This is a genomic window from Verrucomicrobiaceae bacterium (assembly GCA_016713035.1).
In the GTDB taxonomy this organism is placed as follows: domain Bacteria; phylum Verrucomicrobiota; class Verrucomicrobiia; order Verrucomicrobiales; family Verrucomicrobiaceae; genus Prosthecobacter.
In genome coordinates this window covers 288,358-346,028 of record JADJPW010000002.1, presented here as the reverse complement: position 1 = coordinate 346,028, position 57,671 = coordinate 288,358, and the positions used below count along the sequence as shown (strand labels likewise).

Below are 57,671 nucleotides of genomic sequence, written 5' to 3'. Positions count from 1 at the left end.
TCCAGAGCTTGGGATCGCCGTCCCAGCCGGTGAGGTCTTTGCCGTTGAAGAGTGGTTTGAAGTCTTCATCTGCTGAAAAGGCGGCGGCGATGGTGAAGAGGAGGGCGAGGATGAGCTGGCGCATGGTGGGAATGGGCAAGAGAGAGCTGGCGTGGTCAAGCGGTCAAGATGGGGCGATCTTGACCCTCCGGCTGGCTTGACCTATGGAGCGGGCTTTCACTCACTTACCTCCATGCGCATCCTTTCCGGCCTCCAGCCCAGCGGCAGACTCCACATCGGCAATTACTTCGGCATGATGCAGGCCGCCTTGCAGCTCCAGAATGAGGGCGAGGCGTATTACTTCATCGCAGATTATCACTCGCTGACATCCATCCATGATGGGCGGCTGCTGCGCTCGCATGTGCGGGATCTGGCGATCGACTTTCTGGCCTGTGGGCTCGATCCGCAGCGCTGTGTGTTTTTCCGCCAAAGTGATGTGCCGGAGCACTGCGAGCTGTCGTGGATCCTGAGCACGGTGACGCCGATGGGGCTGCTGGAGCGCTGCCATTCCTACAAGGACAAGGTGGCCAATGGGATCAGTCCCTCGCACGGGCTGTTTGCATATCCGGTGCTGATGGCGGCGGATATTTTGATCTATGATAGTGATGTGGTGCCGGTGGGCCGGGATCAGAAGCAGCATGTGGAAGTGACACGCGACATCGCGATCAAGATGAATGAGAAATTCGGCTCAGGGCTCTTCAAACTGCCGAATCCGCGTATCCGGGAGGACACAGCGGTGGTGCCGGGGCTGGACGGCCAAAAGATGAGCAAGAGCTACGACAATACGATCCAGCTTTTTGAAGAGCCAGCGGCACTGAAAAAGAAGATCATGGGCATCAAGACGGATTCCACCCCGGTGGAGTCGCCCAAGCAGGTGGAGGGCAGCTCCATCCTAGCGCTGTATAAACTGGTGGCATCGCCAGCGGATTACGATGCGATGGTGGCCGATCATGTGAATGGCGGCGTGGGCTATGGCGACTTCAAGAAGCGCCTGCTGGCTGCGGTGGGAGACTATTTCGCCCCATTCCGTGAGAAGCGGACGGCGATCACGGCTGATCCTGCCTACGTGGACCGTGTGCTGGCGGAGGGGGCAGAAAAAGCCCGTGCGGTGGCACGGAAGACGCTGGCCCGTGTGCGTGACGCGGTAGGGCTGGGCTAGGCAGAGCTTTTTTACAGAGCTTTGACATCCAAAGCCTGATTCATGGGCATGAGGGGGAGATTGTGATCCGCCTGGGCATTCGGCGCTTGCTGATTCAGGCAGGTTCGTAGTAGCTTAGGGGAATCCTTCTCAACGCACCCTCCCATGAGCGACGAAACGACTCCCGATGAAATCCCGGCTGAAGAAGCCGAAGAAATGGCACCCGAAGAGGTGGTGGAATTCACTCCTGAGGAGTCGGAGTCCGTGACGGAGGAACAGGTGCTAGACTCTGGCTTTCCGACGCTGGAGCAGCTGGCTGCGCTGCTGCCGCAGTATGAGTTTCATGACATCCTGGGCGTGGGCGGCATGGGTGCAGTCTATCTGGCACGGCAGGCGGCACTGGACCGCTGGGTGGCGATCAAGCTGCTGCCACAGTCTGCCTCACTGAATGCGGAGGACGCGAGCCGCTTCATCACAGAGGCACGGTCGATGGCAAAGCTGACGCACGCGAATATCGCGGCGGTGTATGATTTCGGTCAGACGGTGATGGGGCATCTCTATCTGGTGATGGAGCACATCCAGGGGCTGGATCTGCACCGCCTGATCCACCGCAATGAGGTGACGGCGCAGCGTATCCGCTCCCTGGTGCCGCAGCTCTGTGATGCGCTGCAATACGCCCATGATCACGGTGTGATCCACCGTGACATCAAGCCTGCGAACATCCTCATCACCCAGGATTGGCAGGCGAAGATCGTCGATTTCGGCCTAGCGGGCGATGGAGCAGTGACGGCGGGTGAATTCGAGTACGGCACGCCGGAGTATGTGGCACCTGAGCGGCTAGAGCAGGGTGCTACGGTGGATCACCGTGCGGATATCTATGCACTAGGTGTGGTGATCCATGAGATGTTTACCAAGACGACGCCACTGGCGGCTGGGAGCTCTGCCTTCCAGGGCATGCCAGAGGCTTTTGGGAGCGTGGTGGCACGCTGCACAGCCCCTGATCCAGCGAAGCGCTTTCAGCGGTGCAGTGAGATCAAGAGCTACCTAGCGATCGCGGACCAGGCGAAGCCTGCTGCGCCGATGCCTGCGGGACATCACGCTGCGGCACCGCCGCATCTGAGTTCTCAGTCACACCTGAAGAAACCACAGAGCAAGGTGAGCATCGAGCCGCAGGGCAATGCCGAGGCTGCGAAGTGGCTCTGGGCCGCTGCCGTGGTGCTGCTAGTGTCTGGCGGCTATTGGTTCATACAGAAACAGCGTGAGAAGGGCCTGATCGCTGACGCAGAGGCCCAAAACCAGGCCCGAGCAGCCGCAAAAGCCGATTCTGCGGCCAAAGCAGATCCGAAGGCCGATACGACGAAAAAAGACGAAAAAGCCCCCGACGCTGCTGATGCGAAAAAAGCCGATGAACCGGCCAAAGCGCCGGAAATGGCCACAAACACGCCCGCGCCCGAAACACGCCCAAACGGCCCTGAGACGGCACCGAAGGAGGAGCCAGCATTTAAGCCAGAGCCGGGTGATTTCGCGATCCTGAAGCGTCTGACAGGCCACAACAGCACCACACATAGTGCAGCGATTTTTCCTGATCAGGGGCGGGTGGCGACGTTCTGCATGGATGACACCATCCGCATCTGGAGCGTTGCGACTGGGAAGATGCTGCAAAGCTACCGCAGCCCACTCGGTGAGGTGCTTTATGGCAAGCTCTCCAAAGATGGCCGCCGGGCACTCATCGACGACGTGGACTCGGATCAGAGCGCCATCATCGAGATCGACTCTGGCAAGGTACTCTATCGCACGCGGGCACCGAATGCGAATCTCATCACCTCGGTGTGGTCGGAGGATGAAAAGGATGCGTATGTGCTGACCGCTGCGGTGGATGGGGGCATCTTTCACTGGCAGCCACGCCAAGGGGAGAGCCTGACCAAACTGGACGGCTGGAATCGTGGAGCTTATCAAATGGCCTTTCTGCCCGGTGGGCGCTTTGTCGTGACGGGTGCTGATGTGACTCCGAGCACATCCAGTAATGCACCCGCAGGCGCGATGACGATGGGCACCATGCATGCGGCGATCTTCCAGCAGAGCGATCACCGCCGCTTGCAGGCGCTCACAGATTACACGCTGCATTGTCAAAAGTTGCGTCTCTCACCCGATGGTAGCCGACTGGCATGCATCAAAGGCAGGAACCTGGGGATCTTCGATACTCAGACGATGACGCCATCTGCGGTGCCGGTGAAGTCCTCCAATGTATCAGGTCTGGAGTGGACGCCAGATGGGCGCTTTCTCATACTCGGACATAGCAGCGGAGAAGTCCGCATTTGTGAGGCGGAGACAGATCAGGAAGTGGCCAGCCTGAATGTGGGCACGCGTATCACGAGCATCAGCATCTCACGCGACCAGAGCTGGGCGGTGGTATCGGGGTTCAGTCCGCTGCCGGAGGGCCAGACGGCGGCACCAGATCTCTATGATGTCTTCATCCTGCGGCTGCCGGATTTATCAAAAATGGGCACAGAAAAGGGACGTCTGGCCATCGCGAGCCGCCAACTGGCCGATTTGAAGCAAATCGACGCTGAACTGGCCGCGCTGCGTGATAGCGCGGTGACGGCGGCGGATGCGATCACGACGGATGAGCTGCTGATCGCCGCCGTGCGTGATCTGACGACGAAGTATGGCCTAGCACTGAAGCGTGCGGCGGCCACAGCTTCCCCAAAAGACCAAATCGCCATGAATGCAGAGGCCAGCAGCGTGGCGAGTGGTGCGGCGGTGCCAGGTGCATTCACGGACGCGGCGACAGCCGGTGAGCACAAGCGTTTCCGCGGCATCTACCGCCAGCAGATCGCGGCACTGGAGACCAAGCGGCAGCAAGGCATGGAGCAGGCACGCAAGAGCATCGAGGGCAGCGTGCGCCAATTGGCAAATAAACGCCAAGCTGCTGGCGATAGCGCTGGCGCAGCCCGCTGTGAGGCCCTGCTGGCGAGTTATGGTGAGCTAAAGCCCTTTGCAGATGTCATCGCGACGGCATTCACTCAAAGCGCTGCATCCACCCCCACAGTAGCGGCGACGAGCACACCTAATGCACCCACACCTGCGCTGAGCACTCCCTCCCCTGCCCAGAGCACGGGAGCAGTGAAACTCCAGCGCATCGGCAAGCCAGGTGAGCTGATCAAAATCGAACGCAGCACCAAGAACGGCTACATCGGTGACAATCGCAGTCGTGTGGGCAGTGTGCCGCCGACGATTGGCCCCGTGTATCAAATAGCGGCAAATAATTACCACGGGCTAGCCATTCTGGCCGATGGCAGCCTGAAGGGCTGGGGTAGCTGGAGCAGCGGGGGCGCAGTCTATACAGCTCCAGCGGATGTGAAGGATGCGGTGATGATCGCGACGAGCTTTAATGAGAGCGCGGCGGTTTTAGGCGATGGCAGTGTGTTTATCTGGAATGATGGTGGTAACACCCGCAAATGGACGCCGCCTGGCGGTGGCACCGTGGCCTCCATCACCTCTGAGAATGATTGGGGCATGTGGATCACCACCACCGATGGGAAAGTCTATGTGGCTTCGAGTTACGGACTCAATAACGATTCCACCCCGCCCAGCGATCTGAAGGATGTGGTCAGTGTGACGGGTGATGATGACCAGACGGGCATCTTTGCCGTGAACCGTGAGGGGATCATCCACCACTGGGGCAAAGAAAACCTGTACATCGGCCAGCAGCATCTCAATGTGAAGGACGGGCTCTCTGTCGCGGAGTCGAATAACTTCCTCTGCGTGCTGCATAAGGACGGCACGGTGGATGGCTGGGGAGAGGTGCAAGGGCGGCAGAAATTCCGTGTGAGGAAGTATCCAGGGGCCTTACGTGTGCTACCAGACCCAGCAGGACGCATTTTCCTGGTGGAGAAGCCAGGCGCAGAGTGGGCCGTGCAGCTCAATCCCGCGAACTACGAATACTACGAAGAGCAGCGCCTCGGCAATTTGGAGGGCAAACTGAAAGGCTGCACGAGTGTGGCACTAAGTAGCCTGTTTGTTTTTGGCGTGAAGACTCAGCCGTAGCCGCCTCACAGAATGCGGATGCAGAATGGGAAGCGGTAAACTTGGCCGTCAGCGGCCTTGACGATGCCAATGATGGTGAAAATGAGTGACGCGATGGCGATGACAAAGATGAGCACGAATCCGATGACCAAGAAGATGAGGAAAAAGGAAATGATGCCGTAAATGATGTAGCTGATCTGGAAGTTCAGCAGCTCGCGGCCCTGTGCATCAAGGTAGGCGCTTTGGTCTTTCTTCATGAGCCAGATGATCAGTGGGCCGATGATGGCAAGACCAATGAGGCTGAGGATGTGCATGACGATGCCGAGGGTCTTATCACTCTCTGAGACGCTGGGCACGGGCAAGGATGGTGGGACGGAGTTTTCCATGGCGCTGTGCGGATATGTCAAAAATGCAGGAGAAAGCCATAAAAAAGCCGGGGAGATGAGTCCCCGGCTTCTTGAATGCGTAGTTGGGTGGATCAGCCGACTTCTGGCAGCTTAAATTCCTCCACATAGTTCTCAGTGGCGAGCTTGTTCGCTTCCTCAGCGTATTCACCGATGAATTTTTCAGCGACAGGATCGAACTCCAGCCAAGGACCGGCACTAATTTTATCGACGTTGAGGTCAATTTTATTGTCCACGAGGTTCTGCACGAAGTGCTCGAAGGTTTCGGTGCCTGCTTTGTCGTTTTTGATGCGCTCTTTGACCTCGTCCACGCTGGCGAGCTTGCCGAGGCGGTAGGAGATGTTGGCGAGGTGGGCGAGCGAGGCAGCGTGGAAGCCGTGGGAGACGTGGAGGTTCGGATTGATGAGCTTCCCGGCACGCACGGAGTTGATGAAGTTCAGCATGTGATCCTGGCCGTCGTTGAAGTTGTCGAACTTCGTGATGGTCTTGCCTTCGTTGTCGTAAGCTTTGGACTCGATGACGTAACCGCCTTCACAGTGGATGACGTTGCCGACGCGGGCGGCGGCAGTTTTGCCATTCACGCGATAGACGGGCTCCAGCTTCCAATCCATGTCCTTCAAGGGAAGGCCGCGGTTGTCGAAGAGGAGTGGTGCGGGCTGGTAGTCGAAGAAGGCGAGCTGGTTGTTGGCGGTTTCGCCATCATCGTCGTAGCCCCAGCGGCCACCGAGACTCATGACACGCTTCGGCAGGAGTTCTGGATTACCCAGTGCCCAGCGACCGACGTCGGTCTGGTGAGGTCCTTGGTTGCCGATGTCGCCATTGCCGAAGGCCCACTGCCAATGCCAGTCGTAGTGGAACTGAGAGCGGTTGATCGGACCAACGCCGCGTGGACCTGCCCAGAGCTTGTAATCGACATCGACGTTCTGTGGTTTGCCCGCAGGATCGGTCTTGATGTCTCGCAGGTCATGGAAGGTGGCTTTGACGACGCCGTCCTTGGCCTCGACCGGGGCGGCGAGCTTGCCGATGGATTCGCGTTTTTTGAAGTTGATGCCGCGTGAGAGGGTGACTTTGCCGATGTGGCCTTCTTTGACCCAGTCCATAGCAGCCTGCCAGCCGGGGCTGGAGCGGCGCTGCATGCCGTGCTGGACGACGATGCCTCTTTTGGCGACTTTTTCGGCGGCATTGACGAGCTGGCGGCCTTCCCAGATATTGTGGCAGACGGGTTTTTCGACGTACACGTGCTTGCCAGCGGCCATGGCGGTCATGGCGATGAGGGTGTGGGTGTGGTTCGGCGTGGCGATGGTGACAGCGTCGATTTCGGGGTCGAGAACGAGCTTCCGGTAGTCGGTATAGGCGGTGACGGTGTTGTTTTTCTTGGCCTGGCTCTCGACGCCTTTGGTGAGCACGTTGGTGTCCACGTCGCAGAGGGCGACGATGCGCACGCCGGGGATTTCTTCCAGACTCTTGATATGGCCGGCACCGCGACCATTGAAGCCGATGACCGCGACGCGGACATCACCATTGGCCCCGATGGGTGCTGCAAAAGAGGGGAGTGAGGCCGCAGCTGCGCCTAAGGCGGTGCTACGAATGAAGGTACGACGGGTGGTGTTATTCATGATGAGAGCGAGGTTGTACGAAGGAAAAAGGCGTTGTTTTCGACTAAAACGAACTGGGAGGAAAAACGCCTCGCAGTGACCGCGAATCGTTGTGGACTGAAAATCGAAAAATGGGAACTAAAAACTGCTTTTTGCCTGAGAGAGCTCAGAGGAAAGCAGGAAGTCATTTCCGGCGACGGCGCATAGCGAGGCCAAACAGGCCTAGCAGGAGGAGCAGGGCACGAGTGGGCTCAGGAGCGATGGTGATGATACCTGTGGTGTAGAGAGCACTGGTATCCCATACGAGACCGCTATTGAGCGTGGGAAGATTGAACACATCGAAGCCGCCGCTACCGATGGTGGGGGCGGTGCCGCCAGCGATGCCGGACCAGTCGAAAAGCTGCCAGTTATCCCCAGAATTCCAAGTAGTGGAATCAAGAGTGGTGCTGACATTGAGCGTCTTGCTGCCGCTGAAGAGGATATTGCTCCAGTCGGTGGCGGAGATGAGGACGCGGTCGTTGGAAGCGAGAGGATTGGTGCCGACGGTGTTGGCAAAGATGTCAAAGGTGACCGTGGAGAGGGATATATTACCAGTGCCGGAAGTGATGAGAGCGAGATCACTGCCAGCGGTGGCCCCCGTGGTGCCAGGGGCGAGCAATCCGCTGATGGTGATGCTGTTATTAAGAGCTGGGGCGATGATGCCAGTGCCCCCGAGGGTGCTGATAGCAGCGACTGTGACGGAGCCTGTGCCGGTAGCGGAGCCAGAGGTGTTATTGGCGAGGAGGGTGCCAGCGGTGACCGCAGTGCTTCCTTCGTAGGTGTTTGTTCCGCTGATATCTAGTGTGCCGGTGCCGGTTTTGGTGAGAGGCACGCAGTCATGGCCAGTGATAGCGCCGGGGCCGTTAGGACGTTTGTGCCGGTGACATCGATGATGGCCGAAACGCCATCGAGCTCGATGGAGCGGTTGGCGGTGAGGTTTACATTGGCACCCGTGCTCTGGAGCGTGCCGTTGGCTATGCGGATGGTATTGGTGGCGGAGGCATCGCCGAGTCCTGCACTGGTGCTAATGCTGACGGTTCCCTGTTGGATGTCGGTGACGCCGGAGTAGGTATTGGCACCTTTGAGATAAAGAGTCCGACTGCCTTGTTTGATGATGCCGCCATTTGTTATGACGGTGTCGATATCGGCATCAGAGCCTGGTAGATTGGCAGCAGTATTGTTCGACTCCACTGTGATGATTCGCTGGCCGCCACCGAGGTTGAGAGTTCCTGCACCCGTGATCTCTACATGGGATGAACTATTCCCCGTAGCGGCGCGGTTGTGATTTAGGTTGATGCTGCCAGTGACCGTCAGCATACCGCCCGAGGCAATGTTTACCTTTGTGGCGGAGGTGGAGACCGTGGACATGTCCAGATTGGCGATGGTTTCACTCTGGGCATTGAGATTCCAGACGGCACCACCAGTAGGTGTTCCGCCATTGTTGGTCATGGTGACGGTGGCCGTGTCTGCGATCTGTTCACTGGCGATGTTGCTGAGAGTGACGGTGCCACCGTTTGTAAGGCCCTGCACCCATATTCCACCGGTGCCTATAGCATTAGTGCCGACAGTCTTTGCAAGGGCGAGACTACCTCCGGTGAGCACCGTCTGGCCAGCGTGGGTAGTGGCGGCGGTGCCGGCGAGGGTGAGTGTGCCTGAGCCTGCTTTGGTGAGGCTGGTGGTGCCCGTGATGGCAATATCGGTAACGGTAGTGTTGATGCCATTGGTGTCGATGGTACCGCCGCCTGTGAGGAGATTGACGACTTTGCTGCCAAGCGCCCCCGAGAAGCCAGAGGCAAGGCGAAGGATGCCGCCATCGAAATTCAGGGAGCCTGTGCCGAGCTTATCGGGGTTATTGATGAGGATGGCTCCTTGATTGATAAAGACATCAGTAAAGGTGTTGGCGTTACTAGTGAGACTGAGAGTGCCTGCGCCAGATTTCACCAGGGGAACAGTCGTCGTTAGCGGGGAGCCTATGGTGAATGTGCTAGCGGAAGTTGTGACATAGACAGTGTAGTCACTACCACCACCCGTGGTAATGCTCGAAAAGCCATCGATTGCATGATTGCCCGTATTGGCGGCGAGAATGGCTCCCGTGGTGATTTCGATGCTGGTGGAGGTGGCGGCTGTGGCAGTGATTGCAGCAGTGGAGTCGAAGACGAGGGAATTAATGGCGGAAGGCGTGCCAGTGAGTGTGGCCGATGGATTGGTGGCAAAGCGAACATTGTCCGTGCTCGGAGTGGCAGCAGCCAGGGCATTAAAGTCTGCTTCATCAGTTTTGTATTCTGCTGCGGTGAGTGGGCGCAGGCCATTGGTGGTGCCGGTATTGGTGACAAAGCTGTTTCCGAGGCCGCTCTGGCTCGAGTCACCGACGAGCCAGGGGATAATGCTCATGCTCGTTGAGCCTGCAGCTCCACCACCACCTATTTCCTGGCCCTCAATAGCTGTATTGCCAGCTGCGACATTGACTATGATCTGACCGCGTGTGGTGGAGGCTGCGGTGCCTAGATTATTCCCTCGGACTAGAGCTGTGGCTCGGCCTGAGCGTGTAAGGCTGTCCACAGAAAGATTCGAGATGGCACTGGTGACACTGCCATAGGCGGTGAGGGTGTTATGACCTGCTCCGAGGGTGACTGCACCGACGTCTTCAGTTTTCGTATTGCCCTGATTGGTGGTGGACATGAGGCCATTCGTGCCGGCGGTGTTGTTGAGAGTGATCGCGGCACTGTTGGAGATACGGTTGCGCTCAGTAGCGTCATTTTGATCCGAAACGAGGGAGGCTCCATTAAGGATGAAGGCAGTGGAGCCGTTCATCATGCCAGCGGCCCCACTGAGAGTGATATTACCACCATTGATGGTGGTCGTGCCTGTGCGCGTGCTGGTACCGGTGAGGGTAAGAATGCCGGTGCCGTTTTTGACGAGATTACCAGCGCCAGTGATGGCGGATGTTACTGTGGATGCTGCGGTTTGATTCAGGGTGAGAGTCTGACCAGTGGCGATGGAGATGGTACCTCCTGAAGTGTCTAGATTACCCACCGTCTCAGAGGAATTGATATTGAGCACCGTATTGGCACGCATGAGGATGGAGGTGGAGTCATCGAGGGCGCTGCCGCCAGAGATAGAGACGGTACCTTCATTGATAGTGAGGCGGCTATTGGGTACAAAGGTGTTACTACCGCTGATAGCTAACTCTCCAGCGCCGCTTTTGGCAATGCCTGAGCTCTGGACGATGTTGGAGGAGATCGTCAATGGAGCGGCTGCATTGTGCTGATGCACAGTGATTTCTCCAAGTGGCGAGGTATTGGAGCCGTAGATGGAACCACCACTGATGACGCTGGCATTGGCCCCGACAGTGGAGTTTACCAAAATACCGCCACTGTTGATGATGAGGGCGTTGCCTGAATCAATTGCAATGGCAGATGCGGCAGCGGCATCAAAGGTGAGACTCTGAATGACGGCGCAGGAGGCTACGGTACCGGTATAGCCAGCAGTGTTGATGATGTTTGCGTCATGCACCCACAAACTGCTGTCGTTTCCAGTAGTAGTGGAGGCCTGAATGATGGTCCCAGCAGCATCGACACCTGCGATACGGGTGGTGCCGCCAGTGGTGACGGTGGCATAGCCTAGAGCAGGCACAGCGGCGGCAGTGGTGGTGGCTTTGGCACTCGAAGAGGAGTAATCGAAATTCACCGTAGATCCGACGATGGAATGGGTGATGGCTCCTAGCTCCAGCGTGGCTGTTTGACCGGTGCCTGCATTGATGTCCACCAGGACGTGCCCCGTCGTGCCCATGGTCGTGCTGGAAACGGCCTGGATGGTGGCTGCGGAGTCGCTTCCTTCAATGACCAATGAGATAGGCGTGGTGAGATTCCCCTGTGTGGTGGCACCAAGGGTGAGAACCCCAGCGATTTTAGAACTATTGTTGGTAGAGTAGTCGAGAATGAGATGGCCTTCCTGGATATTGGTGTTTCCCGCAGTGCGCGTACCGTAGAAGGTGACAGTGCCGTCGCCTATCTTTGTGAGAGAGCCGCCAGCGAGCGTGATGCCGTCCTCAATGAGTCCATTGCGCAGAGTGTAGCCACCCACGGTGGTGATGACACCGTCGCCGATGATATTGCCAGTTTGGCCACCAGATGCACCGAGGAGGAGGCCATTAGCTCCGACATTGATGTCTGCGCTCTGAAGATCAAGGACGCCTGGAGTGGCGATGGAGGCAGAATCACCGATGAGGATGGAGTCCGTGCCGGTGCTAATGCCATTGGTCGTACTGACATTCACACGTGCTCCGGCACGGATGTAAAAGTCATTTCCCTGATGGACTCCACTCGTGCCAGCCGTGCCGGAGATATTCAGGATGACGGAGTCGGCAAGCCCCGTGCCGGTGACGATGATATTATCATTCGCATTGAGTGCGTTGGTGACAGTGGCATTGACAGTACCGCCACTGATGTTCCAGTCGCCAGTGCCCGTGGCGTTGGTGATGGCGTTGAGATTGAGTATGCCATTGCCTGTTTTGGTGATGGAAAGATTTGTGCCTGCAAGTGTCCAGTTAGCATTGACGGTCATGGTGCCAGCTCCGGTGATGGTGGCGCTATTGCTCGATGCGAATGTGCCATTGAGGGTGAGGTCTGTGGTAGCATTGGAGGAGTCTTCGACTGTGAAGGTGCGTGAATTACCGCCGTTGGAGAGGTTGGCGTTGATGGTGGCACCGAGTGGGTTATTGGCGGCCAAATAGGTGACATTGCCCCCCAGAGTGATCAGGCCGCCAGTGGCCGTGTCATTGATCCTCGCGGTAGCAGTCCCGTCAGAGCCACCTAGAGTGACCCCGGCGCTTAATACAGCGGTTCGTCCATTGACGTCGAAAATGGCGTTTGTGCCTGCATCGGCGATTACATTGATCCCCGCCGATCCAGCGATGGAGCCAGTGGCTCCGAGATCAAGTGTGCCCTCTGTGACGGTGGTGGCTCCGGCATAGGTGTTTGCGCCATTGAGTGTGAGTGTGGCATCTCCGTCCTTGGTAATGCCTATGTTGTTTTCATTCGTGCCGATTCCACCGATGACCCCGTCGAAGGTAACCACGGTGGATTGAACAACGGTGAGAATGGATGAGGCCGCATTTCCTCCCACGATGGAGCTACCAGAGGCGGCTCCTTCGAGGAGGTTTCCGATCGTGGTGCTGGCGGCAGCGGTGGCCGTGCCGAGCTGGAGGATGGCGGAGCGGGTGGCGCTGCCGAGGGTGAGGTCAGTCGTGATTGGCAGACGATTGATGCCCTCGAGTGCAAGACGACCTGCTGAGACTGAGGTTGCCCCTGAATAGGCGCTGCTGGTCGTGGTCAGTAATAGGGTGCCAGATGCAGTTCCATTGTCATTGAGACTCAGGCCGCCCGTGCCGCTGATACCGCCACTGACCGTGAGCACAGCGCTACCATCTTCGATATTCCAAGACTGTGCAGCTCCGAGCAGAACCGGGGCACTGATAGTGATGGCATCATTACCACTGGTGAGCACATTCAGACTAGGAGTATCAGTTCCATTGCCGATAGTGAGGGGACCAGTGCCCGCGATGGAAACGCCATTGGTGCCGCTACCAGCATGAAAGGTGAGCGCTTTGATGGTAAGAGTGGAAAGCAGCTGAGTGGCGAAATTGGCACCTCCTGTAGCACTAAAGTGGACGTGTGAGTTCGCCCCAGGTGGGACGGCTGCATCCACTCCACCACTCTCACTCGTATCCCAGTTCGAGGAGCCCCCTAGCTGTACGGCTGTCCAAGAGCCCGCTGCAGGTCCGGTGAGATCGCCCTTCCACCAAGCATCATTGGGCGGTGGAGTCGTATTGGCAGTCACAGTGAGGTAGAGGCGATCAGGATCGGTGCCGGTGACTTCCCGGGCGACGTTGTAGATGAAGTTTCCCGCGTTCTCAATGGCACCGATTTGGAAGCTGCCTGTTCCCGTAAAGGCACCATCGACAGCGGAATCGATGAGGAGGTAGCCTCGGTCCGTCAGCACCGTAGGAGAGGAGCCAACGACGATGACCGTGTCGATCAAGCCGGTGATGGAGAGAGTCTGACCACTCCCGAGAGTAATGCGGTCACTCGTTGCGCCGATCAAGCCGAACCCAACTTGGGTCGTCAGAGTGCTCTGATTAAGGGTGAGGATGTTGCCTGTGCCGCCAAAGGTCTGGTTTGTATTGCCATCATTTAGAATGAAGCTTCCTCCATTGTTCACGGTGATGCTGGAGCCAGAGCTGCCGCCCAGCAGGCCCGCTCCGCTGACACGCAGCTCTCCAGGACCGACAGTGATGGCTCCATCGAGATTATGCGTGCCATTGAGAATGAGTTTACCATTCGTGACGCTGGTGGTTCCAGCATAGGACGCATTTCCTGTGACGATGAGTTCACCTGCCCCGGTTTTGCTGATGGAGAGGTTGTTTTCATTAGTGCCAGCTCCGCCGAGATTCCCTATAAATGTGGTATTGGATGCTTGGTCGATCGTCAGAGTCGAGAGAGCCGAATTTCCACCTACGATGGTGTTTGTGGTGCCAGAGCCTGCGGTAGCTAGGGAGCCAATCGTCTGATTCAACTGCCGAGTGACACCACCGATCTGAAGGATGCCGCTGGAGCTACCTGAGCCGAGCACGACTGGGACCGTGGTCGCAAGGCGATTATCCGTATAAGTTAAACCACTGTCTGCCGTCATGCCCCCATCGAGAACAAGCCGACCATCCTGGACAGTCACCGTCCCGGTAGCCGTGCTACCGACGAGACCCGCGAGCTGTTGGGTGCCTGGGCCGGTCTTTACCAGCTCTAAAACAGCAGCAGCGCCATTTCGCAGCACACCACTGAAAGTGAAATTATCTGAAACCGTGTCCGTGTTGATGGTCAGGGCACGAACAATGGTGGCATGCTGGTTTTCGACAAAACCGATCCCCTGCAAGCCACCAATTTCCTGACTGCCGCCGAAGAGACGTAGTGCACCAGCCCCGTTCACCGTCAATAGCGTGCCCACTGGCAAAGCATTGACAGTGACAGTCTCAATACGACCGGAGTTGATGACCGTAGGACCAGTGTATGTGTTATTATTTTGAAGATAGACCGTGTTGTCTGTGGTTAATGAGACGGAATTAGCCCCATTGTCCGTAATGAGCGCATTGATGTTAATTGGGCGCACACCATTAATGTAGCCCTCATAGCCAGTGGCGAGGTTGTCGCCAAAGGTAATCACCCCTCCAGCGAGCACCTCATTGTCATACGATCCTGTAGAGAGCAGAGCCCCCCCTGCGATGGTGAGTGTATTGCCATTGAGATTGAGATCAGATGCCGTGCCACCCGTATTATCCAACACAAGACCGCCTATGGTGACATTTGCATCGAGAATGGCATCCGAGCTATTCGCAGTGATATCGATATAAACATTATTCCCGCTCAAAGTGGAAGCCGTGAGATTGGTGGCCGTAGAGACAGCACGGAAGGCATAATCTGTCGTCGTGGGGCTAAAATCGAGTAGGCGGATACCAGTTGTAGCATCATAGGTGACAAGACTGCTTCCGCTACTGCCAGCGCTCACGCCGCCTGTGAGATAAGGAATAATGCCAATCGCAGAACCTGTGCCCGCACCACTGAGGGTGGGAGCCGTGGTGAATTTCAGATTCGACTCTGCCCCTCCAGGATCACCAGCACTACCCCCTGTGGTATTAGCAGCAGTAGCATCGTCTGCGATGCCGCCGATGGCAAAGCCTAGATTATCCCCTCGAACAAGGGCTGTAGCAGAATTCTGCCGCACAAGAGTGCCCGCAGTGAGCACCACGTCTCCATGTGAGGTATTCGTGTCTGTATTGGAGCCAAAGTCTGCATCCAGCGTGATGGTGTTATACGCACCCTGGAGCACCATACTGCCGATGGTTTCGCTAGGCCTGGCACTGTTGTTTCCGGTGATGACGAAAGTGCCACGATTGAGTGTAACAGTAGCGGTGTCCCCGATGCGGTTACTAATCGACCGCGTGTCCGTGGCGGTTTGATTATCCAATGACAGCGTGCCTCCAGTCTCCACGAGGAATGAAGCTGCTCCCGTTAGAGTGCCGGCAGCAGGGCTTGTCGAAGTTGAAGTATCTCCCAGCAAGCGAAAGGTCCCGCTGCGCACGATCACGTTTCCGAGGAATGAGCTATTGAGCGAACGCTGAGTCCAAATATTGCCCCCGGTCTTGATGAGAGTGGAGGAAGCAGATCCATTGAGCTGCCCGAAATAACTGATATCTGTGCCGAGCCCGACGAGTTCGAGCGCAGTGTCATTCAAATTCACCGTACTGTTCCATGAGCCGCTTAGGAGTCCCGTGCGATTGTAAGCGCCAGCTCCGGTGAAGTTTAAGGTGGCATTATCTACATTCAATCGTGTAGCAGGGAGAATGAAGCTGCCCGTCACGTCAACACTTCCCTGGGTGATGGAAGTCATACCGGTATAAGTCTGCGCCGCACTGAGAGTGAGCTTGCCAATGCCCGCCTTCGTCAAAGCCGCAGATCCAATTATCGAGGCGTTAAGCGTGAGATCCTGTGGTGTGTAGATGATGCCTTCAGTAGCAGCCCCAAATGAAATGGACCCATTGCTGATTGTGCCGGCAGCAGTCCCATTGCTCACGATACTGGCATTAGCGAGCGTGAGTGTCGCAGCGCCTAAGTCCAAAGTGACACCGGCCCCTGCCAAAGTTGCCGTGAGGTCCGTGAGCGCACCAGACAGGGTCTGGTTGGCCGTCAAACTCACGTTTTCCCCCGCGCCACTGAAAGTCGCCGCATATTCAGCGCTGGTGAGGAGGCGGACGCCGTTTGTACCGTAAGTCGTTAGGCCCGTCCCTGTTCCAGAGGCAGAGGTATCGCCGAACACGCCTTGCAGTATTCCCACTGTCGGTGTGCCTGCGACACCCGTGATCGAAGGCACTGTGACGTCGAAAATCAAATTCGTCACTCCAGCACCTGCTGCTGCGGTACCCAGACCATTCCCTCTGACAAGGAGAGTAGAGCCGAGACTCCGCAGCAGGCCATTGGCAGTCAGTGTGATGCCAGCACCACCATCTTGCAGGGTGACGACCGCATGCGTGTCCGCAAAGTTGCTCTCCGCCACATCGAGCACCCCCACATTCTCCGTAGTCATAGCGGCTGCATTACCGATGAGTTTCAGGTGCCCCGTGCTGCGAAATTCGATCTCGCTGTCATCGCGGAGGCGATTTTGGGCCGCATGATTCGCCACCGTGCTATCCAACAACAACGTGGACATCGGCACCCCCGCATCCCTGACTGTAGATGCATCCGTACGACCCAATAGCACTGCCACACCGTTCGTAAGTGTGGTGCCAACCTGGTTAGCAGCACCGCTCGCACCCTCTAGTCCCAGTGTGCCAGAGTAAACCAGCAACTGGTCTTTAAAATCTACATCTCCAGCAATGATCTGCGTGCCTAGGTTCCCCTGCCCCTGCTTGATGAGGTCTGCGGTCGTATTCCCAGCCGCCGCTGTAACCGTACCAGAGAACATGTTGCTCTCACCAGTAAGGGATCGAAAATCGAGATTGCCCGCATTGATGACAGAGCCGCCCGTACCACTGATTGCCTTGAAAGCATCGGTGAAGCCTCCTTTGTCCCATGTCGTGCCTGCATTCATAATAATGGCCGTCGTCGTGTCTCCGAAGGGATTATCCTGGGTATTGAGCAGGTTAGCGCCATTTTGCAGTGTGATACTTCCTATCTGAAAATTGTTGTCCGTGGTATTTCCGAGACTGAGGGTGCCAGCTCCGTCCAAAATCAGATCATCCGTGGCATCCGCCGTGAAGGCACTCGTCACGGTCAGCGTGCGACCGGCTCCAAGCAGCCAAGTCTGATCCCCACCGAGAGTGATCGTTGAACCTATAGTCACATCCGCGCCAGCCGCCGACATGTCGATCCCGGTTCCCGTAGGTGTCAGCCCTGCGCCTGTCGGGGCGATGGTGAGTGTGCTGCCACTGATCGCCAGCGGTGCAGTTAGGTTTGAATTAAATGAGAGACTCCTGACCGTACGGTTGGCTCCCAGAGTCTGCGTCAAATTGATTCCACCCGTAGTGATGAAGACGAGGTCATTATTGTTCGCAAAGGTAACATTGGCCCCAGAGCCATCTGCGGCCGTATTCCAGTTCGCAGCAGTTGCCCAGGCTCCATCCGTACTTCCGTCCCAATAAACTGTGGCAGCAATGAGTGACGGAGAAACTTGCCAAAATACCAAAAGGGAAACGAGCAGCGCTGAAATGGGCTGCCGATAGCGGCGCATGGTTTTCATAGATTTTTACGACGAAAAGAAAGCAATAATACGCAATCCGCCGCCCCAGTTGCAACGAAAACAGCAGCCCAAAGTGGCAAAACAGGGAAATCCTGTTTTTACCACGTTTCCGAATTATGGTTTTTACAGTTAGCGCCTACGGCGCATCAACAAGCCCAACAAGCCCAACAAAAGCAGCAATGCTCGCGACGGCTCTGGAACCACGACAATGATGCCGTTGGTAGTAAACAAGCTCACGTCCCACACCAGGCCGCTGCTGCTGATGTCTGGTAGATTGAACGGATCACTGTTGTCACCAGAGCCATCACGGTAGTTCGTTCCGACACTGAAGGCCGAAAAGTCGGTGAGTCCTGTCCAGTCGAGGAGATTGAAGATTTGACCAGCGATAGGGGTAAATGTCCCTGGGAGCACACTCACTGTGCCAGCGAGGGTGATTCCATCATTGAGAACAAGACGATCATGGTCACCCACGCCTGATCCATTGGCGATCACATAAGCTGTATAGCCCAACGTTCCCACATCGTTACCACCGAAGAGCGGATCAGGGGTGACATTGGTAGAGCTCGTGATGCCCAAGCGGGTTGCCGAGCCAGCAGATGCCGTCACGGCCTCAGTGAAAGTGAGAGTAGCATTGTTTGTGACCGTGGTGACCGCAGTGCCCACCGTAGTAACATCTCCAGCCTGAAGAACAGAGCCAGCACCCAAAATAGTGGAGCCCTGAACCGTGCCAGAACCAGCCAGAGTCGCTCCTGAAGCGACAGTAACATCTCCACTGCCCGAGTCCCCCGTGCCAGAGGAGCCCGCGGTGCCACCTGAGCCGACCTGAAGGGTGCCTGCACTCACATTTGTGGCCCCTAGGAAGCTGGTGGCATTGGCGATATGATTGAGAGTCAACAAACCCGTACCGGCCTTGTTAAGGATTGCACAGGCGTCACCACTGAGCACACCTGGGGCGGTCAAGGTATTGGTGCCGGTGACATCTATCGTTCCGCTGCCTTCCACCGTAACAGTGCGGTTGGCCGTGAGGTCCACGGTCGCACCTGTGCTGATTAAGGTGGTGTTGTGTCCGATGAAGACATCATTTGTAGCGCTAGCGTCCCCGAGGTTGGCGCTTGAACTGATGCTGAGAGACCCATTCTGAATGGTGGTAGCACCGGAGTAGGTATTCGTTCCGCTGAGTGTGAGCGTTCCCGTTCCGGTTTTCACCAATGTACCCGTGCCACTGATAACCTGGGCGTGGGTGCGGGCGGCGGTCTGGTTGAGATTGAGGGTGGCATTGTTGGTGATGGCCGACTGCCAATTAGTCACATCGGCAAGGGAGAGAGTACCACCGGATATCGTCGTGGTGCCGCTATGACGAATGTTGGCACCACTGAGGGTCTGGGTGCCGGTGCCTTGCTTGGTAAGATGCAGCGGATTGGCATCAGCGGTGCCGTTGCTGTTATCACGGAAGTAGCCGTTGTAGCTGTAGTCATTACTGCTATTAAGGGTGAGAGTGCCGCTTGCGGAAACGGTGTCTGTTTCGCGGTTTTCGATCACACCTTGTCCAGTGGTGTCGATGACGCCGGCGACGGTTTCATTGAATCCGAGCAGTTTGAAATAAGCGTTCTCTCCAGAAACCCCGCGGAAGGTGATGGTAGCCGTGTCCACGATCTGGTCATTATTGCCCAGCACCACCGCGACATCATTGTTGTTGTTCACGTTGGTCTGGTCACCGATTTCGACGTTGCCATTGAGAGCAGCATTGGTGGTGCCGTTGAGAACGACGGAGTTTGTAGCCGTGCCATTGAGGGAAACCACAGCATTACGGAATACCGTGGTGCCGGTGAAGGTGCTAGCCCCCTGGATAGTGAGCAGGCCTGTGCTGCCAGTAGCGCTGCTGCGTGTGAAAATGTTCAGGGTATCAGACAAGCTCGGAGTGGAGTCTTTGAGGCCATTGGCGAGAGTCACACCGTTAGTAACAAGACTAACATCCAGCGTGCCTCCCCCTGTTCCGACGGTCCAGACTTTGGCAGATGGATCGTCTGTGTACCCAGCAGCAAAACGAACGCCGCCACCCCAGAACTGGATGCTCCCGGTACCGAGCTTGGCATTGGCGTCAGCGATCACGGTGCCCTGATTTAAATACAGATCCGTGAAGGCATTGCTGGCGCTCGTCAGGGTCAATGAGCCCGCCCCGGATTTGACGAGCGGGAAGGCGCTAGTCAGAGGGCTGTCGATTGTAAAGTTCGCCGCCGCTGTGGTGACATAAACGGTGTAGTCACGGGAACCTCCCGTGGTGATCCCGGTGAAGCCACCCAGCACATGGTTCCCAGCTCCAGCGGCAAGGATGGCTCCAGATGTGATGGCAATGGAATTGGCCGGGCCGGTTACAGTGAGGGCTGCTGCGTTATCCAGCACCAGTGAGTTGATGGAGGTCGCAGTGGTCGTGAGTGTCGCTGTGGGATTGGTGGCAAAACGCACATTGTCGGTTGAGGCACCCGTGAGGGCATTGACAGCCGTCTCGTCCGTGGTGTACTCCGCCGCAGCTAGCGGGCGCAGACCGTTGGTGCTGCCTGTGTTGGTCACAAAAGTGTTACCCAAGCCAAACACAGGCCCGGAGTTGGTGTAGGTCAGGTCACCAATGATCCAGGGGATGATGTTGATGTTTTGACTACCTGCCGCGCCACCACCGCCAACAGCACCTGTAGGCGCGGTGGCGAAACGAATCTGGCCGCGTTGCCCCGCAGAGGCCCCCAGGTTATTGCCGCGCACGAGGAGTGTGGCGCGATTGTTGCGTGTGATCGTTCCAGAACCGGAAAGGTCGGCGATCGCATTGGTAACGTTGCCGTTGGCAGATATGACGTTACTGCCGGCTCCGAGTACGATGGAAGTAATGGTTTCAGTCCGGGTGGCTCCTTGGTTGGTCAACATCCAGAAGCCCTGGTTAGGGCCGGTTGTGCCGACGTTGGTATTGTTCAGCGTGATGACGGCGGAGTTGGATAGCCGATCAATGGAAGCAGTCTGATCTTGGTAGTCGAGCAGTGTCCCTCCCGCGTTGACAGTGATATTCGTAGTGGTGGTAGAGCCCAAAGCGCCGTTCAAATGCACGCCGCCCTGGTTGATGATGAGTGCGCCCGTATGGGTAGATACACCCGTGAGATTCAGGCGATCTATGCCATTTTTGACCAGCACACCGCTTCCCGTGATGTTTCCGCCGAAAACAAGGTTTTCATCTGGGGTGGTATCTCCATCTGTCTGGTTGATTGTGAGGGTCGAGCCAACATTGAGCTGGACGGTTCCGTTGCTGTTTTCCCCACCTAGAAGCTGGCGGAAGGTTTCTGTTTGGCCAGCGGCCAGTTCCAGGACAGTCGCACCTGAGCCGGTGGCTCCCTGAATCTGTACATCCACTCCATCACCGATCGCGTTTCCGCCAGTGAGAACCAAGCCGCCTTCATTGAGCGTGACTGTGCCGGTGGTGCCGACACTAGTGCCGGATAGGATGAGTGTGCCCTCTCCGCTCTTGGTGAGTGATCCGCTCACCCGAGTGGAGGCGAGCTCAAGTGTGCCTGCCGTGTTGTTTTGATGAACAATGAGTGCATTACCAGCCAGATCGCTGGAGAGGTAACCACCGGAGATCAGAGTGTTATTTGCGCCAACAGCCGGGGATACCAAGAGGCCTCCGCTGGTGATCTTGAGCACGCGAGTGGCATCAATGGTGAGCGTGGAGGCTGCCGCAGCATTGATTGTGAGGCTGGCGATGTCTGGAGCGCAGAAATCCACACTATTGGTGAAGTTTCCTGTATTGGTGACATGCTGGCCAGCCGTCCATGCGTGAGGATCATTACCCGCGACAGTGGTGACCGCCGCGATCTGGCCAGTGCTGATGGTGGCAAAGGAGGACTTGTTCACTGTGGCCCAGGCACCGATCATGTTTTCGGCGGTTAGTGTCGTCGTGCCAGCATTCACCTGGGTGCCCGCTTCAATTTGGAAGTTCACCGTGGCTGCGTTGGTGCGGGTGATGGCACCTGTGACATCGAGCACAAGTCCTGCTCCATTACCGTCTAGGACGACTTGGGTAGCACCGCGAGCGACAGCTAGCGAGGAGACAGACTGCTCACTCGCCGTTGTGGCATGACCGATCATGGTAAGAACTGGGCTAGACTCACCCAGTGTGGTGCCCAAGTTCAGTGAACCCGTGCCGATTTTGTTATCTGTTCCCGCATTGGTGGTGAAATCCAATGTCAGATTACCTTCACGGATGGTGGAATTACTGGTGCCGAGCGCATTATTGCCAGTCAAGGTGACCGTGCCCACACTGTCCTTGTTGATCACGTTTCCGGTCGAGGCTGTGGCCAAATTTGGGCTGACAGAACCAGCATAGGCGTTCACCACCGTACCGATATTGATGGTCCCGGTGCCGGTCACCGACCCGATACGATCCGCCGTGTTGCTCGCGCCACCCACATCGAGACGTGGAGTGCTGATCGTATAGCTATTCACATTGAAGGTGGAAGTACCAGCCGCGTTGTCATTGACCAAGATGAAATCAATGGCGCTGCCCACGGCGTTATCAGCCAGAATGTTGATGACACCCCCGGTCCGGATGTAGATACCGTTGTTAGCCGTGTCCACCGTGGCGGAGCCATTCACGACACCGCTGATATTGGTGATGGATCCTGCGCCTGTGGTTATCAGGTCATTCTGAGTGGTGGTGCCACTGATGTTCAGCACGCCCGCGTTGGTGTTGAGGTTGTCACCCAGATTCACGGCGCCGGACAGGGTCCAGGTACCAGAGCCTGCCTTATTGAGATCGCGCGTGGTCTCTGCGGCGCTGTTTGAGGTGATGTTGCCTGAGAACAGGTTTGTTCCCGTGCCGTCCAAGCTGAGGGAATTGTTAGTGGTTGTCACATAATCTCCGCTGATCGTCAGATCGATCGCGGCAGAGGATGAGTCGTTACCGGTGATTGTCCGGCTTGCACCGGTGCCGATAAGGTCTGCGGCAATCATACCGCCCAGCGGATTATTGGTCGCGTCATAAGTGATACTTCCGCCGAGAGTGATTGTGCCACCGCCCGCTGTGTCTGCTATAGAAGGCTGAGCGGTGGAGTCCGCTCCGCCTAGGGTGATAGCACCGGCCAGGGTGACGCTCCTGCCGTTGACGTCGAAAATCGCGGTTGTCCCTGCGTTTGCGATGACATTCAAGCCCGTACTGCCTGTGATACCGCCCGACGCGCCCAGCTGGAGTGTCCCTTGGTTCACCGTAGTGGTTCCAGTGTAGGTGTTGGCCCCATTGAGGACCAATGTCCCAGCTCCTTGCTTCACGAGAGCAATGAGGTTTTCATTGGTGCCGACACCGCCGATGACACCATCATACTGCGTGTTGGAAGTCTGGTTGATCGTGAGGGTGGAAGCGGTGGCGTTGCCATTGACAATAGCATTCGTCGTACCCGTGCCAGAGGTGGCGAGACCCGCCAGAGTGGTATTGGCGTTGGATGTGGCATTACCGAGCTGTAGAACGGCGGATGCCGTCCCGCTGCCTAATGTCAGCTCCGTTGTGGTAGGCAGGCGGTTTGTTCCTTCGAGAGTGAGGCGACCGGTGTTAAGCGCGGTGCTGCCCGTGTAGGTACTACTGGCCGTATCAAAAAGATAGCTGCCCGTGGCGGTACCGCTGCCATTGAGCGTAAGGCCGCCTGTGCCGCTGATCCCGCCAGAAATCCGTAGGATGCCAGCCGCATCTTCCACATTCCATGTTTGAGCCTGGCCTAGCACTACAGGAGCAGTGATCTGAATGGTGCCAGCGTTACCACTAGCAACGGTGAGGCCGATATTTCCTGCACCGCTTGCTGCGAGAGTGAAGTTGTTTGTGCCACCCACAGAAACTCCGTTGGTGACGGTACCGGATTCAAACGTGACCTGCTTCACAGTCATGTCCGCGCCCAGAGTCGTCGCAAAGTTAGCTGCTCCAGTGGCACTGAAATGCACATGCGAGCCGCTGTCCGGCGGCACACCGGCATCAGTGCTCCCTGCGAAGCTGGTGGCCCAGTTCGTATTGCCACCGATCGCGGAGGCAGACCAGACTCCCGTGCCCGTGCCACCGAGGTCACCGAGCCACCATACATCCGGCGGAGCGGCCTGGGCAGCGACGTTCAGGATGAGCTGGGAGTCTGTGTTTGCCCCACCGCTGAGTGTGTAAAGGAAGCTGCCCCCATTGATGATGGTGCCGATGTTGAAGGCACCCGTGCCTGTGAAACTACCCACGCCTGTGGAATCAATCAGCACATAGGAGGAGAGGGTGGGGGCACTACCGACATAGATGTCTGTGGTGATCGTGCCATTACGAGTGAGGGTCTGCCCAGCACCTAGGTCGATCTGGCTATTTGTAGCTCCACTCACCCCAAATCCAAGAATGGTCGTCCCGCTGCTCTGCGTCAGATTCAACACGGAACCAGTGCCAGCAAAGACCTGCGTGCCTGAGCCGCTTGTGAAATTCAAAGCCGCGCCGTCCGCCACCGTGGCAGACTGCACATTCGGGCCAAGAAGGCCGGAATTAGAGACTGTAAGCGCCCCTGCATTAACGGTGACAGTGCCATCAAGGGTATTGGTACCAGCCAGTTCCAGGGTGCCAGTGCCACCTTTGATGAGTGTGAGATTGTTATCATTGGTCCCCACTCCGCCCAGATTGCCAGAGAAGACGGTATTCGTGCTCTGATTGACAGTCAGCGTCGAATTTGCTGCCGCCCCGCCAATGATGGCATTGCTCGTGCCTGTGCCAGAGGTGGAAAGACCAGTGAGGGTCTGGTCAGAAGCGCCGCTGGTGTCTCCAAGCTGGAGCACCCCGGAGGTCGTCCCATCCCCAAGAGTCACTGTGCCTGTCGTACCAATCCTGTCATTCAGCCCACCGGCCAAGATCATCAAACCATTCTGCACAGCGGTGTTTCCGGTGTAAGTGCTGCTCGTGTTGGAAAGCAGCAGCGTGCCTGCGCCGGATTTGGTGATCCCTGCCGCCGTCAGTGCCCCACTTAGGGTCAAATCGTTCGCTACAGAGGTATTGTCTTCCACCAGGATATTACGCTGCACGGTGCCGAAGTTCGTGGTACCGCTGATGACAGCTCCAGAGCCCGCGTTGTCATTTTCGTAATAAATGCCGCCTTTATCCGCCGTCGTACCTGTGAGGCTCAGCGGCACGCTGATCGTGTAATCACGGATCACGAGCGCATGATCCAGCGAGGCAAAAGTAGTGCCATTGGTGACTCCACGTCCGTCCAGCGTGATGGAGGCCACATCCACCAAGCTGCCGACCTGATAATTCACCTGGCTGGCAGTCAACGTACCCGCCGTGCTGTCGCCATAAGCCTGATCCTGTAGGTCCAGCGTGGCCCCCGTGCCGTTCAGAGTGATGATGGCGCTGCTGCGGTCAGTATCCGTCTTCACCACATTTCCACCTACGGTCACCGTGCCACCAGTGAGTGTCAGACTGCCGCTAGCGGTGCCAGCGGTGCCGCTGTGCAGGCCCATGGAGAGATCGCTTACGACGCGCAAAGTGCCGCCAGCCATGCTCAGATTACCAGCACCGATCGCATTCACACCCGAGGTGGCGCCCGCTATGTTACCTAGGGTCACGGTCGTGGCCTCAATGTTATGTGCATTGGCACTAAGAGTCATGTTCCCAGTAGCGCCGCCTGCCAATCCGCCGCTTTTAACCCCAAGCTGGAGAGAATTCAGGCTGGCCGTCAAAGTGCCGTCCACGGTGAAATTGGTTAGTCCAGCTGTGGATGTGCTAATATTTTCACGAGCGAGGTAGAGGTCCATCTGGCGCTCGCGGAAGCCGTTCAGCGCCAATGTGCCACCCGCAGGCAGAGAAACTGTTGCAAGCGGCACTTTTAGTCCGCCGAGGGTCATCAACGGCGTGGTCACGGAATTGGTACCGGAGCCAAATGTCAGCGTCTGAGTTCCCAGTCCAGATCCACTACTGTTTCCGAGAATGAAGGAAGTGATGGCTGAGATTTCGTTGTTAGTGGCCAGCGTGACCGTGCCTTGAGGCACGGAGGCTCCACCAGTAAGTACACCGATGCGTACAGTATCGACATTGGCCGTGAACTGGGAGGTTCCAGCGAGATTGAGAGTGCCTACTTTGTTGACGGAGTCAGCTCCGCTCACTCCCACATCGAATGTATCGTTAGCGAGGCCCGCGCCGACCTTCAAAGTGCCTCCAGCCTGCGTGTATGTGGCAGTGCCGTTCATACCGACCTGAAAGTTCCGGCCGATGACGTTGGTGGCGGAGGGAGCCGTGATGGAACCGTTATCCAGACGCAGATTGCCCCCTAGATTGAGGGTGCCGGTCAGGGTGCCCACAAATTCACCGCCATCTGTGTTAGTCCCTGTAGCGTTGGATTGAAGCGTGAGGCTGGAATTGCCCGTGCTGGTGATGCTACCGTTGTAGGTCAGGGTTTTGCCATTGGTTCCCGTGCCTGCTGTGATGCTGATGATGTTCGCACCGCCTCCGAGCTCGATTCCGCGGTTGGCGTTCAGCGTCATGTTGTCCGTCACGTTCAAGGTGGCGGCATACAGCTTCAGGTGGCCTGGGGTGGCGCTGGCCGGCGCGTCACCGAATGCGCCGTCCGCGCTCACGCTCGTCGTTGTTCCGAGGATCGAAGTCGCTCCAGAATGGGTGTTTGCCGGGTTCAAAATCAGACTGCCACCGCCATGCACAGTCAGTGCGACAGGGTTGGCACCATTGTCATCAATGATGACGTTGCCCCCATTGAAATCCTGCGTCAGTCCGGTGTCCACTTTCAGGATGACTTCGCCCGCACCCGCATTGCCGGCTGTGAGCGTACCATTCGAGATAAGGCCGGCAGCCCCAGTCGTGATGATCATGCCGGTGTCTGTGTTCAGGCGGAAGCCTCCCAAATTCAGCCCCACGTTGTTCAGCACGAGTCCGTTGACAGAGGTGTCGGCCGCTAGAGTCCCGGCGCTTGCTGGCTTGGCATTCACAATATCACTCCAGCCCGTGGGTGCGCCAGTATTGTAATCCCCCGCTGCCAATGCTGCCACGGAGATCGTTCCAGAAGTCACATATTTAGCAAGCTCATTACCAACCGTTGCCCCGGTGAGCACTAAATTGTTTAATGTCAGCGCAGCCGTAATCACCGCACGATTTCGGCCATCCACCCCAACGCCGGTGCCTGCAAAATTCACCACTGAGCCAGATGTACGGCTCCAGGAGGCAAAAGTGACGTTTTGGGTGTTTCCAGAACTGGCTTGACCAGAGGTGATCGTATTCGATCCAGATTGGATTTGCAGTGCACCGACGGTTTCGCTCTGATTGTTGGCACCACTGCCCGACAGGGTCAGCGAACCGCCGCGCATCTGAATGGAAGCCGCATTGCGAATTCGGTCCGCCGTGTTGCTGGATCCGTGGTTCAAGGTCAGAAGGCCTCCGCTGGAGAGAATAACCGTTGAAACACCGGTGAAACGACCACCGCCCGAGCCATTGCTGTTGAGCGTGATCCCACCCTGGCGGATCTCTACACTTCCAGTGAATGTGCTAGCATTGTTCTGCACTGTCCATGTAGAGGTCCCGGCTTTGATGATACTGAGCGCTCCTCCACCCGTGCCGTCTTGGATGATACCCTCAAAATTCTGCGCCGTATTCTGATTCACGGTCAGAGTAGCCGCAGTGGCGCTGGCGTTTTCGACGATACCAGCACGTGAATAAGTGGTGCCACCCGCCAGCGTGTTCAGGTTACCCACGGCCACAGAGTTGCCGTTCAGCCGGAGTGTCGTTCCTGCCGAATCCAGGGTGATGTTGTTCAAGGCATTGTCATTCAGTGCACCAGGACTGGATGCCTTGAGCTGAAGGATGGCACCATTTTGCACCCGGATGCCGCCGATGAGAGTGTTCTCCCCTCCGAGCTGCACAATGTTATTTGCCGAACCGGAAGAACTGACCAGCAATCCAGCCGTGCCGGTGACGACAGCATCAATCGCAGCCGTGGCAGCACTGTTTTGCGAGACAGTGACCAAACCCTGATTGGCACCAAAATTCAGCCGTCCGTTTCCGGTCACCGTAGCCGCACCCGTGAAGAGCAGGCTCGCGGAATCCAGGGTGGCTGAAGTGATCGGGCCAGTGATCGTGGTCGTGCCACCCGAGATGACCAGACTGTTGATGGCTGAATCAACGGTGATCGTCTCTCCGCCTGCTGAGTTCACATTTCGGCTGGTGACCGTCCCTGCGATGGTGCTGTCATACTCACCAGCGGCGAGGAGACGCACCCCATTCGCTCCATAAGTCACAAAACCGCTGCCAGCTCCGGTAATGGAGGTATCACCGATCATCCAGGGGATGATGCTCATCGTCGTTGTTCCGTCCGCGCCAACGCCTCCCACAAAATTTGTCCCAGTAGGTGCCGTGGTGAAAACAAGCCGGGAGCTGTCCGCCGTGCCAGCCGCCAGCCCGAGCCCCGTGCCACGCACCAGCAGCGTGCCCGCGTTGCTCCGGGTGAGCGTGCCTGCGGTCACTTGCAGTTCCTGACCAGCCGCAGGATTCAACGTCAACACGCCACGACCAGCGTTCGCATCCAGCGTACCGATGGTTTCGACAACACCTCCTGAAGTGGCGGCGGGACCGTTCACCGTCAGCGTCGCCGCACCACGGAGAGACACAACCGCAGTGTCCGCGAGCCGGTTCAGCGTACCGGCCACTACGTCGGCATTCTGGCCTAGGACCATGCTATCCACCACTCCTGTCGAGTTAATAAAGTCACCGATATTGACCGTCGTCGATCCATTGATGGCACCTGTGGCCCCAGAGACTTCAAGCACACCCGTATTGACCGTCGTCGTACCCGTGTAGGTGCTCGTCCCTGTCAGAGTGGCCGTGTTGGTGCCAGACTTTGCCAGACCGAGGGCGGCTGTACCATTTTGAATTACACCACCAAAAGTAGCATTTGTAGTATCACTAAGGGTGAGGGTGCGTGCGGTAGCGCCACCATTGGTCACCGTTCCCGTCCCCAGCAGGCGAGCGATCGTATCATCAATTCGCGTGTCATAGGTCGCTCCGGTCGCTAGCGTCATCACCGTGGCAGCCCCGAGGCCGGAGCCGCCGCTCACTCGAAGCGTGCCAGTGTTGTTCACATTGACCGTCACCATGTCTGTGGCGGCCGTGCTAGAGAGCGCCAGATCCAGCACACCATTATTGATGTTGAGCGCCCCCGTCGCGCTGGGGTCGGCCGTGAGCGTCAGTGTGCCGGTGCCATTTTTTGTCAAACCACCTGCGCCGCTAACAATGCCGGTGATCGTTGTGCTTCCAGCTCCATCGATCGTCAGCAGATTAGTCCCAGCGACCGCCCCAGAAACCGTAAAGAGACTGGTGCTGTTATTCGTCCAGGTCTGGCTGGCAGCGATGGTGACCGGAGCGCCGATGGTGTGGGCTCCCGTACCGCTGTCCAGCGTGATCCCGCCTGCTCCCAGACTGATCGTACTGCTCGCCACGCCTTGGGCGATCGTGATCGCACTCGTCGCACTGCTATTGAATAGAATGCTATTCACCGCCAGAGCCACACCACCATCAACAGTCTGGGTGAAGTTCGTCGCTCCAGCCGTGGTTGTGAAAACGAGATCATTTCCAGTGCCCACAGCAACATCTGCGCCAGTTCCATCTGCCAGAGTATTCCAATTCGTTGAACTGCCGGTCCAGCTCCCAGAGGTGCTCCCGTCCCAGTAAATCGTCGCTGCTTGTAAAGGCTGACCGACCTGCCAAATGGCTGTGAGCGCCACAAGGAATTTGGCAATACTTGATTGGTGTGAGCGGAGTGTCTTAAGCATGGCTGTTCGGTTCGGTAGATGCGAGGATCGAGTCTTTAGGTAGGTCTATCGGCAACCCCTATATGATCCTTTTTCGCAAATTTTGTTCGTTTTGGCTACAAAAACCTTATTCACAAAACCCTGTGAATAACCCCACCCGCATCCCCTTCCGCAAGACCTCCTCCACCCTGCCGTTTTGCCTTGTACCATGCGCTTTTCGCTATTCGTCACCCTACTGGCTCTTTCCTCCTCGATACTGCTGAGTCGAGCCTATGCCGCCCCAGCGGCCAAAAACGTGCTTTTCCTCATCGCGGATGACTTAAACGCCTCCCTCGGCTGCTACGGCCATTCTATCGTCAAAACACCTAATATCGACCGCCTCGCCGCTAAAGCCGTCCGCTTCGAAAATGCCGCATGCCAATTTCCCCTATGTGGACCTAGCCGGAATTCCATGCTCACCGGTCTTCATCCGAACACCAATGGCATCCAGTCCAATGGCCAGCTCTTCCGCCAGACCATCCCTACCCAGGTCAGCATGCCCCAGGCCTTCCGCCAGCAGGGCTACCTCGCCGCACGGATCGGTAAGCTCTACCACTACAACGTCCCCAACTCCATCGGCACCAACGGCCATGACGACCCCGCCTCCTGGGAGCTCGAAATCAACCCCGCTGGCTGTGATCGCCTCATCGAGCACCCTCTCATCACCAGCCTCACCCCCAACCAATTTGGGGGCACCCTCTCCTGGCTAGCCTCCGACCAGCCCGACGAAAAACACACCGATGGCCTCCAGGCTCGCGAAGCCGCCTGGGTGCTCGAACGCTGTGGCCGGCAGAAAGACCGCCCCTTTTTCCTAGCAGTCGGTTTCTTCCGCCCCCACACACCCTACGTCGCCCCCAAAAAATGGTTCGCGGGCTACCCCATCGAAAAAATCCCCCTCGTCACCCGCGTCCAGGAGGACCAGACCGACATCCCGCCCTCCGCCCTCCTCAGCTACAAAAAAGAGCAGGACAAACTCACCGACGACACCCGCCGCGCCGCCATCCAGGCCTATTTCGCCTCCATCAGCTTCCTAGATGCCCAGGTCGGTCACGTCCTTGATTCCCTGGATCAAAATGGGCTCACTGACAGCACCGTCATCGTCTTCACCAGCGACCACGGCTATCACCTCGGCGAGCACGGACTCTGGCAAAAACAGAGCCTTTTTGAAGAAAGCGCCCGCGTCCCCCTCCTCATCGCCGCCCCCGGCATCCAGCCAGGCGTTTCCCGAGCCCCCGCAGGCCTCATCGACCTTTTTCCCACCCTCGCGGAGCTCTGCTCCGTCAAAACCCCTGCCAATCTCCAGGGCCAGAGCCTCGTGCCCATGCTCAAAGACCCGCAAAACGGCCCCGGGCGCGGCTGGGTCATCAGCCAAGTCGTGCGCGGTGGCGGCTTCAAGCGGGCCGGAGCCAGTCCCGCCGTCGGGGACGACGTCGAGCGCCACTACGGCTACTCCATCCGCACCACACGTCACCGCTACACCGAATGGGACGAAGGCCGCCGGGGTCGCGAGCTCTACAACCACGAAAACGACCCCAAAGAGCTCACCAACCTCGCCGAACAGCCCGAGCACGCCCAGACCGTGGCCCGACTCAGCACCCAGCTCCGCGCTGCCATCGCCACCACGCTCCCCCCAGACGGCAAAACACCCCAAATCGCCCCTGGGGACACCCTGTGGGCACCATTGCTCGTCGATCCATAAAAAGCCCCACTGTCTCCCCCCGCTTCATTCCTGCATTGCCAGCGGCGGCAACAACTTTGAACCTGGCTTATTATTCGGCTTATTATTTGAGATCGGCCTATTTTACCGAACCGGATCCCCTCTGATCTTGCCCTCGGCTACCCCAATTCATCACGTCGCCACGGGGTGCCACGTCGTCTTGAATTCCACCAGCGCCCGGATCTCCTCCGCGCCCTGCATTTTGTCCGCGAGCCAGTCGATGGGCTCCTCGGCCTTGCGCAGATGCACGCGCTTCACGCTCTCCGCCGCGCCGAGGCGCATCGCTTTTCGCTCTTCCTCATTTAAAACACCGCTGATGGCGCGGAGATGCTCGTGCGTGGCAAAGGTGGGGATCAGCTTCGCTGCGCAGGCCCGTCAGCAAGTTCACCACGCCGCCCGGCAGATCGCTCGTCGCCAGCATTTCGCCCAAAAGAATGCTCGGGTAAGGCTGCGTCGTGCTCGCCAGCGCCACCACGCAGTTCCCGCTCGTGATCGCTGGCAGAATGAGCGACAACAGGCCCAAAACCGGTGCCTCATCCGGCGCGAGGATGCCCACAATGCCCATCGGCTCGGTGACGGTGAAGTTGAAATGCGCCGAGGCCACCGGATTCACGCTGCCGAGCACTTGTTCATACTTATCCGTCCATCCTGCGTAGTGCACCACCCGCTCGATCGCCGCCGCCACCTCCCGCGAGGCCTCCGCTTTCGATACACCGCTCAGCGTGATGCTATCCGCCAGTTCGACTCCGCGAGCCTCCATCATCTCCGCCAGCCGATACAGGATCTGCCCGCGATTGAAGGCCGATCTCTTCGCCCACCCGGGCCCCGCCTTCGCCGCCGCCTCGACAGCATTGCGCAGGTCCTTCCGCGTGCACTGCGGGATGTTCGCAAAGAATGCCCCCGTCGCATCCAGCAGCTCCGCCACGCGCCCGCTCTCACTGCGAATGAAAGCGCCGCCGACGTAGCATTTGGGGGTTTTGGTGATGTGGAGACGTTGGGACATGTGAGTTACTTGGATTCGGGTTCCAATCGGATTTCAATCAGTGGAAGGGAACTTGATGAGCTGAAAACGGGGCCGATTGCGTTTTCGAGTTTTATGACAACCGATTTGAACCCTGCTTTTTCCACCTTGAGCTTTCCTCGAACTTGCTGGCTGTATTTTAACTTGCCTTGGGCATCGGACTCCGAGCTAAAGCCACCGTAATAGTAAACAAAAGCATCTCCGTGTTGACCGGTCTTTTGGGGCAGAAACATCTTCACGTGCTCTCTCATGTTGGCATCACTCTTTGCTGACTCTTCGCCTGCTTCACTCATGGTCAGCATGACGCCTTCAACAGGAGACAAGTCACGGCCATCATGAACAGTAACAGCAACTCGAAAGAAGCCACGACCATCTGTGACGATAAAAGCATATGAGTTCGCCACGAGTAGAACGATGAGGCAGAGGATTGCCTCAGCACGAAAGGTCGAAAGGTGGATTTTCATGGTCAGTAAGATTTGAGATAATCGAGCAATCCCTGCTTCCCACCTTCCCTGCCAAACCCGCTCTCTTTGAAGCCTCCGAACGGGCTGGTGGGATCAAACTTGTTATACGTGTTCGCCCAGACGACGCCAGCCTTCAGCAGCGTGCTCATTTTGAGGATGCGGCTGCCTTTGTCGGTCCAGACGCCGGCGCTGAGGCCGTAGGGGGTGTTGTTGGCTTTTTCGACGGCTTCTTCCGGTGTGCGGAAGGTGAGGATGCTCAGCACGGGGCCGAAAATCTCCTCGCGGGCGATGCGGTGGCTCATGCTGACGTTCGCGAAGATCGTGGGACGGAAGAAGAAGCCTTTCGCGGGCAGCTTGCAGGCGTTGTCGTGCTTCTCCGCGCCTTCTTCGACGCCGCTTTTGACGAGGTCGGTGATCTTGGCGAGCTGCTCGGCGCTATTGATGGCTCCGAGGTCGGTGTTTTTGTCGAGCGGATCGCCCACCCGCAGCGTGGCGATGCGGCGCTTGAGTTTGGCGAGCACTTCATCGGCGATGCTTTCCTGCACGAGCAGTCGCGAGCCTGCGCAGCAGACGTGGCCTTGATTGAAGAAGATGCCGTTCACGATGCCCTCGACGGCCTGATCGAGCGGTGCGTCGTCAAAGACGATGTTCGCGGCCTTGCCGCCGAGTTCGAGCGTGAGCTTCTTTTCGGTGCCTGCGAGGCTGCGCATGATGATCTTGCCCACCTCCGTGCTGCCGGTGAAGGCCACTTTGGAGGTCAGCGGATGATTGATGACTGCCGCGCCGGTTTCAGCGGCTCCGCTGACGATGTTCACGACGCCATTCGGCAGTCCGGCTTCCTGGCAAATCTCGCCAAATTTCAGCGCGGTGATGCTGGTGGTCTCCGCCGGCTTCAAAACGACGCAATTGCCCGCTGCGAGTGCCGGGGCGATTTTCCACGCGAGCATGAGCAGTGGAAAATTCCACGGGATGACCTGCCCGACGACGCCGTGAGGGGCGAGCTGGCGTCCGGGGGCGAGGAACTCCAGTTTGTCCGCCCAGCCGGCGTGATAAAAGAAATGCGCGGCGGCCATCGGCACATCAAAGTCACGCGATTCCTTGATCGGTTTGCCGCCGTCCATGGTCTCGGCGACGGCGAACTCGCGTGCGTGATCCTGGAGCAGCCGCGCGATGCGGTAGAGGTACTTTCCGCGCTCCTTTCCGGGCAAGCGGCCCCAGTCGATGAAGGCCCGCTGCGCAGCGGAGCAGGCTGCATCGACATCTGCGGCACCTGCGAGCGCGATGTCGGCGATCTTGGCCTCTGTGGCCGGATTGTAGGTGGCGAAGTATTTGCCGGAGCGTGGAGCGACGAAGCGGCCATTGATGAAGAGGTCGTATTTCTTCTTCAGCTTCGGGTCTGCGGTCTCGGGCGCTGGATCAAACTCCCACAGATCGCCAAAAACGAGTTCACGGGCAGGATTGGGGCGTGAAGGCACTTTGGAGGCTTTTTTGGCAGCGGCGGGCATGGCGGGCGGAGTGTGAGAGAAGCGCCGCGCTTTGCCAAGAGAGGAGTTGAGGGTGCGCAGCGGATTACGCGGCACTTAAAGGTCGAAAATCTTCCCAGGATTCAGCAGTGATTGTGGATCGAGAGCACGCTTGATGGTGCGCATGAGCTCGTAGCTGCCTTCACCGAGTTGGCGCTTGATGAAGCCTTTTTTGGCCAATCCGACGCCGTGCTCGCCGGTGACGGTGCCGCCGAGTCTGAGCGTCTCTGCGACGATCTCCTCCAGTGCGGCCTCGACGCGGTGCATTTCCTCATGATCGCGTTCGTTGGTCAAAAAGGTGGGGTGCAGGTTCCCATCCCCGAGGTGGCCGAAGGTGCCGATTTGTAGCCGATGGCGGGCGGCGACGTCGCTGATGTAGCGGACCATGCGTGCGAGCTCGCTGCGGGGCACGGTGACGTCTTCGAGGATGGTGGTGGGACGCACGCGTGCGAGTGCGGAGAAGGCGCTGCGGCGTGCGGCGGCGAGCTTGGCGCCTTCTTGCTCATTGCTAGCGGCGCGGACCTCGCGGGCACCATTGGCGCGGGCTAGCTCCATCATGCGGGCGGCTTCCTCTGCGACGACGACGGGGTGGCCATCTGTCTCCATGAGGACGACGGCCTCCACATCGGTCGGTAGGCCCATTTTGGCGAAATCCTCCACGCAGCCCACAGTCATGCGATCGAGGAACTCGAGCGTGCAGGGGATGATCTTGGCGGCGATGATGGCGCTAATGGTCTCTGCGGCCTGCTCCATGGAGTCATAGAGTGCGAGCATGGTCTGGCGTGCCTGCGGGCGTGGGAGCACCTTCAGCAGCACCTCGGTGATGATGCCCAAGGTGCCTTCACTGCCGACGAAGAGGTCCTTCATGGAGTAACCAGCCACATCTTTGACGCATTTGTTGCCCAGGAAGGTCACGGTGCCGTCTGGGAGCACGACTTCGATGCCCATGACGTAATCCCGCGTCACGCCGTATTTGAGTCCGCGCAGGCCGCCAGAATTTTCCGCCACATTGCCACCGATGGTGCTGATCTTCATCGAGCCGGGGTCTGGTGGGTAAAAGAGGCCTACTTTGGCACATGCATCGTCGATCTCTTTGGTGATGACGCCGCTCTGAGCACGCAGGGTGAGGTTTTTTTCATCCAGCTCGATGAGCCTGTCCATGCGCACGAGGCAGAGCACGAGGCAGCCTGCCAGCGGCACGCTGCCGCCACTGAGTCCGGTGCCACTGCCGCGAGTGACGACGGCGATGCCGTGCTGACGTGCTAGACGCACACATGCAGCGACCTCCTCTGTCGTGAGCGGGAAAACGACCGCTCCCGGCCGCTGCTTCAGCGTGGCGGTGCCATCAAAGGAGTAGGGCAGCACATCCTCATCCCGCGTGAGCACGCGGTCTGCACTGGTGCAGAGTTTCAGAGCTTCGATAAAGGCAGGATCGACGAGGTGCATGGGTGTGTATCTTGGCAAGTGGCTCTTGCTACGTCAATGCACCCCGTGCTTTGGTTGTGCGTATGACTTTTGATCAGCCCATTTCTTTTGCTCCGCATTATCAATCCCGCGTCTGGGGTGGCCGCCGCTTAGAGACGGTGCTCGGTCGCACGCTGCCGGATGAAACGACGCCGTTTGGCGAGTCGTGGGAGGTCAGTGACCGTGCGGAGGCGATGAGCACGACGGAGCAGGGCGTGACGCTGCATGCGCTGTGGCAAAAACATCGCGCGGAGGTGTTTGGCTCACTGCGCAATGAATCGGCGAGTTTTCCGCTGCTGATGAAGATTCTCGATGCGTGTGATGATCTGTCTATCCAGGTGCATCCACCTGCGAGCGTGGCACCGCAGCTCGGGGGTGATCCGAAGACGGAGATGTGGTTCATCGCGCATGCCGATCCAGGGGCGAAAATCTATGCGGGTCTGAAAAAGGGCGTCACGCGTGCCGATTTCGAGGCGGCGCTGCAAAACGGCACGCTGGCGGAGGTGGTGCATGTGCTGCATCCGCAGACGGGGGACTGCCTTTTCATTCCGAGTGGCCGGATTCATGCCATCGGGGCGGGTTTGCTGATCTATGAGATCCAGCAGAATAGCGATACGACGTATCGCGTGTTTGACTGGAACCGCGTGGGGCTGGATGGGAAGCCGCGTGCGCTGCACATCGCGGAGTCGCTGGCGAGCATCGACTACACCGACTACGAGCCGGAGATGCAGCGCATGGCGGCTGATGGCACGCTGGTGAATTGCGAGCATTTTGAGGTCAAGCTGGCCTCTGGGCAGTCGCAGATCGGCCAACAGGGCGAAAATCTGACTTTGGCGGTCACACGCGGCCAGATCGAGCTCGCGGGGAAAATCTTCCGAGCGGGTGATTTTGCCATTTTACCGGCTGGGATGCCTGATGTGGCCCGTGCGGTGCAAAATGCCTCTGCGGATGCGCAGTGGCTGGAGATCCGTGTGCCTAGCTGCTGAGTGCTGCGGGGCTCAGGCGAGGATGTTTTGAACGACTTTGCCGCCCTGGAGGCCGGTGAGGCGGATGCGGCGGCCTCCGCTGACGATGGCGAGGTTTTCGTGATCGAGCCCGAGTAGGTGCAGGATGGTGGCGTGGAGGTCGCGGAAGTGGACGGCACCTTCGGCGACTTCGCTGCCATTTTCACTGGTGCTGCCGTGGGCGTGGCCTGCCTTCACACCGCCGCCTGCGAGCCAAAAGGTGAAAGCGCGGTGCTGGTGGCCGGTTTGATCTTTGTCCTGACCGGGAGTGAGGCCTGGGCGACCGAATTCGCCGCCCCAGATGACGAGGGTGTCGTCGAGGAGGCCGCGTTCATCGAGATCATCGAGCAGGGCGGCGATGGGGGCATCGGTGGTGGCGCAGTTGGCAGTGAGATCACGGCGGTGGTCGGTGTGCTGGTCCCAACTGCCATGGGTGATCTCGATGAAGCGCACGCCGGCTTCACAGAAGCGCCTGGCGAGGAGGCACTGGCGACCGAAGTCGCTGCCTTTGCAGGTACCGACGGCGTGATTCGTGCCGACGCGGTAGCGCTCGAGCATGAGCCGGGATTCCCGACTGAGGTCCAGCAGCTCTGGGGCCTGGGACTGCATGCGGAAGCCGAGTTCCAAGTTTGCGATGACGCCTTCGAGCTGCGCCTCGTCACGGCGGGGGCTGAGGTGGTCCCGATTCATGGCCTGGATGAGATCGAGCTGCCGACGCTTCACTGGCAGGGGCAGATGCGCACTATGGATGTCACGGATGGTGGCTTGGGACATGTCCTCGCCATTGATGCCGATAGGGGTGCCGCTGAAGACGGATGGGAGCTGTGCAGCGGCGTATTCGCTGGGTTTGGCGGTGTTGAAGCTGATGAAGCCGGGCAGGTTCTGATTCTCCGTGCCGAGGCCATACGCCACCCACGCCCCCATGCTGGGGCAGGGGCGCAGGCGGTCGCCCGTGTGGAGTTGGAGCATTGACTGAGCATGGATGCTGGTGTCCGCCGTCATGGATTTGATGACGCAGAGCTTATCGGCATGGCGGGCGAGGTTTGGCAGGAGCTCACTGACCCAGAGGCCACTCTGGCCGCGGCGCTTGAACTCGGCGATGGAGCCTGCGTGCGGTTTTTTGCCGACTTGGGGCTTGTAATCAAAGGTGTCCAACTGGGCGGGACCACCGGCCATGTTCAGAAAGATGACTCGGCGTGCCCTGGAGCGTAGCTGGGGCGGCCTGGCATCCAGACTAGCCCCCGCGATGCCCGACATGGCTAGATAGCCAAAACCGCAGGAGGCGGCGCGGAGCATCTGGCGGCGGGAGTAGCGTGAATCTGGGAACATAGCGGCACAGCTATACGCCAGCAGCGCTGTGACCTTTTCCGATCTGTGTCGGCGCGATGGGAAGGTGGAGGGGGATTAATCCTCGCCGCCTTCGAGCTGGGCTTCCATCTTCTTGCGCTCGCGGAGGCGGGTGCTGTGATCGAGCACGCGTTTGCGCAGGCGGATGGATTTCGGGGTGGCTTCCACGAGCTCATCAGGGGCGATGTACTCGATGGCACGCTCGAGGCTGAAGCGTAGGGGCGGAGCGAGCTGGGCGTTTTTGTCGTTTCCAGCGCTGCGGAAGTTGGTGAGCTGCTTGCTGCGGGTAGGATTGACGGGGAGATCGTCTGCGCGGGGATTTTCACCCACGAGCATGCCGTCATAGACCAAGTCGCCAGGGGCGATGAAGAGCTTCCCACGGACCTGGATGGTATCGAGGGCGTAGCTGGTGGCCTCTCCTGGCTCTGTGCTGACGAGGGTGCCAGTGGTGCGTGTCTGCATGGTGCCTGCCTGGGGGGCGTACTCGCGGAAGAGATGGCTGTGGATGCCATGGCCGCTGGTGAGGTTCATCAGCTCGAATTCGAAGCCGATGAGGCCACGGGTGGGCACGTAGGCCTGGAGACTGGTGCGGCCGCTTTCGGCGTTCATGTCTTCGATTTTGCCTTTGCGCTCGGAGATCGATTTCATGACGCCACCGAGGTATTCATCCGGTACATCGACGTAGAGGGTCTCGAAGGGCTCGCAGAGCTCATCATTGATGCGCTTCATGATGACCATGGGGCGTGAGACGAGCACTTCAAAGCCCTCACGGCGCATCTGCTCGACGAGGACGGCGATCTGCATGGCGCCACGAGCGCTGACGTCGAAAATACCAGCGGTGTCGGTGTCTTTGACGCTGATGGTGACGTTCATCTTCTGCTCGCGGTCAAGGCGGTCGCGGATTTTGCGGGAGGTGACGTGGTCGCCTTCGCGACCGGCCAGCGGGCCATCATTGACGGCGAACTGCATGACGATGGTAGGTGGGTCGATCGCCACGAAGGGAAGTGCGGGTGCATCTGCTGCGCCTGCGACGGTCTGGCCGATGTCCACGTCCTCAAAGCCGGAGATGCCGACGATGTCGCCAGCGGTGCCCTCCACGGACTCGCCCGTGGTGAGGGTGGTGTATTGGAAGACTTTCGTCACCTTGACCGGTGTGGGCTTTTCATCTGGAGTCTTGCCCAGGAGGAAGACGCGGTCGCCGAGCTTCACGCTGCCGCGGGTGACTTTGCCGATGGCGACACGGCCGACGAAGTTGTCCCAGTCGATGTTGGAGACGAGCATCTCAAAGCAGCCCTCGGGCTCCGCTTTGGGTGCGGGGATGTGCTTGACGATCTGCCCGAGGAGGTAGGTCATGTCATGCTGCTCGCCGCCGGGCTTGTCCGTGACCCAGCCAGCGCGGGCGCTGCCATAGACAAAGGGTGCATTGAACTGGTCTTCGGTGGCGTGCAGTTCCAGCAGGAGCTCGAGCACTTTGTCGTGCACTTTTTCTGGCTCGATGTGCGGACGGTCCATCTTATTGATTAGCACGATGGGCTTGATGCCCTGTTCGAGTGCTTTTCTCAGCACGAAGCGTGTCTGAGCCTGTGGGCCATCGTAGGCATCCACCACGAGCATCACGCCATCGACCATCTTCATGACGCGCTCCACCTCGCCGCCGAAGTCGGCATGGCCAGGAGTGTCCACGATGTTGATGATGTGGTCGTTCCAGTGAACGGAGGTGTTTTTGGCCTTGATGGTGATGCCTTTTTCCTTTTCGAGATCCATGCTGTCCATCGCGCGTTCAGCGATGGCTTGGTTTTCGCGGAAATTGCCACTGGAGCGCAGCAGGCCGTCAACGAGCGTCGTTTTGCCGTGATCGACGTGCGCGATGATGGCGATATTGCGGATTTTATCTGGGGTCATGTTTTTGGGGGCCTCGGGAAAAAGGGGGCGGAGGCTAGCCGCGAAAGCGGGTGTGGCAAGTGGTGATGCATTCTCCGGCTGGTCGGTAGAATGGTGGCCCGGCGGCCTGTTTCCTTGTCTGGAGCACGGATTGCGCCATGATCCGGCCCCTTTGCTATGCCGATTTACGAGTTCTACTGCCCTGACAACAACAAGCTCTACTCCTTCCTAGCCCGCAGCCTGGCGCAGCGTGATGCGGTGCCTATTTGCCCTGATGGACAGGGCCTGCGCATGGAGCGCCGCGTTTCTGCTTTCTCCATCACGGGCAAGGCGAAGGAGGACACGGGCAATGACCCCTTTGCGGGAATCGACGAGGATAAAATGGACGGCTTCATGGCCGAGATGGAGCGGGATATGGCTGGCATGGACGAGGAAAACCCTGATCCACGCCAACTGGGGCGCTTCATGCGCAAGATGACCGAGATGATGGGCTCCAATACGCCGCCAGAGCTGCGTGAGATGGTGCGCCGACTCGAAGCGGGTGAGGACCCCGAGAAGCTGGAGTCCGAGTTCGGTATGGGGGGCACTGAAGGTGAGGATGGTGAGGCTGCCGATGCCCTCTTTGGCCAAATGTGGAAGAAGGCCAAAGCACACCGCCGTGAGCCCATCCGTGACCCGAAGCTCTATGAGTTGCGTGATTTCCTGCCGTGAGGAGGAGGCTTACTTTTTCACCGGCACGGTTTCTTTGAAGGGCGAGACGACTCCCAGAGTGCTGGGGATGAATGGATCTGTGCGGAAGCAGGATGCGGGTAAGCCTTCGGCATTAATGAAATTTGCACCCACAGGCCAGGCAGCCCAGGCGTAGCGCACTCCGACGGGCTCTTTCACCGCATCATGCCAGACGACGATGTCTGCCCCCTCGATTCGGGCCTGCGCCCAGTGCCACTTTTGATCCGCACCAGCGATCTGGAGGTGCCCTGGCGCTTTCCCATCACGCGTCTTTAGCCCTGTGCCGACGTGATCGAACTGAATGCGGACTTTCCCGCCTTCGATGCTGCTGCTGCGATACATCGGGCCGCTGAAGACCGCGCCCGTTTTGCCGTAATCTTTGGCCAGAGCCCAAAGGGCGAGCCGGCGACCGACTTCTTGTTTGTTCTTCGGGTGGATGTCTTTTTCCTCACCGATGTCATTGGCGACAGCGAGGCCACATTTTGGCAAAGTCTGTGCGGTGAGCAGTTGGGCCTCTTGCAGCTCGGCCCAGGAGTCCGCCTCGCCAGCAGCAATGCTGGTGGGCTTGCCATTGCCGAAGCTGGCGAGCTGCACGATGTAAAAGGGGAATTCACTGTCCCAGCGCTTGCGCCAGTCATTGATGAGCGTGGGGAGTAGCTCTTGGTATTGGACAGCACGGCGCTGATTCGACTCGCCCTGGTACCAGATCGCTCCCTTGATGCCGTAGGGGATGAGTGGGGCGATCATGCCATTAAAAAGCACACTGGGGCGATGCGGCGTCTTGGTCGGATCATCCGGCGGGCGTGGTGCGGATGGGCGTGGCAGCTTGGCAGTTCCAGCGGCGGCTTTTTTGTTCTGCTCATCGATTTTCTTCACTTCGGCCTGCCACTGCGCTTTGCGCTGGTCAAAGGCAGCCTGCTCCGTTGCGGCATCCCATTTGGAGGAGACGTCCTTCCAGTCTGCCAGCATCTCCTGAGCACATGGTCTCTGGGCCAGTGCCTCTTGGCTGGTCCATGCCTCCACGCGGGTGCCGCCCCAGCTCGTATTGATGAGGCCCACGGGCACTTTCAGTGCCTGGTGCAGATGCCGGCCAAAGAAATAGGCCGCAGCGGAGAAATTGCCCACATTGGCGCTGTTCGCCTCCTTCCACTCCCCTTTGCAGTCGGTCTGCGACTCCTGAGCGGGCTGGCGCTCGACGCTGAACATGCGGATGGCGGGGAATTTTGCCGCAGCGGCCTCCGCCTCGGGATTGAGTGAGCGGGCGACCGTCATGCCCATGTTCGACTGGCCAGAGCAGACCCAGACCTCACCGACGAGCACATTTTTGATCGTACGTGTGCTGCGCCCTGCGACGATGAGCTCGGCGGGCTTGTCGCTAGAGTTCAGCGGATTCAGCGTGACGCTCCAGCGGCCATCTTTCCCAGCCGTGGCCTGCTGAGTCTGCTCACCAAAGGTGACCTTCACCTGCTCCCCCGGCTGCGCAGTGCCCCATACTGGCACGAGCTGGAGCTGCTGCAAAACCATGCCATCGCTGAAGACAGCAGGCAGACTGACATCAGCGGAGGCGATACCCGCAGAGAGTGAGAGGAAGGCGAGGAAGCGTTTCATGGCGGAAAAAATCAGGTGTGTCGAGGTTGTCATATAATGCAGCCTGCAAGCAGCCAAATACGGCCATAGCGGCACATTTCGCACCTAATGAAGTGTCATTCATTCGTGACAACAGGCACCGATCTATAAATAGAAAACACGCCTGCGCCGGGCATCTTAGCGCCGGATCGTGACAGGCTTCAGCGCCTCACGGTAGTTCACCACCGCATCGGCGATGGAGGCGGCCATGGTCTGCTGGTAGGTGCTATTCGGCGCGGCGATGCGGGCACACTCCTCGCGGTTCGTGACGAAACCACCCTCGACGAGGATGCCGGGTTTTTTGATGCCCGTGAGCACGCTCCACTGGGCACGCATGATGCCACGGTCCACGGTGCGCAGGCTGGTGGTGATGCGGGCATGCACCGCACTGGCGAGGGCGATATTGGCGCTATCCTGGTGATTTCCGGTGGTGCCATTGACGTTGTAGCCACCGCCACGGCTGATGGTCGCCGCTGCACCCTGCGGAGTCAGCGCCCAAGTCTCCACCCCACTGGCAGAGCCCTCACTGTAATTGAAGTGCAGACTGATGAAGATGCTGTTCGGGATCTGGTTCGCCATTTCCACCCGCCCTTTCAGGCTGATGAAGGTGTCTGTGCTGCGTGTGAGCACCACTTTGAATCCACGGGCCATCAGTGCTGTGCGCACCTTTTGTGCGAGCTGGAGTGTGAAGTCCTTTTCATAGCCATAGACGCCGCGTGCACCGGGCTCATGGCCACCATGCCCTGCATCCACCACCACCGTGTCAAAATACTCCGCACCAGCGATGTGTGTGGGATTGAGGATCGGGTCGATGAGCTTCACCAGATCCAGCCGCGAGACGACGGTCAGCCCCTTTGCCGTAGTGACGGGGAAACTGAGGATGAATTTCATGTTGTTCATCAGCAGGGACTTTGAGCCCACCTCCGCCTTGATGATGAGGCGTCCGGAATTGATCCACACATGATTTCCCTTAGTCTTGAGGCTCTCAAAGCCAAACAGCGGGTTGTAGAAGTTTCGGATGCTCTCAAACGTCACGTAATCCCGGCCGCCGATGTCGATGACATGCCAGGGATTGCTGGAGCTTGGCTTGGACTCATTCTTGACGTTCGAGGTGATCGTCTTCGGCTTCGAGCTCGTGTCCGACTTCGATTTAGAAGTCGATTTTTCTGCTGTGGACGATTTGGAGCCTGAGGTGGACGGGGGCGTGGATTTGCTCTTTTCGGTGCTCGGAGCTGGTGTGGGGGCTTTTTCGTCCTTTTCGCCAAAAACCTTGGAAAAGAACCCCTTCTTCTCCTCCGCCGCATTTACCTGACCTACATGAGCGAGGCCAAAAACCGCCATTGCCGCAAGCGCGAAAGCATTCCGAAGCTGGTAGGGGGTAATCATGAGGGGCCGCCCATATAATACGCCTGCCATTTTGGCAAGCGGGTGGCTTAAGACCGTTTTGGCCCCGCCTCCAGCCCAGATCTCCCTACCTGTGGGCATGCAGATCCATCTCAGGCGTCTGGCTTTTGGGGTTTTACACAGACCATCAAAACGCCGCAAACAAGCAGCCCCACAGCCGCCGCCTGAAAGAGCGCACTTACGCTGATGTGCGCATCTCGCAAAACCCCGCCGAGATACACGGTGATACCGCCCACTAGGCAGGAAAACAGGTTCAACACACCATAGCCCGTCGCACGGTAGCGACGATCACAGACCTGGCAGAGGATGGGCATCAGATTCGCATCCGAAAACACGCGCATGAAGCCGTAAAGCGACAAACCAGCGATGGCGAGGGCCAGCACGCTCGTCTTGGCGACGAGCAGCGTAGCCGGGGCGGCGATGAAGAGGCCGATGGCTGGCACCAGGATACGAGCTCGCTCATTCGTACGGCTCCAGCGGTCTGCCCAGGCTCCACCGACGAGTTTTCCGAGCAACATCGCACCCGCGAGATAACTCGTGGCGGAAATACCCGCCGCCCCCTGATCGAGCCTGAACTGCTCTTTAAAATACGTCGGCATCCACCCCGCCACCGCCCAGCCTGCTAGCGCCAGCAGCCCCCAGAAGGCGAGAAGCAGTAGGAACGAGCTACTACTGAACAAACTGGCCAGCGCCTGGCCGAGACGCGGTGTTTCCGCGTCCGCAGGGCCGCCCCCCTGCCCCGTGAGAGCAGTGACATCACTCCGTGGATCACGGAGCACAAAGAGCAACGCCAGTGCATACACGACACCGAAGAGCCCAAACACATCGAACGCCGCCGACCATCCGTACCTCTCCGCCACCCAGCCACCGATCCCCGCTAGTCCAGTGCCCACGCTCAGCCCCGTCATGTGAATACCCGTCGCCAGTGAGCGCGTGCTGCCGCGATGGTAATCCGCGATCAGCGCCAGCGCCGCTGGCAGATATGCCGCCTCACTGATGCCCATGAGAGCCCGCACCACGGTCAGCTCCTCAAAACTCCGCGCATGCCCCGTGAGCCACGTCAGCAACGACCAGACCAGCAAACTCATCACAATCAGCCGACTGCGATCAAACCGATCCGCCAAAAATCCCGCGAGCGGGCTCAGCAACCCATACACCCAAAGAAAAACGGCTGTCAGCAGGCCGAACTGCGCATCCGTCATCGGCACCGCCTGCGTGAGCGAATCCCGCATCGTCGTGATCATGATGCGGTCCAGGTAATTCAACGCCGCGACGACCCACAGCACTCCCACGATGAGCCATGCACGGGGAAGACGATCTGGATGCGACATACGCCCTCTTTAACGCCAACAATCGTGCAGATTGTTAGGCGTTGTTTTTGAGCCACTGAAAGCTGCGCTCGCACTCGGCTTTTTGATGGGCGATTTCGGCGTCCTTTTTGGCCGGGCCATCGGGTGCTTTGAAGCTTTCGATCTTTTTGCCGCGCTTGGCCATGGCGAGCCAGGCTTTGTACATGTCGCTGTCGCGGTGGCCGGGGAAGATCTTCCAGAACTCCTCTTTGGTCGTTTCAAAGGGACGGGCAAAGCCGGAGATCGTCTCGACCTGGAGCGGGACGCCTGGGGCGAGCTCGGCGAAGCGCTTGGCGTAGGCTTTGAAATCGACGAGGCCTTCGCCCACGGCGGTCCATTGCACCATGACGGTGCCTTTTTCATCCTCCCAGAGCATGCTGTCACGCACGCTGGAGCAGACGGTGACGGGACCGAGCACTTCGAGATGCTGCATCGGCTCTTCCAGTGCCCACACGGCATTGCCGGGGTCGATATTGGCCCCGACATATCCTTTTCCGGCGATTTCGATGAGCTCGCGCAGCTCGGCGCTTTGCATGTCGCCAGCGTGGTTTTCGATGGCGATTTTGATGCCTTCAGCCTCTGCACGCGATTGGTTGGCTTTGATCGACTTGACGGTGTTTTCGATGTGTTTGGCGATGCCGCCGTCCGTGGCGCGGTCTTTTTGATTTCCTAGGTAGCAGCGGGCGACTGGGGAGCCGAGGGCCTTGGCGATTTTGATGGTGAGAGCCAGATGGTCGGCGCCAGTGCCATTGGCAGGTTTCCAGGTGTTCGAGCTATCGCACACGCTGCCGGTGCCGACATAGATTTTCAGCCCGGCGCGGTCGGCTTGAGCCTTGAGGCTCTTCAAATAGGCCTCTTCGTAGTTTTCGAACACGCCTAGCTCCGATAGAAAAATCGTGTCCAGCTTCAGAGAGGCGGCGTAGTCGATGTATTGAGCGGCTTTCCAGCCTGTTGCTCGTACGGAGAAGTGATCCAGGCCGATGGGCAGCTTCCCAGCCTGGATGGCGGCATTGGACAGGGAGGCGGTGGCAGCGGAGGCAAAGGTGGAGGCGAGGAAGGAGCGGCGGTTCATGACAATCGAAAAGCTAGGCGCTGTTTCCGGTGCTGGCAAGACGCCGCCAGCGCATGCCGACGAAGATTCTTCCGTCAGAGGCCGTTTTTTGGGCCTTATGCCCGTGCATCTCACATCACGCCGCCAGTTTATCACCCAGGCTCGGAGCTGCGGTGGTGGTGTCTCAGTCGCAAAGCCATGCCGCTGAGGTGGATGATGCTTTGATCGCGATTTTGAATGATACGCATATCGGAGCGCAGCAGTCGCCGAAGGCGTCGATTCAGGAAAATCTGCGTCACACCATCTCCTGGCTGCTGGCGCTGCCGAAGCGGCCTGCTGCCGTGATCATCAATGGCGATCTAGCGCTCAAAGACGGGAGAAAGGGCGACTACGAGCAGTTTGCAAAGCTGATCGAGCCCCTGCGTGCAGCCGGCGTGGCGCTGCATCTCACCATGGGCAATCACGATAATCTGGAGGCTTTTTACGGTGTCTTGAGCGCAGAGAGGCCCGGATCTCCCGCCGTGATGTCCAAGCACGTCAGCCTCGTGCAACTCGCGGGTGTGAATCTTTTCCTGCTCGACACGCTGAAGGAGACGATGGTGACGCAGGGTCTGATCGGCGAGGCGCAGATGTCCTGGCTGAAGCAGAGGCTGGATGAGCATGCGGACCGGCCAGCGCTGCTTTTTGCGCATCATAATCCGCGGCTGGGCGGTGATCCCCTGCACTTCCCCGGTGGCCTGGAGGATAGCGATGCGCTGTGGGAGGCCCTAGCGACGCGTAAGCACGTCAAAGCGTATATCCACGGCCACATCCATCACCGCGATTATTTTTCGCATGCGGGCGTCCACATTCTGAACACACCCGCGACCTCGTATGTGGCGGATAAAAAGACCTCGACCACGGGCTGGACGATGCTGCGACTCACGCAGGATGGCGCAGAGGTCACGACACACACCCACCAGCCCGATCACGCCTGGAATGGCGAGATGGTGCCGCTGAAGTGGCGAGCATGAGGGCACGTACTCACGCAAAGAGATGCGTCAGCGGCTGGCCTTTATCGGCGACGGTGAATGGGCGCTTGCTGGGGCTGAAGATGACTTGATCCAACGGTAAGCCGAGGGCGTAGCCGATGGTGGCATTGAGATCTGGCGGGCCCACCTTGTCTGCGGCGATGCCCGCACCATCGGGCGTGGTGGCACCATATTTCAGACCGCCTTTGATCCCGCCGCCGAAGATGACGGAGCTAAAGATGGGGAAGTGATCGCGGCCCTGATTCTGATTGATCTTGGGTGTGCGGCCAAATTCAGAGCTGACGACGATCATGGTGCTGTCCAGCATGCCGCGCTGCTCCAAGTCAGTGACGAGAGCCGTGAGTGCGGTATCGAGGGTGTCACAGAGGCGGGGCGTGTTGATGAAATTCGCCGTGTGCGTGTCCCAACTGCCAAAGCTGACCTCAATGAAGCGCACCCCGTGCTCGACCAGGCGGCGTGCGAGTAGGCAGCCCTGACCGAAGGTGTCACGCCCGTAGCTCTGACGCAGCGCCTCTGGCTCTTTGCTGAGGTCAAAGGCGACGAGATCCTCGCTCTTCATGAGGCGGACGGCATCGTCATACATATCCGAGTAGGCCTTCACGTTGCGGGTGTCCCATTTGTGCTGGAAGTCCTCATCCAAAGCACCTGCTAGCTCACGGCGCAGGGCGAAGCGCTCATCCGTGACGCCTTTTGCGGACGGACATTTTGCAGACCGGACTCGGGGTTATTGACCATGAGTGGGCCGTGTTTCTTTGCGAAGAAGCCGGCTCCTGGATGGCGGCTATCATTGCCGATATAGACATAGGGTGGCAGAGCAGGATTTCCAGGCCCTTGGAAAAAGCTGAGCCATGCGCCCATGCCTGGATGCTTGATGGTGCTGCGCAGGCCGAAGCTGGTGTGCATGAAGTAATTCGCCTGCTCATGCGCCGCAGTGTTGGTAGCCATGGAGTTGATGACCGTGGCGTGGTGCATCTTTTGGCGATGCGTGGCAGGTATTCGCTGATCTGCACGCCATCCGCACTGGTCTTGATGGCTTTCACGGGGCCCTGCACCTCTTTGTTGTCCGGCTTCGGGTCCCAGGTGTCGAGATGGCTCTGCCCCCCGGTCATGTAGAGGAAGATGACATTGCGTGCGGTGGCGGCTTGCTTCGCGATGGCGGCGCCCTCACCCGCAGCGAGTGCTCTGCTGCTGAAAAGATGCTCCATCGACGGCAGCATGCCCACGCCGAGGCAGGTCTGTGCCATGCGGGTCATCACCGAGCGGCGAGATAGATCGCAGCGGAGAGCTGGGAGTGTGGAGTGGAGAGTTTTCATGGGGGGCGGGGGTGGGGGATGGTTGAAACTCGGGGCAAGCAAAAGGTCATCGCCTCTTGTTTTGCCGAAAATACGCCCCAGGGCAGGCCCCATGTCAGAAAGCCCCGTTATGCCAAACCAGAACGTGGTTATGCCAAAATCGGTCTAGCACAGCCGCTGCTTGCCAGTCTTTGCAGGTGGCAAGCCAGGGCTGGTCCCATCAGGGTGAAATCACCGAGCTTTAGTTTTTGAGCTCTTCGCCGGATTGAGCGTTCACCAGGGTGAAGTGCTCCCGGTGGAAGGATGGGTCTGTGCGGAAGGTGAGGCGGGCACCATATTTTCGCTCCAGGGCGACGAGGAGCTCGCCGTCTTCGGTTTTGAGGCGGTTCATGACGTCTGGATGCACGACGACGAGGATGCTGCGCTCATTTTCTGGCAGGCGACCCAGCACGGCACTGAGTCGGCGCTGGAGCTCGACGGACATGGTGAGCGGAGTCTTCACCTGGCCGTGGCCTTTGCAGTAGGGGCAGGGTTCGTAAAGCGTGGTGCCGAGCGATTCATTGAGCCGCTGGCGGGTCATCTCCATGAGGCCAAATGGGCTGATCTGGGTGACTTGGGTCTTCGCTTTGTCACGCTTCAGATGCTGAAGCATGGCCTTGTACACGGCCTGCTGGTCTTTGCGGTGCTTCATGTCGATGAAATCGACGACGATGAGCCCACCCATGTTCCGCAGGCGGAGCTGGCGGGCGACTTCTGCGGCTGCTTCGAGATTGGTTTCCGTGAGCAGCTTGTCTTGGTCCTTCTGGCCTTTGTTGCGGCCGGTGTTCACGTCGATGGCGACGAGGGCCTCCGTCTGGTCGATGACGATGTAGCCGCCGCATGGCAGCCAGACCTGGCGGTAGAAGGCGTTGTCGATCTGCTTCTGGATGCCGTAATGCTCAAAGATCGCCGTCTGGCCCTGGTAGAAGTTGATGCGGCGCTTGGCACGCTTGCTGATCTGGGCGGCGAGCTTTTGCATGCGCTCGACGGTGGCTTGGTCGTCGCAAGCGACTTCGTCGATGTCTTCCGTGAGGAAGTCACGCACAGTGCGCTCGACGAGGTCGGGCTCCTGGAGGCAACAAACGGGTGCTGGACGGCTATCGCGTGTGGCGACGGTTTCGTTCCACTGCTCGATGAGGATATTCAGATCGCGGATGATGTGGCGGGCACGTTTGCCCATGGCCTCCGTGCGGAGGATGACGCCCATGCCTTCTGGGAGGTCGATGTCTTCCAGGATCTTGCGCAGGCGAGCACGCTCGACGGGGTCTTCGATCTTGCGGGAGATACCGCAGGTGTCATTGAGCGGCATGAGGACGAGCAGGCGACCCGCGAGGGAGATATTGGTGGTGACGCGGGGGCCTTTGTTACCGACAGGGCCTTTGGTGACTTGCACCATGATTTCAGAGCCGACGGGATAGAGGCTGGGGATATCCTTGGACTCGATACGCTTCTTTTTTTTGCTGCCACGGCGATTGACCTCTTCCATGCCTTCGAGAGCAGCGGGGATAGCGTCCCAGAAATGGAGGAAGGCATTCTTATCGAGCCCGATGTCGATGAACATGGCCTTGAGGCCTTGCTCGATATTGCGGATGCGGCCTTTGAAGACGCTGTTGATGATGCTGGAGGTGCCGACACGCTCGATGTTGTACTCTTCGACGGCTCCGTTATCGAGCAGGGCGACACGGTTTTCGAGTTTTTCGCAGTTGATGACGAGTCGGATGCCCGTGCGGATGTCTTTTTTGCCGGTGAGGAGCCTCGCGGATGCGTTGGATAAAAGTGAGTGCCATAGAGGGAGGATGGAAAAAGGGCTGTTGAAGAATAGAAGCAGTGTTTTCAGCGGAAAATCCTGCGGAAGAAGCCGCCTGGTTGGGCGGGTTGAGGTTGGGGTTGAGGAGCGGCCCTCCGCACAGGCACGGCCTTGGGCACGGAACTGCTAGAGTTGGAGGACTTGCGGTTGATGTTGGGCTTTGCGCGTTTGCGCGGGGCCGGTTCATCGCTCGATTCACGCGTAGCAGGCGCACCTGCGCCTGTGTCGCCATCGTCGTCGGTGCCGGGCACTGCCGGGAGGGCAGCATCGGCATAGGCGATGGCTTCGATTTGACGAAAATGGCCCTCTGCGGGCTGTAACTCATCCACGGCAGGCTGGTAGGCACCGCGGTCGATGGCGAGGCATTGCTCTAAAACACGCCGTGCGACAGGGGCGGCCACTGAACCGCCAGATTTGCCGTTTTGCACGAGTATACAGCATGCGAAGCGTGGATTCAGATAGGGGGCGAAGCTGATGAACCAGGTGTGATTGTCATCAATCTTGGTTTTGCCCTCAAAACGCCAATTCTGTGCTGTACCGGTCTTTCCGGCCACTTCGATGCCGGTGATGCGAGCGGATTTGCCTGTGCCGCTAGGGTCATTGACGACTTTCCACATGCCTTTGCGCACGATTTCGATCTGCTCGGCCTTCACATTGGCGGTGAGGTCGCCACGGAGGCTGGGCTGGTTTTCGAGCACGATCTGGCTGCCATCCACCACGCGTTTGAGTAGGTGCGGACGCCATGCTTTGCCTCCATTGGCCACGGTGGCAGTGACGGAGGCCATTTGCAGCGGCGTGGCGAGTACGAAGCCCTGGCCGATGGAGGTATTGGCCGTGTATCCATCACTCCAGCGCTCGCCGGGCTTGTGGATACGGAGCCAATCGGGGTTGGGCAAAATGCCTGCGCTTTCGTCTTCGAGCTCGATGCCTGTTTTTTCCCCGACACCGAGCAGACGGCCCATTTCGGAGATGCGGCTGATTTTGGCGTCGTTGCCATAGCGGTAGAAGAAGCAGTTGCAGGACTTCATGATGGCATCACTGAGGCCGAGCGTGCCGTGCGCTCCACCACTCTGACGCTGAATCCAGCACTGCATGGCATTGGTGCCGTAGGTGACGGCTCCAGAGCAGTTGTAGCGCCGCCCCTGGATGCCTGCGATGCAGCCTGCGAGTGCGATGGGCACTTTATAGGTCGAGCCGGGTGCGAAGCGGCTGATGGCGCGATTCATGAGCGGATTGCTTTTGCTCTCGTTGATCACATCCCAATCTTTTTGGCTGATGCTGGGGATGAATTTGTTCGGATTAAATGATGGCACGCTGGCAGTGGCCATGACCTCACCATTGCTGACGTCGATGACGACGACGGCCCCACGGCCCACTTTGCCATCACGCAGGGCTTTTTCCGCGACGATCTGCATGCGGGCATCGAGGGTGAGATAGACGTCATTGCCTTTGCGTGGTGGCTCGTAGCTTTTTTCACCGACCATGCGACCACGGCGATCGAGCTGCATCGTGCGCACACCTGGGCGACCACGCAGATAGTCATCAAAGCTTTTTTCCACACCAGAGACGCCATACTCATCTGGCACGGGGTAATCCCATTTGATGTTTTCTTCCGCCACAGCCCGCTGATCATCAGGCAGGCTGACATAGCCGAGGATGTGACAAGCGAGTGCTCCTTTCGGGTAAACACGGGAGGCACGCTCTTCAATGGTCACGCCTGGCAAACCCAAATTATGCTCTGCGATGCGGCTAAACTCAGCAAAGGTGAGATTATCCCGGTAAACCCACGGTGCGGCAGCCCCGCTGTCAAAGGTGCGGAAGTGCGTGCGCATGCCCTTCATCTCCTCATCACGGGCTTGCTGGCTGGCGTAGCTATTGGCGACACCGAGCTGGCGCAGGTAGGGCTCGATGGTCTCCTCAAACATGGCAACGATATCAAACTCCTGCTTTTCACGCGTGATGCCTCTCTCTGGCACCATGAAGGTGTGTTTTGGCACCGTTTTATGGGTGCGGCGATAGTCATCGAAGACTTCAAAGAGATTCACGCGGACTTCAAAGGTGGCCTTGTTCGCGGCGAGGGTGATGCCATTGCGGTCCTTGATCTCGCCACGCGGGCCAGGCACACGGGCACGCTTTTCTTTGGCACCGGGCACGATCTTCGCGAACTCTTCCCGCCGCGTGATCTGGAGAGAAAAGAGCCGATACGACAGCAGCGCGAACCCGCCGAGCATGGCGAGCGCGAAGAGATAGAGGCGGAAGTGGTATTTAACGACCATCGAAGCGGTATCTCAGGCCTTCGTATTTGATCTCATAGCTGGAGAGCCTTGCCAGCGAGTAGAGGAGCAGGAAAATGAGCGGTGCAGCCAACATGGCAAGCAGCGTGTCGGTGATCATCTTGATCCACAGCATGGGGACCAACTCCAACCGACCACGCAGAAAGGTCATGATGACATACTGCACCAACAGCCAAGAAAAAGTAGCTACGCCGACCATCACCACGGGGAACTCTAGCCGGCCTCTTTTAAAGAGAGGGCGGATGCCCTGTAACACCGTGCCGAGCATGCCAAAAAGAATGATGGAGACACCAAAGGGGAGATTCATCGAGCGGGTGAACTCCGCACCACCGCCTTCGCCAAAGAAAACAACCGCTTCGCCGACGGCCTCACTCACACCTGGCAGATGCCGCGCATCCCAGATGAAGCCGGTGCAGAATGCCAATAGCAGCATCACTGGAAATGGCACCGCGACGGAGGCCGCAAAGAAAAAAAAAGGCGGTAGAAACAGCGTGGCAAACTGGGCGATCTCGATCCCTGGAATGAACTCCTGCACGATGAAGGTCAGGATGAGCAAAATAAAGACGACAGGGTGGAAGATCATGGCCGTGCGTGTCGTGCGTCAGGGGTTTCCAGGAGCCGTGGGTGGGCTCGCTGGCGCTGTGGTCTGCTGGGGCGCGGCGGGAGCGGGTGCGATGTCGGATGGAGCGGCTTCGCCTTTCTGCATCTCGATCACAAAGACATACTCCAGTGTCGAAAAGTCCACCGCAGGTTCGATAATAGCCTCACCCGTGATTTCTTTGTTCTCAAAGCGCTTCACTCTGCCCAGCAAGAGATCCTTCGGGAACACGCCGCCTTCCCCCGTCGAGTACACACCGAAGCCGGCATTGACCACGGCATTGAGATTTAAAAAGCGAAGGCGCAAATCCGGTTTGATGTCCAGCGCTGCTCGCTCGCCGTAGAGAAGGCCTTGCTCCAGAGTTCCCTCGATACGTGCGGACACACAGCACAGCTCATCAGTGAGTAGGATCACCTTTGCCATGTGCGGCGCTAGGGTGGAAGTCTTACCGACGAGTCCCACCGACGTGATGACCGGGCTATCAGTGCCGATGCCATCGAGTGAACCTTTGTCGATGATGATGTTATTCCACCAGGTGCTCGCATTGCGGCGGATCACTTTGGCTGGCGTCATTTTGAATGGACTAGCCTGTTTGAAGTCGATGAGCTTCAGCAGCTTGGCATTCTCTTCCGTGACCTGATTGTACTTCTGCTGGATGATGCGGAGACGCTCCACCTGCACACGCAGGTCTTCATTGTCACGCTTCAGAGCCTTCGCATCGAGTGGTGCGGCCATCACTGAGGCTGCTGTACTCTCCAATGCCTCACTACTATGAATGAAGGGCGAAAAGATGCTCAACACACGCGACTGAATCTGCCGCGTTGCGGGTGTGTCCAAGGTGAACACCGAGGCTAGCCCCGCGAGGAAGATCAGCAGCGCGATGAGGTTGAGCTTTTTCATGACCGTGTGGGCCGCTCCGCGAGACGTGGTGTTTCCCTTCAGCTATTATGTCGAAGAAAAACACCGCGCGGTGCGGAACCGCTCGTCTTGGGTTTCTAAACTTCCGTGGTGCTGACTTTCCGCAGGAACTCCAGCTCATTGAGCACGCGGCCCGTTCCTTCGCCCACGGCGCTGAGCGGATCTTCCGCCACATGCACTGGGAGCGCTGTTTCTTCTTGGAGAAGTTTGTCGAGGCCGCGCAGCAAAGCTCCGCCACCTGCCAGCATGATGCCACGATCGACAAGGTCGGCTGAGAGCTCCGGCGGGCAGCGCTCCAGTGTGGTGCGCACTGCATCAATGATCGCATTGAGCGGCTCCAGCATCGCTTCACGCACCTCTTGACTGGTGATGGTGATCGTCTTGGGCAAGCCAGCGACCATATCGCGGCCTTTGACTTCCATCGTCGTCTCTTTGCCCAGCGGGAAGGCACTACCGATGCGCAGCTTGATCTCCTCAGCCGTGCGCTCACCGATCATGAGGTTATAAGCACGCTTCATGTAGTTGATGATCGAATCATCGAGCTCATCACCTGCCACACGCACACTGCGGCTGTAAACAATGCCTGAGAGCGAGATGATGGCCACCTCCGTGGTGCCACCGCCGATATCGACGATCATATTGCCCGCTGCTTCCTGCACAGGCAAGCCGACACCGATCGCAGCAGCCATGGGCTCCTCCATGAGATGCACTTCACGTGCACCAGCTTGCTGGGCACTTTCGATAACTGCACGCTTTTCGACCTCCGTGATGCCAGATGGCACCGCGATGACGACACGCGGGCCACGCATCGGACGGCGTCCGCCTTGTACCTTACGGATGAAGTGGCGCAGCATCGCCTCCGTCACGCGGAAGTCTGCGATGACACCATCTTTGAGCGGACGGATCGCGGTGATGCCACCTGGTGTACGTCCGAGCATGCGCTTGGCATCATCACCGACAGCGACGACTTCATTCGTCCCGGTCTTCACCGCGACGACTGACGGCTCGCGCAAAACGATGCCGTGATCTTTAACATAAACGAGTGTGTTGGCCGTTCCGAGATCGATACCGATGTCGTTGGCCACGAAACCAAAAAGTCTGGCTAGCATGAATTAGAAATGGGAAAAAAGTTTTGAGAGAGAGGGAAATACAAAAATGACTCGCCCAAAAATCCGGAGAGGCAGCGGCCAGTTCCAACCATTTTAAAAATCTCGAAAAGCCTGTCCGCCCCATGAAATTCAGGGCGTGGCGATGGTAAAACCGCATGAAAGACCGTCAAGGAGAGTTTCCGGCGCACGAAAACCTTACAAAAGAGGGGCTTTTGAGCCCATTTGAGCCCCAAATCCCCAGAATCAGACCGCCCCCAGCGTGATCGTGGGGGCATCAATCAGTGAATAGACCTCGACGGGTTCTGGTTGCCCTTTGACCGCGTGGATACCCGCAGTCTGGAAGAGCTCCAGCCCCTGTGGCCAGCCATGGAGAAAGCTCGCACCCGCCAGCACCGGCACCTGGAGCTTCCGCGTCAGGCTTTCGATACGGAAGGTCACATTCACGGCCTCTCCGACGGCTGTGGACATCCCACGTCCCATCGCACTGAGTGCCACATCACCGATATTGAGACCGATGTGGCAGTGAACCTCGATGTTCATGTTTTCTTTGAGCCACTTGCGCTTCGGAGAATCGCTGGCCTCCGCAGAGCTGAGGATCTTCGCTGCCTCTGCAGCTTTGGCACGCACATCTGCGCTGTCACCACTCCAGTAGGCAAAGACGCCGTCACCGATGAATTTATCAATGATCGCACCGCGGCTTTTCAGCACCTGCTCACATTGCGCATACCATTCACGCAGCATCGCAGCGACTTCCTCAGCACTGAGTTGCGCAGAAATGGCGGTAAAATTACGCAAATCGCCCACCAACAGCGTCGCCCCTCACCGTCTTCGCCGGTAGCGCGATGGTATGGAGAGCCTGCGTCGTGCTAGCCTGCGTGTGTCCAGAGCCACTCTCATCCTCGCTTTCAAAACAAAACAGGCTCGTGCCGATCTGCACGCGATCACCATGTCGCAGCGCCCGTGCGGTACTCACCACGACATCATTCACAAAGGTGCCATTTGCACTACCCAGATCACTCACCCAAAAAGCGAGCCATCACGCCGGATCGTCGCATGCTGGCGTGACACTCCACCATCCAGCAGCCGGATCGTCGCATCCGGGCTGCGACCGATCAGGTTGAAGTCCTCGAGAGGGATCTCGAGGTCTTTTTCCAGTGATTTGAGGCGTGCGGACATATTTAGGTAAAAAAACTCCCTCTCTTGAAGCCATTCCCAAGCCGGAAGTCAAGACTTCCCGTTCTGGAATATCATTCGGAGTCCATCTGGCAGTTGCGAGCAGCCGCGTCGGCAGCATGGATAGTGGCATGCTTTGCCTGCGAAAGATCACACTCATCTACCTCTGCCTCTCAGGGATGGCAGTGGCTCATGTAGTGCCCAGTACGGAGATCGAGGCCCGCTTTGAAAAAGAAGACCGCTGCGTGCTCGCGATCAATCTCGATCCCCGCGCCTTTCTCGCGGCAGACCCCACGCAGCTCCCACCTGTGCCTGGCTCCTGGTACCGTGAGCAAACCCCGGCGCAAGCCACCGCCACGCACACCAAATGCCGCGAATACCTCGAAAAGGCCCTCTCTCCCCTACTGGACGGCAAAAAGGTGCCCCTACCCCATCTCGACATCCAGCCCATCGACGGCGCAGATAATCATCCCCTCCGCCCGGACACCGCCGAGCTGCATTTCCTCGCCACCGTGGCACTCCCGCTCCCCACCACGGCCTCCACCTTTCAAATCGACTACAGCAAATCTGCCAAGACCGATCTCATCCTCTTTCACACCAGCTCCACTGAATCCGATCGCCGCTTCCAAGCTGTCTTCCCTGGTGAAACGAGCCGCGCCTTCCGCTTTCGTGCCGCAGCACCAGCCCCACCCGCTTCGTCAGCAGTAGCAACAACAACGCCTGCTCCTGCCGCCACCTACACCACGCTGGCACTCATCGTGGCAGTCACCGCCGTGGTAGCTGGCTGGCTCCTCCTGCGGAAATACCGCCATCATCACCGCGGCCACAGGCCACCCAGGCAGGATTGACCCGCTTATTTTTTGCCCTGCACTTTCATGGGCTTCGACTGCACATGCTGCAACGCGTCCTTGATGCTCTTGCCCACCAGACCGGCAAAACTCACGGCTTGAACGTCCGCAGGGATTTCAAAAGGCACTTCGATCACGCCCGCGCCGCTCGCATTCACCTCGATGCGTTTCAGCCGCGTTCCTTTGCTGTCCTTTAAAGTAACCTGCACCGGCTTTTCGCCCATTTCGGCCGGAAACGCGTGTTTGAGCCTCAAAACGGCCGTCTGGCCCGCGATGACGTTTTCCGGTAAAACCAGCGCAATGAGCCCTGGTGCCTCATTTTCAGTTTTGGCGACCGAATTGGCCTTTTGACGCTCCGCACGGCTCATTTGCTTCGCGGTGAGGCTCTTCGTAAATTCCTCGCGGAAGGCCGTGTCGTCTCGTTTGCGAAAGACTTCGAGCAGCGGGTCCTTTGTGCGCACCATCCAGTCTTCCAAAGCCTTCTCCAGCTCCGCCACACGCTGCGCGTGCTCCGGTTTCCCGATCAAATTGGTGAGCGCATCCGGGTCGTAGCGCACTTCATAGGCTTCCTCCGGCACACGGTGGTCAAAGAGGTCGATCCGCGCGGCGATTTGCTCGTTGTTCTTCGCCA

The 57,671-nt window shown here is 58.3% G+C and carries 31 protein-coding genes and 2 pseudogenes (2 of these 33 only partly in view); 7 read left to right on the top strand and 26 right to left on the bottom strand.

Annotation, left to right across the window (positions count from 1 at the left end; translation table 11 throughout):
- Positions 1 to 124, bottom strand: the 5' end (the start) of a protein-coding gene (locus IPK32_08340) for a DUF1080 domain-containing protein (GenBank protein MBK8091979.1). It extends 659 nt beyond the left edge of the window; 124 of the gene's 783 nt are visible here — the first part of the coding sequence; it begins with the start codon at positions 122 to 124; its stop codon lies off the left edge, out of view.
- 108 nt (positions 125 to 232) lie between these two features.
- Here IPK32_08340 and trpS point away from each other — a divergent pair, with 108 nt between their 5' ends.
- Together trpS and IPK32_08330 are read left to right on the top strand one after the other, a co-directional pair.
- A complete protein-coding gene (trpS, locus tag IPK32_08335; protein MBK8091978.1) occupies positions 233 to 1,198 on the top strand; it encodes a tryptophan--tRNA ligase in 966 nt (321 codons plus the stop codon).
- 144 nt (positions 1,199 to 1,342) lie between these two features.
- On the top strand, positions 1,343 to 5,224 hold the full coding sequence (locus tag IPK32_08330) for a protein kinase (GenBank protein MBK8091977.1): 3,882 nt from the start codon (positions 1,343 to 1,345) through the stop codon (positions 5,222 to 5,224).
- A 5-nt stretch (positions 5,225 to 5,229) separates the two neighbouring features.
- Here the strand turns inward: IPK32_08330 and IPK32_08325 are convergent, their stop codons facing one another.
- The 5 genes from IPK32_08325 to IPK32_08305 all read right to left on the bottom strand — a co-directional run bounded on the left by IPK32_08325 (position 5,230) and on the right by IPK32_08305 (position 29,333).
- Complete coding sequence (locus IPK32_08325; protein ID MBK8091976.1) at positions 5,230 to 5,589, bottom strand: DUF4870 domain-containing protein; 360 nt, start codon at positions 5,587 to 5,589, stop codon at positions 5,230 to 5,232.
- A gap of 92 nt (positions 5,590 to 5,681) precedes the next feature.
- Positions 5,682 to 7,223: a Gfo/Idh/MocA family oxidoreductase gene (locus IPK32_08320; GenBank protein MBK8091975.1), complete on the bottom strand. Its 1,542-nt coding sequence runs from the start codon at positions 7,221 to 7,223 to the stop codon at positions 5,682 to 5,684.
- Positions 7,224 to 7,386: 163 nt separating this feature from the next.
- Positions 7,387 to 8,073 carry an autotransporter-associated beta strand repeat-containing protein gene (locus IPK32_08315; GenBank protein ID MBK8091974.1) on the bottom strand — a complete coding sequence of 229 codons (687 nt, stop codon included), beginning with the start codon at positions 8,071 to 8,073 and terminating at the stop codon, positions 7,387 to 7,389.
- Positions 8,040 to 17,516, bottom strand: coding sequence for an autotransporter-associated beta strand repeat-containing protein (locus tag IPK32_08310; protein ID MBK8091973.1), 9,477 nt, complete (start codon positions 17,514 to 17,516; stop codon positions 8,040 to 8,042). The genes IPK32_08315 and IPK32_08310 overlap by 34 nt, the downstream gene beginning before the upstream one ends.
- Positions 17,517 to 17,654: 138 nt before the next feature.
- The gene (locus IPK32_08305; protein MBK8091972.1) at positions 17,655 to 29,333 is read right to left on the bottom strand and encodes an autotransporter-associated beta strand repeat-containing protein; all 11,679 of its coding nucleotides are present in this window, start codon (positions 29,331 to 29,333) and stop codon (positions 17,655 to 17,657) included.
- Between the two features lie 187 nt (positions 29,334 to 29,520).
- Here IPK32_08305 and IPK32_08300 point away from each other — a divergent pair, with 187 nt between their 5' ends.
- Positions 29,521 to 31,050, top strand: a complete 1,530-nt coding sequence (locus IPK32_08300; GenBank protein ID MBK8091971.1) for a sulfatase — start codon at positions 29,521 to 29,523, stop codon at positions 31,048 to 31,050.
- Between the two features lie 150 nt (positions 31,051 to 31,200).
- Here IPK32_08300 and IPK32_08295 read toward each other — a convergent pair whose 3' ends face one another.
- From IPK32_08295 to IPK32_08275, 5 genes are all read right to left on the bottom strand, one after another.
- Positions 31,201 to 31,350, bottom strand: coding sequence for a hypothetical protein (locus tag IPK32_08295; protein MBK8091970.1), 150 nt, complete (start codon positions 31,348 to 31,350; stop codon positions 31,201 to 31,203).
- Positions 31,351 to 31,366: 16 nt separating this feature from the next.
- A complete protein-coding gene (locus IPK32_08290) occupies positions 31,367 to 32,071 on the bottom strand; it encodes an aldehyde dehydrogenase family protein (protein MBK8091969.1) in 705 nt (234 codons plus the stop codon).
- 5 nt (positions 32,072 to 32,076) lie between these two features.
- Positions 32,077 to 32,553 carry a hypothetical protein gene (locus IPK32_08285; protein MBK8091968.1) on the bottom strand — a complete coding sequence of 159 codons (477 nt, stop codon included), beginning with the start codon at positions 32,551 to 32,553 and terminating at the stop codon, positions 32,077 to 32,079.
- Positions 32,554 to 32,555: 2 nt separating this feature from the next.
- Positions 32,556 to 33,983 carry an aldehyde dehydrogenase family protein gene (locus tag IPK32_08280; protein ID MBK8091967.1) on the bottom strand — a complete coding sequence of 476 codons (1,428 nt, stop codon included), beginning with the start codon at positions 33,981 to 33,983 and terminating at the stop codon, positions 32,556 to 32,558.
- Positions 33,984 to 34,133: 150 nt separating this feature from the next.
- Positions 34,134 to 35,522, bottom strand: a complete 1,389-nt coding sequence (locus IPK32_08275) for an FAD-binding protein (GenBank protein MBK8091966.1) — start codon at positions 35,520 to 35,522, stop codon at positions 34,134 to 34,136.
- Between the two features lie 62 nt (positions 35,523 to 35,584).
- Between IPK32_08275 and IPK32_08270 the strand changes: the two genes are divergently transcribed.
- On the top strand, positions 35,585 to 36,526 hold the full coding sequence (locus IPK32_08270; protein ID MBK8091965.1) for a class I mannose-6-phosphate isomerase: 942 nt from the start codon (positions 35,585 to 35,587) through the stop codon (positions 36,524 to 36,526).
- 12 nt (positions 36,527 to 36,538) lie between these two features.
- On the opposite strand, the gene IPK32_08265 is transcribed toward IPK32_08270, so the two are convergent.
- A complete protein-coding gene (locus IPK32_08265; GenBank protein ID MBK8091964.1) occupies positions 36,539 to 37,873 on the bottom strand; it encodes a DUF1501 domain-containing protein in 1,335 nt (444 codons plus the stop codon).
- A gap of 75 nt (positions 37,874 to 37,948) precedes the next feature.
- On the bottom strand, positions 37,949 to 39,793 hold the full coding sequence (typA, locus tag IPK32_08260; GenBank protein MBK8091963.1) for a translational GTPase TypA: 1,845 nt from the start codon (positions 39,791 to 39,793) through the stop codon (positions 37,949 to 37,951).
- Positions 39,794 to 39,949: 156 nt separating this feature from the next.
- Between typA and IPK32_08255 the strand changes: the two genes are divergently transcribed.
- Positions 39,950 to 40,483 carry a cytochrome C gene (locus IPK32_08255; GenBank protein ID MBK8091962.1) on the top strand — a complete coding sequence of 178 codons (534 nt, stop codon included), beginning with the start codon at positions 39,950 to 39,952 and terminating at the stop codon, positions 40,481 to 40,483.
- Positions 40,484 to 40,492: 9 nt separating this feature from the next.
- Here IPK32_08255 and IPK32_08250 read toward each other — a convergent pair whose 3' ends face one another.
- From IPK32_08250 to IPK32_08235, 4 genes are all read right to left on the bottom strand, one after another.
- The gene (locus IPK32_08250; GenBank protein MBK8091961.1) at positions 40,493 to 42,109 is read right to left on the bottom strand and encodes a sialate O-acetylesterase; all 1,617 of its coding nucleotides are present in this window, start codon (positions 42,107 to 42,109) and stop codon (positions 40,493 to 40,495) included.
- Between the two features lie 156 nt (positions 42,110 to 42,265).
- On the bottom strand, positions 42,266 to 43,513 hold the full coding sequence (locus IPK32_08245; GenBank protein MBK8091960.1) for an N-acetylmuramoyl-L-alanine amidase: 1,248 nt from the start codon (positions 43,511 to 43,513) through the stop codon (positions 42,266 to 42,268).
- Positions 43,514 to 43,623: 110 nt separating this feature from the next.
- Positions 43,624 to 44,862 carry an MFS transporter gene (locus tag IPK32_08240; GenBank protein ID MBK8091959.1) on the bottom strand — a complete coding sequence of 413 codons (1,239 nt, stop codon included), beginning with the start codon at positions 44,860 to 44,862 and terminating at the stop codon, positions 43,624 to 43,626.
- Positions 44,863 to 44,896: 34 nt separating this feature from the next.
- On the bottom strand, positions 44,897 to 45,952 hold the full coding sequence (locus IPK32_08235; protein MBK8091958.1) for a sugar phosphate isomerase/epimerase: 1,056 nt from the start codon (positions 45,950 to 45,952) through the stop codon (positions 44,897 to 44,899).
- Between the two features lie 53 nt (positions 45,953 to 46,005).
- Between IPK32_08235 and IPK32_08230 the strand changes: the two genes are divergently transcribed.
- Positions 46,006 to 46,944, top strand: a complete 939-nt coding sequence (locus IPK32_08230) for a metallophosphoesterase (protein ID MBK8091957.1) — start codon at positions 46,006 to 46,008, stop codon at positions 46,942 to 46,944.
- 10 nt (positions 46,945 to 46,954) lie between these two features.
- Here the strand turns inward: IPK32_08230 and IPK32_08225 are convergent.
- The 8 genes and pseudogenes from IPK32_08225 to IPK32_08190 all read right to left on the bottom strand — a co-directional run bounded on the left by IPK32_08225 (position 46,955) and on the right by IPK32_08190 (position 56,195).
- Positions 46,955 to 48,275, bottom strand: a pseudogene (locus IPK32_08225) (DUF1501 domain-containing protein).
- 220 nt (positions 48,276 to 48,495) lie between these two features.
- A complete protein-coding gene (locus IPK32_08220) occupies positions 48,496 to 50,025 on the bottom strand; it encodes an Rne/Rng family ribonuclease (protein ID MBK8091956.1) in 1,530 nt (509 codons plus the stop codon).
- A 101-nt stretch (positions 50,026 to 50,126) separates the two neighbouring features.
- Positions 50,127 to 52,376: a penicillin-binding protein 2 gene (gene mrdA / locus IPK32_08215; protein ID MBK8091955.1), complete on the bottom strand. Its 2,250-nt coding sequence runs from the start codon at positions 52,374 to 52,376 to the stop codon at positions 50,127 to 50,129.
- The gene (locus IPK32_08210) at positions 52,366 to 52,977 is read right to left on the bottom strand and encodes a hypothetical protein (protein ID MBK8091954.1); all 612 of its coding nucleotides are present in this window, start codon (positions 52,975 to 52,977) and stop codon (positions 52,366 to 52,368) included. The genes mrdA and IPK32_08210 overlap by 11 nt, the downstream gene beginning before the upstream one ends.
- Positions 52,978 to 52,995: 18 nt before the next feature.
- Positions 52,996 to 53,892: a rod shape-determining protein MreC gene (gene mreC, locus IPK32_08205; protein MBK8091953.1), complete on the bottom strand. Its 897-nt coding sequence runs from the start codon at positions 53,890 to 53,892 to the stop codon at positions 52,996 to 52,998.
- 95 nt (positions 53,893 to 53,987) lie between these two features.
- A complete protein-coding gene (locus tag IPK32_08200; protein ID MBK8091952.1) occupies positions 53,988 to 55,019 on the bottom strand; it encodes a rod shape-determining protein in 1,032 nt (343 codons plus the stop codon).
- Positions 55,020 to 55,262: 243 nt separating this feature from the next.
- Complete coding sequence (locus IPK32_08195; protein MBK8091951.1) at positions 55,263 to 55,814, bottom strand: adenylate/guanylate cyclase domain-containing protein; 552 nt, start codon at positions 55,812 to 55,814, stop codon at positions 55,263 to 55,265.
- A pseudogene (locus IPK32_08190) lies at positions 55,807 to 56,195 on the bottom strand (FHA domain-containing protein). Before IPK32_08190 ends, IPK32_08195 begins: the two are co-directional and overlap by 8 nt.
- Before the next feature lie 128 nt (positions 56,196 to 56,323).
- Between IPK32_08190 and IPK32_08185 the strand changes: the two are divergent.
- On the top strand, positions 56,324 to 57,040 hold the full coding sequence (locus IPK32_08185; GenBank protein MBK8091950.1) for a hypothetical protein: 717 nt from the start codon (positions 56,324 to 56,326) through the stop codon (positions 57,038 to 57,040).
- Positions 57,041 to 57,045: 5 nt separating this feature from the next.
- On the opposite strand, the gene IPK32_08180 is transcribed toward IPK32_08185, so the two are convergent.
- On the bottom strand, positions 57,046 to 57,671 hold the 3' end of the coding sequence (locus IPK32_08180) for a sulfatase-like hydrolase/transferase (protein MBK8091949.1). The gene runs 1,177 nt beyond the window's last position; the window shows 626 of its 1,803 coding nt (coding positions 1,178–1,803); the start codon falls outside the window, past its right edge; the stop codon is at positions 57,046 to 57,048.

Bases quoted from the DNA above. Each gene is read 5' to 3' on its own strand.
- trpS (MBK8091978.1), top strand. From the start codon at position 233: ATGCGCATCCTTTCCGGCCTCCAGCCCAGCGGCAGACTCCACATCGGC.
- IPK32_08250 (MBK8091961.1), bottom strand. From the start codon at position 42,109: ATGAAACGCTTCCTCGCCTTCCTCTCACTCTCTGCGGGTATCGCCTCC.
- IPK32_08270 (MBK8091965.1), top strand. From the start codon at position 35,585: ATGACTTTTGATCAGCCCATTTCTTTTGCTCCGCATTATCAATCCCGC.
- IPK32_08265 (MBK8091964.1), bottom strand. From the start codon at position 37,873: ATGTTCCCAGATTCACGCTACTCCCGCCGCCAGATGCTCCGCGCCGCC.
- IPK32_08305 (MBK8091972.1), bottom strand. From the start codon at position 29,333: ATGCTTAAGACACTCCGCTCACACCAATCAAGTATTGCCAAATTCCTT.
- IPK32_08310 (MBK8091973.1), bottom strand. From the start codon at position 17,516: ATGCGCCGCTATCGGCAGCCCATTTCAGCGCTGCTCGTTTCCCTTTTG.
- IPK32_08235 (MBK8091958.1), bottom strand. From the start codon at position 45,952: ATGAACCGCCGCTCCTTCCTCGCCTCCACCTTTGCCTCCGCTGCCACC.
- IPK32_08275 (MBK8091966.1), bottom strand. From the start codon at position 35,522: ATGCACCTCGTCGATCCTGCCTTTATCGAAGCTCTGAAACTCTGCACC.
- IPK32_08185 (MBK8091950.1), top strand. From the start codon at position 56,324: ATGCTTTGCCTGCGAAAGATCACACTCATCTACCTCTGCCTCTCAGGG.
- IPK32_08210 (MBK8091954.1), bottom strand. From the start codon at position 52,977: ATGATCTTCCACCCTGTCGTCTTTATTTTGCTCATCCTGACCTTCATC.
- IPK32_08230 (MBK8091957.1), top strand. From the start codon at position 46,006: ATGCCGACGAAGATTCTTCCGTCAGAGGCCGTTTTTTGGGCCTTATGC.
- IPK32_08330 (MBK8091977.1), top strand. From the start codon at position 1,343: ATGAGCGACGAAACGACTCCCGATGAAATCCCGGCTGAAGAAGCCGAA.
- IPK32_08320 (MBK8091975.1), bottom strand. From the start codon at position 7,223: ATGAATAACACCACCCGTCGTACCTTCATTCGTAGCACCGCCTTAGGC.
- IPK32_08245 (MBK8091960.1), bottom strand. From the start codon at position 43,513: ATGATTACCCCCTACCAGCTTCGGAATGCTTTCGCGCTTGCGGCAATG.
- IPK32_08285 (MBK8091968.1), bottom strand. From the start codon at position 32,553: ATGAAAATCCACCTTTCGACCTTTCGTGCTGAGGCAATCCTCTGCCTC.
- IPK32_08290 (MBK8091969.1), bottom strand. From the start codon at position 32,071: ATGTCCCAACGTCTCCACATCACCAAAACCCCCAAATGCTACGTCGGC.
- IPK32_08255 (MBK8091962.1), top strand. From the start codon at position 39,950: ATGCCGATTTACGAGTTCTACTGCCCTGACAACAACAAGCTCTACTCC.
- IPK32_08300 (MBK8091971.1), top strand. From the start codon at position 29,521: ATGCGCTTTTCGCTATTCGTCACCCTACTGGCTCTTTCCTCCTCGATA.
- IPK32_08325 (MBK8091976.1), bottom strand. From the start codon at position 5,589: ATGGAAAACTCCGTCCCACCATCCTTGCCCGTGCCCAGCGTCTCAGAG.
- mrdA (MBK8091955.1), bottom strand. From the start codon at position 52,376: ATGGTCGTTAAATACCACTTCCGCCTCTATCTCTTCGCGCTCGCCATG.
- IPK32_08200 (MBK8091952.1), bottom strand. From the start codon at position 55,019: ATGCTAGCCAGACTTTTTGGTTTCGTGGCCAACGACATCGGTATCGAT.
- typA (MBK8091963.1), bottom strand. From the start codon at position 39,793: ATGACCCCAGATAAAATCCGCAATATCGCCATCATCGCGCACGTCGAT.
- IPK32_08295 (MBK8091970.1), bottom strand. From the start codon at position 31,350: ATGCGCCTCGGCGCGGCGGAGAGCGTGAAGCGCGTGCATCTGCGCAAG.
- mreC (MBK8091953.1), bottom strand. From the start codon at position 53,892: ATGAAAAAGCTCAACCTCATCGCGCTGCTGATCTTCCTCGCGGGGCTA.
- IPK32_08240 (MBK8091959.1), bottom strand. From the start codon at position 44,862: ATGTCGCATCCAGATCGTCTTCCCCGTGCATGGCTCATCGTGGGAGTG.